The following is a 57,671-nucleotide window of genomic DNA, read 5'->3' as shown; positions in this document are numbered from 1 at the left end:
TTTCCGACGTCCCTCGCATGCCGCGGCCGCACCGAATGCGCGCGCACCATCAATCGGACGTGGAGCCCCCTTTCATAGACTTGGTTCCAGCGCACCTTCGCAAATCCGCCCCTCGGACGAACGCAAAGGAAATATTGAGGCATGACGCAGATATCTCGAATTGGCGAAACCGATACGCCATTGCAGCCGCGGCGACGTTCCAAACACTGGCCTGTAACAGCTGAACGTTCCGGCTCGCATGGCATATGGCCTCCCGCGTTAACCGCGACGCATTGACTGCAAATCGAGGTCTAGGGTTGCGCATTTTTTTATGAGGATTAGCTTTCGAGAAGCTGACTAAGCAAGTAGGCCTGAAGGTACGTTGGGCAGGCGGACTGCTCCGCCTTCACGTATATGTCGCGATCTGGAGCGCGGCACAGGACCGTCAGGATGCCCCGCCCTACGGTGCCCCCCCACGCCCCTTCCAGGCACTGACTTGCTTGCTGAGCGACATTTGCGTGGCCATTGGGTCCGGAGCGATCAACAGGCTGGCGCCATTTGATGATCTGCAGCGTCGCTTTACAGCTCTTCCTCATGCCACGTATCGTCCTCGTCTTTGTGCATCTGCCACACGTGGGCGCGCCGAGCCAGCTTGTCGTATTCCACAGCAATTTTCAGCAGCCTGTCTTTGGCTTTTCCGTCAGCGAGCGCCTCCGCTTTCTTTCGCGTTGCTTCCGCACGGCCTCGCCAGTGCTCGGGTTGGTGGAGTTTACTTTTCGGATTCATGCCGAGAGCATGCAATTCGCAGATCAAAGAAATGCGACACCGTCCCTCCGTATAATCACGTAACCGCGGCGCTCGGGGTCTCGGGTGCCGAAGCGGGCAGTCGCCATGCACAGCCGCTATTCTGGAACACCACAGTGCGCGTTGGAGCCGAGGCTCGTACGAAGAATGCACAGCCCGACATCCTCAGTCGATCGGACGCACGAAGGGGCTTGAATCGCACGTAGCGTTAGATTGTACGATCCTCGACAAGCGGGAACCATGTCCGACAATTTAGACCGTTCCGGACACGTCATGAGAATTGCGAATGTTTCAAACATCTAAACTCACCTTTTGCGACTCGATCAGGACGATGAGATCCTCCAGGTGCATCCTTGTCCGCGCTTCGTCGGAGCTGTTCCTGTCGCGGCTGGACGAAATCGCGCGTTTCGAGCTCTGCACGGCAGGCGCTCCCATCACAGCAGCCTCACCGGAACGGACACAAGAGGCTCCGCCCACCCAACGTCTTCCATAACGCGGAACACAGGCGTTATTACAGCAAACATAGTCTCGACGCGCGCCATCATGGTTCGCTCTGAACGATCGAATGCATCATCAACAGTGGCTTGAGCGCACCTGCGCTTTTGCCTGCTCTCTCTGCCTCGCGATAGCTGGCCCGGGCCCTTCAACCCGGCGTCGCGCCGGCTACGGCGTCATTAGTCGGTTGGCGGTAGGCTGGGCCAGAGTACCTAAGCACATGTCAGGTCGAAGCAATGCCTCGCGACATCCAGGCATGCACCGAATCACTGGAAACTCCATAATGACCACTTGCTGGGCCAGCTCAGCCGCCAGTGCTTCCACTCTTCGTGGTGCTCCGCCACTACGGCAGGTGTCGTTTCTGTCGTGCCGGACAGATGACCAGGACCGTACGCACCGCAAAAGCGGAAGAACGAGTATGCCGGCACCGTACTTAAGCAGTTCGGGCCTGAACGCATCCACACGGACTTGAAGGGATATCATGACTCAAAATCAACGAACTCAGTTGACTTCGCGCCTCAAAATCTACCGCTGCGCCAGCGCTCTTGTCGTCGCAATGACAGCTGTAATCCCCGGGCTGGTCAACGCGCGCGATCAAGCGCCGACCGCAGAAGAGAAAGAGGCTTGCATGGAGGACGTATTCCGCCTTTGTAGCAGCCACATACCAGATCGGGCCGCTATCACTGCCTGCCTCAGATCCAAGCAAGCGAGCCTCAGTCAGCAATGTCGCTACGTGATCTCCGTGCGAGACACTGGCAGGAAAAGCAGCGACTCGAAGTGACGATGTGGCGACCTGTTCGTTTGCCGTACCCGCAGAGTGGTCCCAGCGTGAGCTGCAGGACGGTCACCCGAGGTTAGGTGACGAGCATGGTCGCCTACAATTGACCAACACTCTGATTCAGTCGCGCTTGTCCAGATAGGCGAATGCATAAATTACCCTTCTGGCGGCCATTCGAGGGTCAGTTCTTGAAGAATATCGCGAGAGGTCAAGTTTCTATTATGCGGCCTTGGAAATTTGGGACGACTGCATTCTTGATCCGATACTAGAACTGCCCTCGCAATCGCATTGAACGCTTCGCTCGACGCGCCTCAGTACGGCGTACTCTGCTGTAAGGCAGGACCGAACATGACCGGCTCACCGCCTCAGGCGGCCGGATCGACGGGACGCGTCCATCGCGTCATGAAGGCCGACCTTCATTTACGCGACGGGACGCGTCCATCGCGTCATGAAGGCCGACCTTCATTTACTATCAGGTGGGATTATTTTGTAGAGCCAGCTGAGACCGGGCTTGATCTACCTAGCGCCGATGGCCTCGAAGCCGGTAGAGGAAGCCGCTTTAACGCTTCACCACGGCGGCGGCGAAAGGCTAAAAGGCCTTGAAGGATGCGGTGATCCGGCCGGAACAGCGCGGTAAAGAGGCCGCTGCGTACGCGGCAAGCGGGTGCGAGACAGTGTCATCGGTCCTGCGACAAGCAACTGCAGTGTTCTAACTGGCCGACGATCTCCTCTCGACGGCACCACCGAAATGGAGAGCTTGACCCTCACGTAGCGTCAGGTTGTAGCCTCGCCAAGTGTGCCCACAAACGGACTGCCGCCTCAAGCGTCAATGAGGCCATGCCGCGTGGGGCGGGCCGCTGCATCAAGGCAATCGGTGCCGGGTCTCTTCAAGGATGTCTCGCTGAACGGAAGAGCTCGAGGTTTGGACAGGGAACGTGTAAAGTTCGATGGAAGTGCTTAGATCGATCATCGGCAAAGTTGCCACGGGCGCCACTCTGACGCGTGAGGAAACTGCGTCAGCCTTCGACAGCATGATGTCGGGCTACGCAACTCCCTCGCAGATCGGTGCGTTGCTAATGGGGATGCGGGTCCGGGGCGAGACGGTCGAAGAAGTCACAGGCGCCGCCTCGGCGATGCGGAATAGAATGCGGCGGGTCGAGGCGACATGCGACCCCGTCGGTCTCGCTGGCACGAGCGAGACCCTTAAGTATTCGGTCAACGTGTCGACGTGTGCTTCCTTCATCGTCGCCGGGGCCGGCATCCCTGTGGCCAAGCATGCCAACCGCGCTGCGTCTTCGGGTTCAAGCGCCGCAGACGTGTTGGCGCGCCTCGGTGTAAAGGTCGCTCTCAAGCCTGAGGCCATCGCACGTTGCGTGCAGGAAGCCGACATCGGCTTCATGTTTGCGTCAGCCCATTATCCGGCGATGCAGCGCATCGGGCAGATCCGGACCGCAGTTGGAACCCATACGATTTTTAATCTGATCGAGGCTCTGTGCAACCCGGCCGGGGTCAAGCGGCAGATCGTTGGGGTATTGTCTCCCGAATGGGTGCAGCCTCTAGCGTACGTCTTGAAGAACCTGGGTGCCGAGACGGTATGGGTTGTTCATGGCTCGGACGGGCTCGACGAAATAACCCTCACAGGCCCAACGTTTGTTGCTGCGCTTGAGGCGGGTATAGTCCGCACCTTCGAAGTGACGCCGGAACAAGCCGGGCTCCCCCGCTGCCGCAACGACGCGCTGGAGAGCAGCGATGCGGAGACTAATGCCGTTGCGCTGCAAAATGTGCTTGACGGCGTACCAGGTCCATTTCGCGACGCCGCGCTTTTGAACGCGGCGGCGGCGTTGGTCGTGGCCGGGCGGGCCTCGACACTGCAGGAAGGCGTAGCACTTGGACAAGAATCACTTGATCGCGGCGCCGCAGCCGCTCGACTGAAGCGCCTGATCGCGGTTTCGAACGCCTGACAGCCGAGTTGGCCGATGTTCCAGTATTGCGACCAAGTCTACTGCTCACGAGCGCGAAAATATTGCAGCCACGAATGCACGTCACTTCTGCGGGATTTCAAGGAGCCTGCGCCGCCTGCGCTCGCCCTGACGAACGCAATTCGCGCTGACCGCGGGGCGCGAGAGCCAACTTTCTTATCGACGAGAGCCTGTTGCAGTGCCCGGGTTGCCGAGGTGAGGACCCGCGACGAGGCGCGCGCTGCGCGCCAGAGGAGACAATCGATGATGTCCTTTCAGAGGATTGAAACACTCGGATCTATTGCAGTGATGGAACACATCATTCGGAAGTTTCGGGAATTGATCGATACGGATAGCTCAATCCCGCCGGAGCTGAGGGGTGCGCTGCACGCGACGCTCGATGAGCATCTTCTCGATGCAAAAAAACGTATTCTACTAAAAGTACATTAAGGTGCGTCGATGCCGTCTTCATGCGGAGAAACTCTGGCAGGCGCGCGCCGGTACAGCAACCGGCATCATCTCGTCCGCACGGGACCCAGCGAGGTTCCAGCACAGCTGGTCGGATCGCGACCACCGCTCCACTTGCACTGGCGCGTCGCCGGGCTGCTCAGCGCGGTTTGCTGTTTGATGGGGGCCCTGTTGAAACAGGGGCCGCGGCAATTCTCTGTTCTGCCGCTGCGATCGCCATCCGGCGTAAGGCGCCGAGATATTGCACGTCCGTCCGGTCATGACTGTAGCAGATCCAGAGGACATCGAAGTCATACCCGGTCTCAATGTGAGCCTACTCGTCACCAATTTCGACACCGGGTACCCCATTACAGGCCCAATAGGGATCAAAGTCGTCTCTGGGTTTAAAGACACTGGAAGTGGGGTTCAACTGCAGAGGCTGATCATGAGCCACCAGTTCTCTCCTGCCATTCGGGATATGCCGTCTATCCAACCGGCAGAGTTCCGCAATGCCATGCAAAGCCTGGCGAGCGTTGTCGCCATCGTGACGACCGGGACGGCAGCCCGACGACGTGGACTGACGGTGAGTTCTCTGACGTCCATCTGCATGGAGCCGCCTTGCCTGGTCGTTGGCATCAATGCCCGCTCCGAAGCACATGATGAGATCCTTTCCAACGGCAGCTTTGGGGTCAGTGTTCTCCGCAGTGACCAGGAGGACCTTGCCCTGCGTTTTGGCGGTGGGGAGGGGGCGAAAGGCGCGCACCGCTTCGATACCGCGCCCTGGGATCAGGGCGCCCTCGATGTACCGCTATTGCCCAACGCATTTTGCGCGCTCGAATGCATCTTGTATGATCACAAGGTGCTTGGCACACACACCGCCTTTATCGGACGAATTATCGCGACCCGACAAAGAGATGGAAATCCATTGATCAACTTCCGGGGCGCGCTTCGTACCTTATTGCTTGACTGAGTGCGGTTTTTGCGCAGATCCCGTCGGGACAGCAGAACGGTCGACGGCCTCAATCCTTAGTCGCTTCCATGACAGTCATCGAACAATTTCCCGGGCTTTGACTGGTTTCCCAGATTAGAGCTCGTATTGAAAGGTCTCATCAGCCCCGGCAATTTCGGCGCTTCGCCTGTCGTGCGATGCTGGCACCGGTCTGCGACATCCCGCGTCGAGACGCGTGGCAGGTTGGGCCGACGAACAATGGCAAGACGATGATCGTCGAGAAGTTCCGGCGCAGCCATACTCCTGTCGCAGCGATCGACGCCGAAGATGAGTCGTTAGCGTACCTGTACTCAAGACGCAGATGCCGGCCAGTCCCGATGAGCGGCATTTCTTTGGTGCAATCCTCGAAGGACTCGGCATGGCGAATACACCATTGCTGCGCAGCAGAGCTTGGCGATGCGGCTGATGTGGAAGGCGGATGTGCGGATGCTTGTGATCGATGAGTTACACAACCTTCTCTCCGGATGGCGGACCCGGCAACTGCGCTTGCACAACTTACTGCGATGGCTCGGCAACGAACTGCAGTTCCGCTGGTGGGTGTTGGCACAGCCGCGGCACTGCGCGCGATTCGAGGCGATGACCACCTTGTCAATCGAGGTTCGAACCCATCGCTCTGCCGCCATGGATAGAGGACGAGGCATATCGGCGTCTTCTGGAGACGTTGTTGCCGCTGCGCAAGCTCTCCGGACTGACCGAGCCTGCTCTGGCCGGAAAGATTCTTGCGTTGTCAGAAGGCGTGCTGGGCGAGATCGTCGCAGTCGTGACGTGTGCCGCCGCGACCACGGTGTTGTCCGGCACGGAGGCAATCTCTCCGCGCGTGATCGAGATATCCGGATTTATGCCACCCTCCGGTCGACGACCTGTGGCGATCTAAACTCTATCGTACAGAGGTCTACCGGCGCCCCTCGACAATGGCGGGATCGCTGCCAGTTACGTCGACCTGCAACAGACGAGACACTGGTGGTCGTGGTTTTGTCGACTTGCCGCGATGCTCGACATGCCGCCTCTGATCTTCATAACAAGCTTCGGGATCGATGGCCGCCGCCACACGGAGTGGTGGCGCCGTCCACACGAAGATCAGCTCACCATGATTGGTAAGAAGACAGGGTTTGGTCCTAGGCGGCTTCCAGGTATGACTATGGCCGCCTGGTTCTCGGCGCACGACGATGAACACCAAGGCCGGTTCAGCGCTCCGTGTCCGTCGTCGACCTGCGCGACCAACAGTCGGCCGTTCTGTAGCGGTCTACCCTTCCCGTCTGGCCGAGGACGACATACCGTACATCCGGCGGGAGTGGACGATCGGCTGGCTGGCGGTCTGCCCTCGACACCAATGCGTTTTGGTAAGCAATTGCCCTTCTTGCTCTCGTGATCTGTGGGCTCATTGGTTGGAGAGCCAGTAGTCGGTCATTGCGACCACTGCGACTTCAGACTGAGCAAGGCCATTGCTCGGCCAGCCCTTCGCGCCGCTGGATTGTTGAAGCTCGAACGAACGGAGGCCGGGGAAATGCCGCCGATCGGTTGGATCGAATTCACCACGATCGCCGATCTTGTCATGTGCACCATATGGGTGGACACCGCCGATCATGCGCGCGAGACCGCGTGCAGTCGCATCGTTCGCGACCTTGGAATGAGGGCCGATCAACACTTGTTCATTGAATGGCCGGCGAACTAGGGATCGTTGGTGATGTTGACGTGGAGTGCCGCAAACTGGCCGAACCGGCTTCAGCAAACGTTGCATGACCTCCGGTTCCTCAACATCGATGGTGTCCTACAGGCTTCCTTCGCGCCAAAGAGCGCACCGCAAGGTGCATCTTGCCATCGTGCGGCCGCCGCACGAAGATTGATGACTGTGCTGTAGTTCAGTCCTTGGCCCCATATCGGCGCCAATCGTCCGCATTTTGACCCATTTGCGCCAGGCTTCACGCAGAAGCATATCTCGTGTCGATAGGGCAACAGGCGCACGGCGCGAGCCTAAGTGAGCTTTGAGCAGCAGCTGGACCAGTCGCAACCCACGTTGCCTGAGGAGCGTGGTGGAGGATCGGAGCGCGGGCCTGCGGCAAAACCGTCAGTCACTCGGGGGCGGCGCACGGACCAGAACCGGGACCGAATAGCGGGAGCCACAGCCGGCCTTTACAGTGTACCAAGTGTGCAGGTGGGCGCAAAGCGCGTTGCTCCGAACCGTTTGCCCAGGACAAGGAGCTCGTTACAACCTCCCAAAAGAGGCCACCGCATTCGGCCAAAGCCTAACTCTCGACCGCCGCTGCCTGAGAAACTGCCAACATTGCAGCGCTGAAGATCTCTGCAGCCGCCTGGCGCGACGCAGCTCTCCTGGTGCGACTACAGACGAGTGGTCTGCGAGCCCTGAAGCGCTGACAATGTGTGGAAAGATCGTGGTGATTTGAGCATTGTCGGCATAGATGTTGGTTTCCCAGCCATGGATCCGCGCGCTTCGTATTCTGTATGTGTATGTCCGATGGCCGCCTCAATGTCGAAAATCCGACAAGAGCTGCCGCAGCAACTCCGCACGAAACGCTGTACGTGGCCATGTTCTTCTCGTCCAACAAGGCGCAGTCGAGATTTTGTGGGTGGCACGGCGGTTGCTAATGAGCAGAGAGAACACCGGATGGGGTGGGTGAAGATTTCGCAGGCGGACATTAGTGGTCACACGGATGAGACTGTTGCCGGTTTCAACAGACGGCTTGCAAAACGCGGCTCTTGCAGATGCAGGATTCACCACGCCTCCCGCGGCTACAGGCCAAGCCGCTGCCGCATCCCAAGTCACACAAACGTGCTTTAGTAGTGAAGCGAAGCACCCGGACCCGGACAGAATCTACACAAGCGCCAAGGACAAGAACTTACACGAGCTCAAAGAGACTTCTGTGGAAATGCTGGATGTCATTGGAATTGGAATCGGCCCATTTAACCTCAGTCTTGCAGCGCTTATTGACCCTACTCCGCTCCGCGCACTTTTCCTGGAGAAGCGCGACGCACTTTTCTGGCATCCAGGCCTTGCGCTGCCGAACAGTCGGCTGCAGGTGTCGCCGCTCAAGGATTGCGTGACCCTGGTCGATCCTACTAGCCCATACTCATTCCTCAACTATTTGGCACTGCATGGTCGGCTCTACAGCTTTGTCAACAAGCGCAATGCATCAACGTCCCGGCAGGAGTTCACTGAGTATTACCGGTGGGTCGCAGGGCGACTCAATACGCTCCGCTTCTCCGAGGACGTCACGGATGTTATTCCGTTTAGGGACGGCTACCGCATCAGCACGAATACAACCACATACTTGGCGCGCGCTGTTGTTGTGGCCGTTGGCGTAGAGCCCAAGATCCCCGCCTTTGCCAGATCTTTGCTATGTGACACTGTCTACCATGCAGCCGACTATCTCGAGCGGCAGCTACCGCATGCAGCCGAGCATGTGCTTGTTGTGGGAGGTGGCCAGAGCGGGGCTGAGATTATCGAGGACATTCTTACTCGTTCTGTATCCACCCAGATCACGTGGGCGACGTCGCGTTCGAACTTGTTTTCCATCGACGACAACAGCTTTGTGAATGAGGCTTACACACCCGCCTACAGCCGTCGCTTTCACGCTCTACCGCTTCAGCAACGCCGGGACATAGTTGAGGGCGAGATGCTTACGAGCGATGGAATTTCTGTCGATTTGTGCAACCGCCTGTATGAAATGCTGTACGAACGCAACGTGGATGGCACGCAGGCCGACCGTTTTCGTGTGTTGTCCAGCGTAGTCGTGAAAGACATCACGTCCCACATAAAGCGGTGGCGAGTAGATCTAGATGAGATCGCAACGCAGCGAAATAGCCGCATCCTCGTCGATCGTGTAGTGCTTGCTACAGGTTTCCAGCCACGTACGCCGCCCTTCTTGGAGGCCCTCCTCGAGGGTGCGTGTATGGAAGATGGCCTACCCGTACTCGGCCCGGACTACGCAGTCCGCTTCAGTCGGCACATGCCCGGGCCAATATATCTACAAAACCAAAGTCGCGTGCAGCACGGATTGCAGAGCGCCAATCTATCTTTGGTCGCGTACCGCAACAGCCAAATTATTAATAGCCTCCTCGGCCGACCGTTCTATTTGAATACATCCGACAGGCAGATGATTCAGGTTTACGCACCTTCGGACACGTCTGAAGGAGACGCCGGGTTGGTTGCGATGCGATCAACCCGACAGGTATTGGGTTGCACATGAACGGCGGCTCGACCTCACCGCTGCGGGGCCGGATTGCGGATGGACCGGCCAACGCCGCCGACCAGCTTTCAGGCACGCTCGAGTACCTCGCCTTTGTACCACTTTTGATTGCCTCCATTGTCATTGCAGCAGCTTACGGCACTAGCTTTCTGTTGCCGGACTACATGCATGCGCTCGGAATGGATAGTCGAACCGCGGATCTTATTATATCAAGCGGCATGGCTGCCACTCTCGTTTCCTGTTGCTTAGCAGGGCGGCTGGCAAAGCGGATAGGCCTATTACCCACGTTGACCGTCGCATCGCTGTTTATGGCGTTAGCAATGCTGGCCTTTGCCGGCGCTGCCCTCGATACGCGAGCGGCGTACGGTGGAGGACTACTGGTGGGCGCTGCTTGGTCAGTGTTCTTCATTTTGGCACCGCTGCAGATCATCGGCCATCTACAGCCCTCAGCACGTATTCAGTATTTGACGGTCTTATCCGGATCACAAATGGCTGGGCTCGGCCTAGCGGCTCCACTTGGTCACTTGCTCGCAAAGTACACTGGTTCGCTGGCGACGATTTATGCCGTGCTTGCGATTGCGTGCGTGATCGCCGCGGCCTGCGTAGACCTTGCAAGACGCGCGATGTCGAGGCTATCGGCACTGGCTATGCCGGATATCGCAATTACACTGGCCGCGACCACGACACTGCTTCAGAAGTGCACAGCACGCCCCATCGCCATGATTGCGATTTCAGCCTGCATATTCGCGGGGCTGTCTACATATCAGAGCGCGTATGCCGCATCACGTCACTTGAATTCCGATCTGTTCTTTCTCGTTTTTACTGCTACGAGCGTGGTACTACGCTTCTCAGTCGCTGACCTCATGGGCAGCCTGCCCTTACGCCGACTGGCGCTCACGCTCATGCTACTGACCGCTGCGTCTCTGGTGCTGTTCCTTCTCAACGGTGGCAGCGCCTCACTCTATATTGCGGCCACTGTCCTCTTTGCCGCCGGCTATGGATTAAGTTATTCAACCTTGAACACGATAGCCGTCAATCTCGCCGGCGAGCACGGCGTCTCCGTGCCCACCACCTCGCAGATCTTTACCCTCGCATACTTCCTCGGGCTCTTCGGCTTTCCCATGGTCGGAGGGCAGTTGGTCCGTGGATTCGGCCCTGACGTGATGTTGCTGAGCCTATTGAGCGCGACCGCTCTTAATGCGGTGCTAGCAGGCCGCCTCGGGCAAAGCACAACTGATCCGTCTCATCTTAGGAAGGACCTCACACATGCTGACTGAGGCACAACAATCGAAATGGCGTAAGAATGGATACCTTCGGTTGGAACAGTTCTTCGATCCAGCCACGCGCGAGAAGATTTCTCGTTACGTCGAGGAAGTTGCACGTTGGGATGTAAGCTCCGACAAGTGGATGTTGTGGTTCGAGAAGACGAGTGACAGCCGGAAGATTATCTCCAAGGCAGAGAACTTCTTAGACTACCATGCCCCTCTTCGGGAGGCGCTCCTGGCCGATGGCCGCATTCGTATAGCGGTCGAGACGCTCTTGAACGAGAAGACACGGATGTTGAAGGAACTTCTGATCTTCAAGTATCCGGACAGCGGCGGATACCGCCCTCATCAGGACATCTATCATGTCCCCCACAAGATACCCGAACGAATGGTGCACGCAATTGCATCCATCGCCGTGGACGACTCCGACCCGGGTAACGGTGGGCTCTTCTTCACGCCAGCTCGCCATAAGGAAGGAATGTTTCCGATGGATGCCGGCGGCGTGATTCACCCGGAGATCGCCGAGACCTTCACATGGGAGCCGGTGCAATTGACAGCTGGCGATGTTTTCATTTTCGACGATTACGCGCCCCATTACTCCCTGCCAAACAAGAGCGATCGGTCGCGTCGTGCAATTCACTTGGTATTCCAGCGCGCATCCACTGGGGGTCCGACACGCACCGAATACAACCGCATGAAGCGCGCCTACAACCCACCGGAGGAAGCGGTGGCGAATCTTGAAGACCTAAAGCTTCCCAATGGCATATTCTATCGCGACTGACAGCCACGTCTGAGGAAGAGCAACGTGTACACGACGCAGCCCGATCCTTCTTTAATGCGAACCGAATACGGCGTTCTGGTCTGGCGCCTTTTGGAGCATCTCCCGGAGGGTCTCAGCCCAGCATTTGGCGCTTCAGTCGTGGAACTCGCTCCTGGCGATGCGGTCGACCCGCACGATCATCAGGAGCACGAACTGTGGCTGCTGATCTCTGGTCGTGGAGAATTCGAAGTCGACGGTCAGGTCCGTGATGTTAGCGAAACGACCTTGTGTTACATGTCGCCACATCAGACGCACACTATCCGCAATAACAGCCAAGACAGCGCTCTCAAGTTTATCTCGATCTGGTGGGATTAACGTGCGCACTTATTTTGTCTGTCCCGCGCCGCCTTGCCCTAACGGCAAACTACATCTGGGCCACATCGGCGGAGTGTATTTACTCGCTGATATCTTCGTCCGCTTTCAACGCATGACCGGCCATCGGGCCTACTACATCACTGGTTCAGACGAGCACGGCACACATACGCTTGAAACGGCACGAAAGCTCGGCCGATCCTTTAGCGAGGTCGCAGAACAATACGTTCACCAGATCTTAGAGTGTTTGCGTGCCGTGCAAATTACGCCTGATGTGTTCGTGCGCACATCTAGCGCGGCTCACAAGGAAAATGCGTTAGCGATATTCCGCGAACTGCAAGTGGCCGGCTACGTCGACGTACGGCAGGGCGTCCAACTATATTGCGAACATTGTGATGAGTTCGTTACGGACTCGCTCGCAACTGGACGTTGCCCGGCTTGCTCATCGCCTTGCGACAGCAACCTGTGTGAGAACTGCGGGCTGGCTGTCCAGAACGACACAATCCGTGACGCACGGCACGTCACCTGCGGCCGCAATCTTGCGCTAAGACCCATCAGGCAGGCCGTGTTCGACATGCCAGGCCTCGCTCGCCAACTGCATGAAGCCATTGGAGAAAGCGCATGGCCCGAGCCGATACGCGCCAAGGCGCGCGCTTGGCTGCACCGGGAGGTGCGCGGTTTGCCGATGACCCGCCATTTCAGGCACGGAGTGGAGGTAGAACAGCCTGACTCTCTGATCGGCCAAACGCTGCTTACATGGTTTGAGGGCCTCTGGTGCTTCGACACCGGAATTCGGGAGCAATGCGCCCGCTCAGGTCTGGACGCAAACGCGACGTTGCACGACCAGAACAGCGAGCTTCTCTTCTTCATGGGGCAGGATAATCGCTTCTACTACACGCTAGGTGTGGCCGGCGCTCTGCTCGCGCGCGGCTACCCAATTCCAACAAATCACTCCGTCCAGGATTTCTACAAGCTGGAAGGCGAGAAGTTTTCCACCAGTCGTGATCATGCTCTTTGGGCCGATGAAGTGGCGCGCGAAGTGGGGCCAAACGTACTCCGTTATGCACTGGCGCGAGTGGCCAAGCCGTTTGGAACCGACGCAAACCATTTTGATCTCGACGGGCTCATCTCGGCAGCCTCACGCATTCGGGTCTGGGAAGATGCGTTACGGCGCCTTGCAGAAAGCGAGCGTAGGGTAGAGAGCACCGAACTCTCCCCGAATTTCCGCCGCTTCGCTGAAGATTACGCCGAAGCGGTCACCGCACTGCGTTTCTGGGATGCGCTTGATATCATCGACAGGTACTTCGAGCTAGCTGGCATCGCACATGCAAAGGGTCGGACATGGAATGCTGCGCAGATCTCGCTGTTCCTGAGCCTACTCTATCCCGTAATACCTGAGCTAGCGATGGGCTACGGCCAGCACTACTTTGGCGGTTCCTGGCGGCCGTCCCTCGAGACATCAGCCGTAGCAGCCCAGCCAAAGGCGTCGGTGAACTTTCCCCGTTTCAGCACGCCAATACCTGCAAGCTTTGCCTCGGAGTACAACAAGCGCTTTCGCAAAGAACAGATTTGGCAATCATGAAGATCCGAATGACGAAGCCATGAATATGCGCATCTCAAAACGCAGCGCTGTTGCTCAGGGTTTTGCGCCGTTCAACTCCTCAAGTGCGATGCATGGTATCAATTTCGGCTACGCGCTGCCTGACCCGGTGATGTTTGCAGAACTGCCGTGGCCAGACGCGTTTGACGGACGTACAGGTGTGGCTCCCGACGATCTGCTGCAGTATACAGATGCGGCGGGTTTGCCCGAACTTCGTACAAAGCTCGCACTGAGGTACGGTGTGCGGCATGACCAAGTTATGCTTACGGGTGGAGCTTCACAAGCCTTACAATTACTTGCCGATGGATGGATTGACCCCGGTGACGTGGTCCTGACGGAGGACCCCTCCTACTTGGGTGCACTGCGTACGTTTTCGATCGCGGGTGCAACCGTGGTCCAGCTAGGTCTGGCCGCAGAGGGAGTGGATCTGAACGAAGTGGAGGCAATGCTGCAGACCAGTGCCCGGGTGAAGCTTTTCTACACGATGCCAGCATTTCATAATCCAATCGGGCACCAGATGTCGTGCGACTATGTAGCCAAATTGGCGGCACTGCTAGCCCGCAGTGGCGCTCTCTTGGTGCAGGATCTTGTCTATGCTGAGTTGCCCTATAACGGTCCAGTGCATTGGTTGGCGCCGGGCGACAACGTGATCAATGTCCATAGCATCTCAAAAGTTGCCGGACCGGGACTACGGGTAGGCTGGGTGCTTGCGGAGCCGGACATTATCAACAGGCTTGCGCACCTCAAACGCGACGGCGGCGTAAGTCCGGTTCTAAGTAATGTCGTTTTGGGATTGTTGCAATCGAGCGCTCTTGACTCGCACATAACACGCCTGCGCGAGCACTACCGAGCGAAGCGAGATGGCGTACATAGGTTATTGCAGCGCAGCCGGATTCTCGAGCCGGAATATAGTGTGCCAAGCGGGGGCTTCTCGTTCTGGGTACGGCTTACCGCGGGTACCGATCCGGTGAGGTTTATTGAAGCTGCAAGCCGGGAGCACGACGTACACCTTATAAATGGTCGGAACTATGGCCCACGAAGTGGCCGTCACGTGCGCCTGTGTTTCAGCTATCTTCCAATATCTCTCATTGAGCAGGGGCTGGAGCGCTTAGGTAATCTGCATGCTAACCTTTAGACGCGCGTGGAATGTTTCAGCAGAGTTTTCCCATCATCTGAGAAGGGGTCGCAGGTCCAGCTCCCAGCGCCGACACTTCTGAAGAGAGCGAGCTTACGCGGTCACGCGAAGTGGCTGTCCTGCTTTGTTGCGGGCCGGCAAGGTCGCCTTGGTGCGCCCTAACCGACCCGCTCGTCACTCGCCCGAAGCTTCGAAGAAATGTTCGAGCTGCATAAGGGGTGCTTCTTTGCCACGCACTGAAGGCAGAGTATACGGCCCCGATTTGCCGCATCTTTGCAAGCTGCTTGCTGTTCATCGCGGCGAACCGAGAGCTGGGCTGCAAGCTCGTGAGCAGCCGGGTTCGCCGGCCGCGCAGTCCGCTCGGCAGTCCGGCTCGGCGCGGGAGCTTCGCCCGACGCCTGGCCACCCCGAACGCGGGAGCTTGGGCTCGTTGGCCAGCAGATGCAAAAACCAGCATCACTATCAACTGTCGGGAACGACGTTTCGGGGTCGAGATCACCGCTTCCGTTACATACCGACTGCTGCGCAACGTCCGCCATATAAGAAGACCCGTGCCGGTGCCGCACCTTACGCACACGCCAAAAAGCTCGCCACCGAGCTTGGCTTCGAGCTCGGTTCAATTCGCCTGATACATTCACGCTGACGCCCTCGGTGCGCGAGCTGATGCCGAGAATCTGCGGCACCAGCTCGTCGGCATGGGCCATGGTCGGGACGCGCATGTCGACTTGCGCATAGGCCAGTTCCGCGACCACGTTGGGCCTGGTGCCGCCGCGGACGACGCCGACATTGACGGTGATACCGCGCGTGAGATCGTTCATCGCCTCCAGCGTCTGGATCACATGGCCGAGTTCCCGGATCGCGCTGCGGCCGTCCTCGGGGCGCGTACCTGCATGCGCGGGAGCGCGCTTGATGAATACGTCAAAGCACGCCACGCCCTTGCGCCAGTATGTATTTCGCTTGCGGCCCTCGGCCTCGATCAGCCCGCGAGAGGTTGGGCTGCCGATCTCTTCGTCCGAGACATAGAGGTGCGTGATGCCGAGTGTTCGACGCGTTCAGCGGCGGCGGCTCCGATAGCAATTTCACCGCGCCGCATACCGCGACACTTGACGGTCTTGGTGTCGATGGCAAGGGCGCGCATACGCGTTATGAGCAACTCTACATCTCGTCGATTGAATCGCGCGCGGCTGCTCTACCGCCTCTGTCAGACGCTGCGGTAATCTCGACGCCGGGCGAAGTCAGTGATCGCGACGCGCGTTTGATGACGGCCGGGGGCACGTTCGCAGGATCGTTCCTCGCCGCCCCTAAGGGCTGCAGGCTGCGCCCCCTTAGGCCGACCTCATCGAAAAGTATCGGTCGGATGCCGGATTTGGCATTGCAAGGTCAGCGTAGGATAGAAGTGACCGAGCTATCCAATCACGGCAGCGGAGGTCAGGCGGGTAACCCGCTGCAAAGGTAGCGAGCACTTGGTCGCAATAGGGCGAAATGTTTCCGACCATGGGCTTATCGGCAGCGACCCTGATCTCAAAGGAGACGAACTTTCTTGACGCAAATCGCAGCGCTGAATGCGCGCGACACCAGACCGGCCGGCGGCCCGATTCGAGAGCTTGGCCACGTTCACACGCCTGCCAAAAAGGGCTTGAATCGGACGTAACGTTAAGTTGTACGGTCTTGAGGTAGGCCTATCTCGGTCTGCCGCCGGGATTGTGAAGGATTGCGAATGTCTGAGCTGGTCAGATCTCCGTTCCCATGGCCGGTCATCCTCAACCCCTGTGGCGGGTCGGTCGGAAGGGCGCTGCAGCGAGTCCCGATTGCGGCGCTATGGCTCGAACGTAGCTTTGAATGGCTCGCCATTCCGGAAGCAAGACTATGTGGCTGTTCTGGACCGGGGGACCAGAGAGCCGGCGAGGTCAGAATTGACCGACGTAGACGTCCATCCGAAACCCCTAAGTGTGGGACGCTGCTTCCCGAATCTGAACCAAGCCCCTCCTCTGGCGCGACACCGCGCCAAGATCAGTTCGCCGAACCGGCTTTCCGCTCTGTTCAAACTGCTTTCCCGTGAAGGCAAGGCATTTCTATCGCGGAAAGGTGCGACAGACGGCGGGCCTGCGCAGGTTCTCAAAGAGCCTGAGCTGCAATTGTCGCTCCGCGTGACCAGCGCGGCATCGGATGATATTGCTTGGCATTATGGAGCAGCAAGTTGAAAGAGCCCGACGGCCTCAAGAAGGTCCTGTTGATCGACCATATTGAAGGCCAATGCCGTTGCATCATCGGCTTCAAAGATGGAGATGCTAGGGAGGCCTATATGTGCGGCGAGCCAGTATACCAAAGACGCGGCAAGAAACTGTCTTCCTGGTGTATCTATCACTACGGACAGATGCACACGACCGCCACCCAGCAGAACAGAGTGAGTGATCAATCGCCCGAGATCCCTCAAGCAATATCGATTGTTCGCAACCCAAGAGAACCATGAGAAACCGGGTCCTTCCAATGCCGTGTGATCAGCCTGTACAAGAGCCAACCGAAACATGTGATCGGGGCCTCGCCAAGCAATTCCGGATTGCGGCGGAAGCAACTTGCGGCAAACGTACTATGCGGGCGTGAGGCGCATGAATAGCGAGTTTGAGCTCTGCAGCCTGACGAGGGAAACGCTGCCTATGCTCGCGACACAACTGCGATCCATTTCGAAGGGCAGACTCTCAGCTACGTCAGCCTCAACCGACAGACTGAGCGGATCGCTCGCCTTCAAGAGCCAGCTCGGCGTCCAGAGGGGAGACCGGATCCCGATCCTCAGCTTCAGCACGCCGAATTTTCTGGGGATGCAATGGTCGATGCGAAAGCACCGACCTATCCTCTCTCGGAGCAGGACGGCGTCAAATCGAGCCTCACTCAGTGCCTCACCGCGGCACAGCAAGTTCAGCATTGTTGCATCACGATTCCTGTCTGATCGCTTCCAAATGCCCGGAGGTCGCGGATGCCGCGGATCCTGATCATGAATGCCGGTACAGCTCAGATGTCGGGCGCCGATTTGACACCAGCTCAACTTTCGCTGGCCGCCAACTCGGCATACCGTTCAGCGTGGTTTGCTCATGAGGGTGACCTGATAGTCTCCCCAGTAGTCATCCCGGCGGATCTGCTATCCTTCATTGGCGCGACGCTCGATTTCGACGCATCGAGTCTCTGTCTGCTTGTACCTCAAGGCGGCAGCCAATCGGCGGTCCTTGATGATTGCACACTCCTTTCCAATTCTGTTGTTGAACGAATCAACAGACATATTCGTCAGACATCGACCTGGCGATTATATCCCTGCTACTCTACTGAAGGCGTCGCACGCCTGGCGGCCATGCTGGGCATACCGCAGACCGGCGACGACTTCGCTCTGCAGCGAGGGCCTGATCTGTTGAACCGCAAGAGCCACTTCCGTCAATTGGCGACAAGCGTCGCACTTCCGCTGCCCAATGGATCTGTCACGACGGACTCGAACGAACTATTCAGAGCGGTCACTTCCCTCAGAACCGAGACCGGGAGCGTCATTGTAAAGCTGGACAATGGAGCCGGTGGAGTCGGAAATGTTATCCTGACGGGCAATGAAAGCGATCCACTACCTGGGGCAAGAGATACCCGACGGATTCCATGGCCGTCGTTTGATCCTGGCGCGCTTTGGTCTGAGATGACAACGGCATCGTGTAAGACGCTGGTCGTGGAGTCGTACCACCTGGCCAAGTCTTTGTTCTATCTTGAGTATGAAATCGAGGATGATGGTTCAATTGTTTTCACGAACAGTGGAAACATACGTTTGCGCAAAAGCACGGATCGATCCGAAAGAACTCTGATCTGGACAGGACTTGAGCTTCCAAGCGACCTGGGGAACGAGCAATGGTTGACTGCCCAGGCGCATGCCTACCGATTTGTGACGCTCGCGCGAAACCTGGGATATCGCGGAATGATCAACATTGACGCCATCTTCGCTGATGACGGACGGTTGCTGTTTAATGAAGCGAACGGCCGCTGGGGTGGCGGCTCGGTGTTACACAGCATTGCCGTTCGGCTGCTCGGCTTCGACTATTCCGGTTGCAACGTTATTTTATCCGTTAGAAATGTTCGATCAGGATCCCTCCAAACAGCGCATGATCGTTTTGTCAAGGAAGGATTTCTGTTCAACCGCACACGCAAGGAAGGAGTGATCCCGCTTGCCGCCGATCAAGAGGCCGGCACGGTGGAGTGCCTTGTGATTGCGCGCAATAGGCCCGCGGCCCGCGATCTGCAGCACCAGCTACTGCGAATGGTTTGATTGAGTATCCCAGCGACCACATCTTCAACCGCTGAATTCATCTGAACTTGTCCCTGCTTTCAATCGCGCGCGGTACCTGACGAAGCGACGCGAATGTTTGCCTCGTCTAGCTCGAGCTCTGTCAGCCCCAATCCCGACCACCCTTAAGTCGCCCCTGGAGTGCTGGCGAATCGGCGATGAGGTGCCCGAGGTGCAGCGGCTCATTGTCTGGCCGCTTGCCCCGCGTCAATCGTCCAATCAGCGCTAGCGTCGCGTCTACCACGTGGAACCCGCAATCATGGCCGTTCTGCTGCCGGGCCAGCGGGCCGCTTGCAGACGGACGCCCAGACGTGCTGCGAGCTGTTCTGCAACGGTACTGTTTGAGGCATAGTGATGGGCAACCGGCGCGGTAGGCACGCGTCAACTAACAGAAGCGACCAGTGGGCGCCGCCGCCAGTAACGCCAGCATCGTTCACAGGCACGAACAGGAAATCGGCGGTGTCGTTACCATCCTGATCATGACGATCTGCTGGAAGGTTTGTACGCGGTCGCTCTGGCTCGGGATCAAGCCCAGCAACTGGGCTTGCGCAGGTTGAACGGATCGGGTCGGGGCGGCGAGATCCGGCTCGATCCGTTGCAACTCTTCTTCCACATGCACATCGCCGTGGCAGCTTTTGCGAAAGACAGTCTGAGCACAAGATGGCAAAGCTACCATCCTTTCTTAAGAGCTCACCCCGTTACCAAATTCACTGGAAAGCGATTTCAGCCACCCCACCTCATACGTCAGCGGTAGAGCTTTCAATGACCCGGCGGTTCGCGCCGCCGCGTTTTGAACAGAAGTAGACCAGCGATCGGCGCTCGCCGGACAGCACAGGCTTCACCTCGTGCCGGAGCTTACATGTGGTGACAAGCACGGCGCCAAATGGCGGTCGGAATACCTGGTGTTCGTACCGGGTTGGATATACCACGAACTCACCCCCGTCGAAGTCCCTCGCCAGCTGTACAATCACCGAGTACTCGAAATCCGGGTCGCTCGCAGCATCCAGATGAATGCCAACAAAAGAACCAGGAGGCATCCGATGCATTTGGCATCGGCGAACCACGTAATCTGACGTGGCTCCCAAAATCTTTCTTAGCGCGAAGCTTCGGTCTTTCCTTTCAAGTAGTTTCATGATCTGCCCTGGAGCTGCACCACTCGCGTCGCTAGGAGCGCGGCCGGGCGGGTCGACCCTCACGCGTTTGACGAAAACATTGTGCGAGTCGCCGGCATCTCCCTCCCTCACTTCTTCTTCAGGAATCTCAGCCTGCAGCTGTTCGATCATGGCCAAGTCATCTTGGGTGAACAATATCTCGGGGCCGATCACGACCGTCCCCTTCACCAACAGCTCAATGCGGTACTTTGTCAAAGCTTCTTCTGAAAGCAGACGGGATTTCTGATTCATTGCGCGCGCCATTCGAGTTCACTCCAGGGTTTTATCTTCAACGCAGGGCTCCAGATCCTGGTGCATCGAGCGGAATGCTTGGTCCCAATGCTCGCCATCGAACTCGCTTATTGTTATGCGTTCGATGGTCCTTTTATCCAGGCATCGAACGTTTACGCTGAATCCGGAGGGGTTCGACCGCGGCGTATAGAATGGCTTTACGCCACAAACCCGGCAAAACGTGTGCCGAGCGATGTTCTTGTTGAACTGATACGCCGTGAGGAATTCTTCGCCGCACTCAATGCCGAGCTTATCGCCAGGTACGAGCAAGTGCAGAAATCCGGACATTTGGCAGATTGAGCAATTGCATCGAACTGCAGAGAGCTCTCGCGGTGCTTTGACGTAGAACTTGACAGAACCACAATGACAACGGCCATGGTGTTCGATCTCCGAGTGATCATCTCCCTTAAGTGAGACAATTCGGAGCATATCGCGGCACCAATGTACACTGATCCGATAGGCTCGATCGAATTCACTCAAAAAGCGCTCATTGCGGTGAGCCGGGACAAGTTCGCCGATAAGCCGGCTTGTCATTTCTGCGTGATACTTCTCCGCGGGATCTTCTCCGCCGACATGGCTGCGGAAGTATTCAAGATCGTCAGGACGCACCTTGAAGGTTTTGACCAGGGTGGTCCATAGCGACTGGATCATGTCGGCAGCATGTAGCTCAAAAGCGACCATGTAGGCGCAACGCACCAAGGGATCTTTCGATGACAATCCGGCATAGAGAGAATGCAGGTACCGCTTCGTCGTGGCGCTGTAGTTGGGTCGTATTGCTCTGCCGAGTAGTTGCGACGCATCCTTTCTAAACAGATTGGAGTGGAAGTTCTCAGTTACCAGAATATCGGGTAGCGCCGCCTTGCCGCCCTGGAGAATTTGGCCATAACCGCCTGTCTCATCCCAACAGATGAAATTTCCGACCACGCTGGTCAGCTCAATGTCCCTCGCAAGATCGCGATTGTGATTCATTGCATCGAATATGAGATCCCGTTGCGACCCCGCCTGCAGGTAGGGGAAGGCCTGTGACATCGCCAGATATTCAGGGAGCAGGCTTGCGACCTGGTCCTCGGACATCTCCACAGCGAACGGGTGCGGGCCGAACAGGGCTCGCGCTTGCTCGGTCAAATACTCGCAGCATATCTGCGGAGGCTGATCGGGTGTAAATCGAGACGCTTGAGATGTCATTTGCCCCCTGGAGATGAGGAGAGAATGGTCCTTGGCGGAGCCACTTCGTATCCGGGCCAACTATTGGCTACCGCGAGTTCGTTGGTTTTCGATGGGCTTGTGATCGCGTTCACCATCCAGGCGCAATTCCTGGTGGCCACCTTTCGCGGTGGCAGACAGCGGCATGCTCAGTCCTGCTCACGCCCATCGAAGGGAACGTGTAGATCAACTGAGCGGCGGCGAGCCAGACGGATTTCGGTGCACGAAAAGTCCGACGCCGCGAATTCTCGGCAGGGCCAGCATTCGCTTGCAGATTCATGGTGAGATATTGCGCCCCGCAGGCTCTCGCGGTCGCTGCTCCTGCAAGTTGATCGAAACGCTATGAGCTTCGTACAGCATTGCAAGGATTATCCGCATCTACCTGGCTCTTACGGTCTCGGCGGCAAGCCGCGCGTAATGCCGGCTGCTGGCCGGCACGAGCTTCTCAAAGAGACCGCCGCTATGTTTCACGTTCGCGAGCGCCACCACGCTGTCTTCTTGCACGTTTACAGCAATCACCGTGCCAACTCGTGCATTCGCTCCACAGCCTGAATACATTGGCAAAACGCTCGCGACCGACTCGTCATTGCAGTGTACTAGACCTGACAGCGCTTGCATGGCCGTCGGACACCAGACGGCGATGGGCGAGCCGCCACTCACAACGGGTAAAGGGCTTTTGAAACGCGGAGATTGGTCCAAAGCTACCACATAGGTGGGCTTCGCGCCTGGACAGCGCTTTTGGCGTTCGTGCGCCAGCATGGTGATCCCGATCGCTGACGTAATCCGTCTTCGCTCGTGACAACTACGCGAGGAGCGGTCGCCTCAACGCCGTCGAACACGACCATAGATCTGGACGCATGCGCAGCCCTTTGTCGATGCGCCTGACAATCGCGGTCAACTCCGGGGATCGATCGAGGCCATAACGTGGTCTACGGAACATGCGGTCCCAGGTGATCGCGAGCAATCGAAAAACGCCATGGACAGAATGCGAAGGTCGCCGGCTGAGATTCCTACCTACATCATCGCGCTCACTGGACGCGGGTGCCTCATGGTGTTGAGACATCCTCGGACCGTTACGATGAGGTCTCTCCAGATCAAACGTCGCGGACAAGTGCCGCAAGATCGGCTTCGAGCTTCGGTTGGTGCTTGAAAATTGCGTCTATCAACGCCGGCGCCGGTTGTTCGGCTGCCTCGACCAGCTCCGCCTTCTCAGCCCGCGCAGAGGGAGCGAACACTCGCTTGACGACGGTCGGCGATCCCTTGAGGCCGCATTTGGAGACGTCTTCGATACCGGCATCGTTTGCGCTCCATTTCACGATTTTGGCACGCGCGGCACGCAAGGCATCCTCCATCGCGCCGCGCCGAATCTGATTCGTTGCCTCCAGCATGGTGATGAGACAGGGTAGCCTCGTGTGCAGCACCTGGACACCGCCTTCGGAGCGTCGTTCCGCTTCAATTGTATGGGCGGCGAGATCTAAGGATCTGACTTTCGCAACGTAGGTCAGTTGCAATACGCCCAGCCGCTTTGCGATGCCGGGCCCAACCTGCGCCGTATCGCCGTCGATGGTCTGCTTTCCCGTGAAGATGAGGTTTGTCTGGCCATATTCCTTACCAATTTTTCGAATGGCTGTTGCAAGTGCATACGTTGTGGCCAGGGTGTCGGAGCCCGCAAAGCAGCGATCGGTGAGTAGGACGCCGCGATCGGCGCCATAAGTCAGCGCCTTTCGCAAAGAATCTTCCGCCGATGGCGGCCCCATTGTAAGCACGGTAATTTCGCCGCCAAACCGATCGCGCAGCTCCAGCGCGGCCTCGAGCGCGAAGAGGTCATACGGGTTGATGATGGTCGGCACTCCCTGACGCATGATTGTATTGGTGACGGGGTGCACGCGGATCTGCGCTGAGTCCGGAACCTGTTTGATGCAGACGACATTGTGCACGGTGTTGCTCCAAAAGCTGCGACAGCTGCGGAGAGCACAGCAAGTGTTGTACCATCGCGCGCCCTTTTGGAATTGGCTTGCCATCACAGAGGCTTAGACCGGGTGATGCGCCCCCTCTAGCCCGCTTGCCGACGAAGGAATGCTAACATAGTCAGGACTGCGACAGCGCTGTTCCGCAGGGCACGCCAGCTGAGTCGGGCCAGGACAGCTTGCGACAGATTACCGCCGCCAATCACCAGCGGGTGGCCGACCGGTTGACGTTCAGCATTGCCGCTCACTGTCCGATCTTGATCGACGGATAGGCATGACGCTTTAGATGTTCAGCAGCTGTGCGCGATTGCATGGCCCGCAGGTGACGCTCAGTATGTCATCGCGCGCAAGTCGTCTCTCATCGAACCAGGCAAGCCCGCCTTTCGACAGCAGTCCCGCAATCGGGCGCGGTGCCTTCGCTCGGGGTCAAGTCGCCCCCCGAGGGCGGACCCATTTCCTTCAGATTGCGATCAGATTGCCCATCGGAGATCGTCCTCATAAAGCTATTTGGCGGTATCAGTTCCGACCGATGTCATCGTTCAGAAACGCTTTATCTCGATTCCATATTTCCTCAGCGCGTAGCCAATCTGGCGCGGCGTTAGTCCGAGCAGGCGCGCTGCTTTTGCCTGCACCCAGCCAGACTTTTCCATGGCCGCAATCACCCGTTCGCGATCGGCCATCTTCGCGCCACTAACGAGAACAGTGCCAGGAGGCCCCAGTGAGGCCAGCTCGCCGCTGACAGACTGGACCGGCTGGGTCGCTTGAGCTAGCGGAATGGTGGACTTTGCGGGCACCGATGCCAGGGGTGCGGGCTGGTCTGGTCTCTCATCTGACGTGCCTTTCCACAGCATCGCAGAAAGACACTGGCCGTGGCAGCATGCAAAGTCACTTCTCACGATCGATGATCCGGCGCACAGCGTCGCTGTCCGCTCGATGCAGTTCTCGAGTTCGCGGACATTCCCCGGAAATCCGCAGTTCATCAGTACATCGATCGCACTCGCCTCCAACGTCAGAGTACGGCCGTTCTCGTTATTGAATTTTCTGAGGAACTCCCTGGCAAGCAGCGGAATATCACTGCGTCTTTCGCGCAGCGGCGGCAACAGTAAGGGAACTACGCTGATGCGATAGTAAAGGTCCGCGCGGAACTCGCTCCTTGTGACAGCCTCTTCAAGGTTCTTGTTGGTCGCAGCTATCACTCGAACATCGACCTTAAGAGTCTGGTTGCTGCCGACGCGCTCGAACTCCTGCTCTTGCAGAACGCGCAGCAACTTCGCCTGGAACGGAGCTGAGATCTCGCCGATCTCGTCAAGAAACAGCGTTCCTTTGTCAGCAAGTTCGAAGCGCCCCTTGCGCGCGCTGAACGCACCGGTAAAGGCGCCTTTCTCATGTCCGAATAATTCGGATTCCAGGACGGTCTCAGGAAGCGCCGCGCAATTCAGCTTAACGAACGGGCGCCTGGCGCGGGACGAAGATTCGTGAATGGCCTTGGCGACGAGTTCCTTTCCGGTACCGGATTCACCGCGCAGCAGAACCGTGCTGTTAGATCTGGCTACAACCGCAATCTTCTCGAGCAGCCCGCGCAACGCCGGACTGTCGCCAATGATCCCATGGGCGTGTAGCTTCTTGCGCTCCCGAGCGGGTGGCCTAAATTCTAGTACTTGCTTTTGTAGCCGGTCTTTCTCCGCCATCAGTCGTTCGCGATCGCAGGCGAACAAGCGATGTAACTTCACTGTTTGTCCCACCAGGTTGGCGATCATGGCGAGCAGCTGCGCATCGTACTCGAGCCCGAGACTCGACGTATCGTCCCGGATACGGTCGACCGTCAGCGTACCCACGACCTTCGGATCAATACGAATCGGAACCCCGATGAACGACACTGGCATATCATCAGAGGCGCCGAGCACTTCCCGGTCGGTAGCGCTGAATACTGGCTCGGCGGCCACGTTTTCGACGACAAGAGGCCTGTCCGTCGCGATGATCTGGTCGATTGCCTTCCGCGGCAGTCGCATTCGGTAACGTTCGTCGCTGCCTTCGCTCCAGCCGGCGCCCACTGTAATGTCCGGCATGCCGTCGTCGTCGAACAGTGAGACGATGCCGTGTCGCATCTGCACAAACGATTGCAGAAGACCAACAACGTTGGCCAACGTGACTTCGAGCCGACAAGGAGCGGTGAGTATTTTCGATATTTCGAAGATGCCGGTCAGCGCGCTCTCACGCAACGGCTCCCCCGAGAGCTTACCCTCCGGCTCAGATTGCGAGGTAGGTCTTTCACGTGAGGAAGGTATATCCAGCATGAGGCGGCCTCCGTTCTCTTGATCATCCTCCCTGGTACCTTGTCCTGGTTGGCGAGCTTCGTTTTGCATGTCACTCTCGATCTAACGCCGGTGTTGACGAGATGACATAGAACCGTGACATCTTTTCATGGCACGACAGTAAACTTACAGTGTGCCTTCATTGCATTTTTACGGATTGCGTGCGCGTCGTCAGCGAAGAACGCATGTACCGCTGTTGCAGCTCACGTCAGCTGTGTCGCCAAGGCCGGCCGATTCACAGATGTTGCCCACCATTGATTGGCACCTCGGCCCCTGTGACATAGCTCGCCGCATCCGAGCACAGGAAAAAGATGACCTTGGCCACTTCATCCGGGGTTCCCACTCTGCGCAGCGGGATATTTGGCACGAGACGCGCTTCTGTGTCGGGCGATAACATGTCCGTCCTGATTTCGCCGGGCGCGATCGCATTCACGCGAATGCCATGCGGCGCATAATCGTGGGCCATTTCGCGTGTGAGGCTCGCGAGCGCAGCTTTCGACGTGGCATAGGCGCTGCCCGCAAACGGGTGCACCCGCGAGCCCGCGATCGAAGTCACATTCACGATCGACCCTGACGCGGCTCTTAGCTCGTCAAACAAACCCTGCGCCAGCAGGATCGGGGCCACCAGATTGAGATGGAACACACTCATCCAAGTCTCGATTGACGTCGTCAACGACGTCATCCGATCGCCAGCGGGCGTTTTCGGCGAGACACCGGCATTGTTCACGAGCGCGTGCAAAGGTGCACCGGCCAATCGTTTCTTGACCTCAGTGATCGCGCGCGGCAGCATTCGATGATTGCTGAGGTCGATCTGGACATGATCCTCGTTCCCTGCCTGCCAGGGGCATCGCTCGCCGTCGAACGGCTGACGCGCGCAAGAAATGATGCGCCAGCCCGCCTCCGAGAACAGCTTGGCAGTGGCATGACCAATTCCGCGCGATGCTCCGGTGAGCAACATCGCCTTCTGTTCTCCGCCATGAACACGGGCTTTGTCGGCCTGAAAGGGGCAAGCTAAATGTGTTTCGGGCAGCGGGCCTCTGATTAGATCGTCATTTGGCAGATCCAGACCCACGCCCGCCTCCTCTCCTGATGCGCGCAGCACGCGTAGCAGGATTTGGGCCACTGCGATGCATGTAAATCCGCTTTCGTTTTGCGTCCTAGTGTCGCGCACGCGGAATGTTTGGCGGGCTCAAGACACGGCGCGTGTGCTTTGTGACAGCGATGGTGCATCAGCTACGTAATGTCGCGAGCACACTCGCCTGCGTCAAGACAAAGCTACGAGCCGCGCTCTCTTTCCTGATCGCACAACCGGAAGAGCCAAAAACATGGCCATCGCCTCTCGTCGAGGCAACGATCGATCAGGATAGCGGCCGCCGCCAGTAGCCGCTTCAACTCGAAAGCTGACGTTACCAGCTTCGTACGTTAGATTCGCCGGCAGCTGACGCCGACTTCATCGCGCCCCGCTCTGCTGTGTCCGGCACTGGCACATCGCCGGGCGGATTGATTCCCGGACCACGACCTGGCGTACTGAATGTTTCTTCAAAATAGTGGATCTCGAGAGCGCCCGTTGGCACCAGCGAGTACAGACCGCCAAGACGGAACTCGCCGGCTGAACGGAGACCCCTTTCGGTATGTTCATCCGCGATCGACCACCGATTAGCTTCGACTTTGGACCCCCGAGGCGATGACGAAGACGTGTTACACCTGTTTACCGCGGCGGCCGCACGTAAGCTCATTGTTGTCGACGTCGAGCTTCACCGGAAGACATTCGTACCCCGCGTCGCTCTGTTCTCCGGTGGAAGTTCGGGACAGAGCATCACCTTGAACAGGCAATTGCCGGCCCGAAAAGATCTGCCAATACTGCTGGATGCAAAAAGCGGCAATCAGATCGATCAGGCGAGCTACGAATTTCATAAAGCCACGAGCTCTTGTGGGGATTCTTCAATCAGGATCAATCGGCTCGGATCGCTCAAATCGAATTCGATCACGCGTGGGGCAAAGAGACGCGCATAGCGCGTGAAGGCGCTCGTCGGGGGAAAACGGATCACGGTGTCGCAGCGCGCAAGGAGATACATATCGATGAGGGCGGAAAAGCCGCCCTCGGCTCCGAGCGCGGCGTTGTGCAATGGGCCGGCCTGAGGTGCCTGGAACCGTTTTGGGATCGTGAAAACATCGGGAAATATAGTCGAGACCTTCTCAAGGACGAGCGCGCTGTCCGTGCACAGGAAAGCCCTTAGGGGTTTTGCGTGGGGTAACACCCTGGCCTTATCGATGGCATTACAGACCTGGCGCAAGGCGCGCTCCGGGTCAGCCCAATAGGGAGCATGCCCCATAATGTCCTCGCCGTTGCCATGCCGGACATGAATGCCGATCACGCTGTACGGCTCAAAGTGCTCCTGGTAGATAGCATCAATCCGAGCCTGAATTTCAGGTCGTGGCTTGATGCTCCGAAAGATCTCTCGTTCGGCCTCCTGATCGCAGCGCCACATCAGACACGCATCACACACAACCGTGTTAGCGTCACTATCTTTGTGACTTTGGAACAGTCGATCGAGTTCGTCGCGCTCCCTGAAAATCTGCTCGTCCGGGCGATAGACGCAATCGATGGTTGGCTTGTTCCACCATGTCGGGAAGAACGGTCCCGGAAATGAACACTGATTGATCTTGTCATCGCAAATCACCCGCACGCCAGTAATGTCTTGAACCGGTTCGAAGAAGACTGGAAAGGCGTTGGTGGATGGCTCATCGAGATAACAAGATCCCCGCCAATCGATGGCTAGCGTCCGTCCTGTCTGCTTTGCAAAACGCCAGGCTGCCGCCAGTGACCACAGGCAGTCGCCGAACCCCGTGCGTCGCCGGGAAACTACGAACCTATCATTCTTCGAACCGCTCTGCATTGCCTCTTCCCGGGCTCCTGGTTGGACAAGAGACGTCATTGCAGACATCTCACGTATCATCTTGTCCGACGTCACGGTCTGAAATTGCGGTGCCGGCGAGCTGCGTCGGTAGAACTTCATAGCAGCGCTATCCGTGATGGGCAGCGTTCTCGCAACACTTTCCGTTTTTTCTCGAGCGGTGTTGCGTCGACGTGCCCGATTTCAGTCGGATGGCCGATGCCCACCCGTGCGTCGGATGGCCTAGCCTCCTCACATGCAGGCATCGGCATGGCCATGCTCATGAGTTCCGACTATGTTCGCTTGGCACTTTATTACAGCCGCAAGCCGCGCGCGGCGGATGCAGCCGAACGCCCCGCAGCTCCCACACGAGCCGCAGTTCCTTCACGAGATCTTCACGCTTGGCCTGGTCCAGCATGGTTGCGTCGAGAAGCCCGCCGAGCGGCGCCTCGCCCTCGATCCGCATCAAGATCTCGAAAAGCTCATGTGAGATACGCGTACTATCGTTGGCGGAATGTCCCGTGCGGATCTCGCAGACCGTTTCTTGACGATCGGGCGCTGTGTGGGAACGAACACGATGAAGGGATGCATACGGCGGCAATGAAACGCCGAGTGCACTCCAATCCTGCAGTGATGCTGGTCGCTTCCTGACGAGGAACGGCCCAACAACAAGTCCGTCCAGGTCAGTCGTCAAGAACGTGGTGATCGCATCTGACACGGACTCCACGATCGGCTCGGCATTGTTGTTAAATGAGGTATTTAGAAGAACTGGGATGCCTGTTCGCCTCTTGAACGCATCAATTACATCCCAATAGGTGGGGTTTGTCTTGCGCGATACTGTCTGCAGCCGAGCGGTCCCATCAACGTGCGTGATCGCACCGAGCACGTTACGCTTGGCTTCACGCACACGAACCACGAAGTTCATGAAGGGGAGTTGCCGCGTGCCCTCCGGGAGCTCAAAGAACTCCCTTGCATCCTCCTCCAGTACAGATGGCGCAAAGGGGCGATAGCCCTCGCGCTTCTTGACCATCGCGTTGATGCGGTCCTTGTTTTCCGCAGGCCGCGGGTCCGCGAGAATGCTGCGGTTACCAAGCGCACGTGGACCGAACTCAGAGCGGCCCTGAACCCAGCCGATTACAGCGCCATTTGCCATCCAGTCTGCCGCACTGGATGCTATGTCATCACTTCGCTGAATGTCGAGGTGGCCTGACCATGCGTTGAGCTCATGCTCTACGGCTTGCTCGTTGCCGAGATCGGGCCCCCAATAAACGTCCGGCAGTCGCTCGCGCGGCGCCGGCTTGCCCAGCTCGTTTGACACCATCAACGCAGCGCCCAGTGCGCAACCGGCGTCGTGCGCCGCGGGTTGAACAAAGATGTCGTCAAATAGCCCGGAATAAAGCAGCTTACCGTTCAGCGTGCAATTATGGGCTACTCCCCCAGCCAAGCACAAGCGTGTCATGCCCGTCGCTTCACGATGGTGCCGCAGGATGTGAAACACGATCCGCTCCAGCGCCTCCTGCAGCGAAGCGCTGACATCTCGATGCTGTTGGGTGAACGGCATTCCTTTTCGCCGAACCTCGAGCTTGCGGACCAGGGCCGGACCGATCCGATCCAGGTGAACGCGATAGCCACCGTTTTCCAGCAACTCGTAGAACTGCGTGAAGAGCTCGCGATAGGGAGCGGGATCACCATACGGGGCAAGCCCCATCACTTTGTACTCGTCGAACAACCCGTAGCCGAGATATCGGATCGTCTCGAGATAGAACAACCCCAGGGAGTTATGTTCCGGGAAGGTTGCTAGTTGTGCAATTTCGCTGCCAGACCCCACTGCCAATAAGCCGGAGAGAAAATCGCCACCGCCGTCGATCGCAAAAACGAGACTTTGCTCGAAGCCGGACATGGCAAACGCGCTCACGGCATGCGCTTCGTGGTGATTCACGAAGGAAAGCCGCGACGGATCGATCTCAGCGCCGAACTCCCGTGCCAGCAGCTGGCGCAGCAACAGTTTGGCGTCCAACGGAACGGGCTGAGAAGCAGAAAGACGCTCGAGCATGGTATTGCAGTAGGCTTCAGTCGCGTAGAACGCGATACGGTCGATCTCACCGAGCTCAACCCCTGCGGTAGAGAGGCAGTACCGGATCGAATTGCTCGGGAACTTGTTGGAGTGCTTGACGCGGTTGAGGCGCTCCTCTTCGACAGCAGCAATCACGCGGCCATCCTGCACAAGAACCGCAGCGCCATCGTGCAGAAATGTATTCGGCAGCTCCGGCGAGCTTTCATAGATTCTGTCAAGTCCGCCACTCACTCCCAGGCACAACATCCAGTTCTCCATATGATCATGCCGAGAACGCCAACTGCGTCCCACCTATCTAATCTTTACTGTCACGCTCCGTCGGTTGCGCGGGTCAGACAGCACAACACAACTTTGCAAAGTCCATCTCGGCGCCTAGCGACTGGCGCTCAGAAAGTCCGGTGCTGGCGTCCGCACCGATCGACCGAACAGGCGGCCGTAGACCTCGCTCGATCTGGGCCTCTTAAGGCCATTGCAGCAGTTGCTGTGAGACCAGGTCATCCCGAGCTACCGCAGAACGCATCGTGACATTGCATCGATGTGACTTTCTCCATTTTCGCTGAACTCACGTCAACGCATCAGCCGGCGACGAAATAGTGCTGTCGACGCGAAGAAGGGCAAGACCGCGTAAACGCAGAGCGCACCTACGTGCAGGGCAGCGCTGTCAGCGCCACGCTCAAGCATCGCTGGGCGAATAAGGTCGACCGAATGTGCGAGAGGCAACAAGCTGGCGAAATGCTGAAATGAGCCGGGCAGTTGGCTCGTCGGAAAGATGGCGCCACACAAAAACACCATAGGAGTGAGGACAAGTGTCTGGTAAAACACGAAGTAATCGTAACTTGGCGCAAGAGATATGACGACCATCGCCATGCTGGCGAAGACAAGGCCAGTAAGGGCGATTGCTGGCATCGCATACAGAATGGATGGCCATGACGCATAACCCAGCGTGGCAGCGACGATCCAGATCGCTGTTCCGGCCAGAACGGACTTACTGGCCGCCCACACCAGTTCACCCAGAACGATGTCGCCAAGCGTGAGCTGAGTGGAGAGGATTGCTTCCCAGGTGCGCTTGGCGTCCATGCGTGCAAAGGCTGCATACATGGTTTCAAAGGTCGCGGACGTCATGGCGCTGGTCGCGACCATGCCTGCCGCCAGGAACGCGATGTACGACGTCCCCTCAACGCGCCCCACGATCAGTCCAAGGCCAAAGCCGAGGCCAAACAGATTGGTTATAGGATCTGCGAGGTTGCCGAGAATCGATGCAAGTGCGACTTTCTTCCATGCTAGGAAGTTTCGACGCCATACCGCAACCCAATTGTACGCGTTAGCTGGCATCACCGCCGCATAACTTTCACCCATCGCTCACTTCTCCATCTCGCGCCCGGTCAACCGCAAAAACACGTCTTCGAGATTCGGGGGGCGCTGCAGAATACGAAGGCCCGCTCGCCCGCGCAGTTTCACGCGTACCTGCTCCGGATATGGCGCATAACAAAAGAGCGTCTCACCACTCACTTCGATGTGCCGTGCATGCGGCCTGATCAACTCGCAGAGCTGATGTGGATCACCGCCATAGATTTCGACCACGTTACAGCCAATATGCTCATCGATCAGGCCGTCCGGCTTGCCTTCGGCGATCTTGCGTCCACCCTCGAGGACACACAGCCGATCGCACAGACGTTCGGCCTCTTCCATGAAGTGAGTGGTCAGGAGAATCGTCTTGCCCCGCCCGAGCAGAACTCGCAGACGTTCCCAAATCAGGTGGCGGGCGTGCGGATCCAAACCAGTCGTCGGCTCGTCCATCACGAGCAGATGCGGGTCATTGATTAGCGCACGCGCCAGCGTCAGTCGCCGTTTCATACCACCGGACAGCTCGGCGACGCGCGTGTCCGCCTTGCTTTCGAGGCGTGCAAACTCAAGCAGCGAGGGGGCGACCGCCTCGATCTTGCGAGCGCTCATGCCGAAGTAGCGGCCAAACACCAGCAGATTCTCTCGTACGGTGAACTCCAGTTCAAGGTTATCGAACTGCGGCACCACGCCGATGCGCACACGCGCCACACGAGCGCGGGAAGGGACAGGCTCATTGAGCACCGTAATCTTGCCTGCGTCCGGCGAAATCATACCGAGGAGCATACGGGCAATCGTACTCTTGCCAGCTCCATTCGGCCCGAGAAGGCCAAAGCATTCTCCGCGCACGACAGAGAACGACAGCTCATTGACGATGATCTTATCGCCAAATGATTTTCTCACGCCGGCAAGGTCGATCGCTACCGTGGACATGTTCATCTTAGGCTGAAAGAAGTCGTTCAGCAGACGATGGCTTCTTAACGACCGTTTTGGTCCAGAGCTGGCCGTCGCACCACACATGCTCAACACGCCCCCATTGGCAAGCCGCGGCAGCATCCGGGAAGAATCCCCGTCCGTGGAGGTTCGCGCTCGTGTTGCAGAGCAGCGGAATCCCCGTGAGTTGCTCAAATTCGACGAGAAGCGCGGCGACCTTCTGCGGAGAGTTGCGGGAGATTGTCTGCAGCCGCGCCGAGCCGTCAAGATGGACCACAGCAGGGATCTTGTCGCGCCATTCCGCCCGGGTCTGGTGATCGAAAAGCATGTAAGGATCTGGCGTACCTGGGCTGAAAATTTCTGGCGCCCGATCCTCCAGACAGATCGGCGCCACCGGCCGGAAGTGCTCGCGACGCTTGATGTCGTTGAGATGATCCTTCATTGCCGGGGAGGTCGGCGCTGCAAGAATGCTTCTGCCGCCCAACGCCCGCGGCCCCAGCTCGGCGCGCCCGGAAAGGAAGATGACCGGCTTGTTGTCGGCGAGAATCGCCGCAAGTTCACGCAGACTGCATGGCGCCGCCTCCCAATCCGGCGGAAGCTCGCTGTCCTGCAGGTCCGGACCACTGTAAACTGACCATTCCAATGGCCCGAAGCCATTTTGCGCCGCCATCGCGCCGCAAGCAGCGCCGATTGCCGAGCCGCTGTCATTCGGAAACGGCGGCACCCAAACGTCATCGAACAATCCCTCCGCACGAAGCGCGCTGTTCCACTTGATATTGAGACCGCAACCTCCGGCGATACATAGATTTCGCGCTCCCGGAAGCGACGAGTGTCGCAACAGAACCAACGCCATTTCCTTGACAAGAAGACGCTCCACGAACACATGAAACGACGCAAGGACGTCCTCCGCTCGCTTGGCCGTCAGGCGCAATGCGCTTGCCTCGAAGAAGTCGTGCATAGCTGCGAGCGACAATTCCGCATTGTTGATGTCGGCGCGGTAGCGACGAGCCTGCTCCGTGTCATCGGCGAAGCGCTTTTCATAGAGCTCCTGAAACACCGTCACGATGCTTTCGTCGACAGAGCCAAGCGCGATGTAAGCCATCAGCTTGCCGGCGATGCCCAAATCCCAATTGGAGCGGTTCGGCTGCCTATAAGGGCCGAAGTGAAGGCCCGCGGCAGCATAGGCGTGGCCGATCATCGGAAATAGGGATGCAATGAGCCGTGCCCCCCGAGGCTCGACATAGTAAAGACGTGGAAAGATGCAGCCGTCCCATACCAGACAGAACGCGGGTTTTCCCGCGCTGGCAAAGGGACTGGTGCTATATGCTGACGCGACATGGCCCGTGACGTGCGGGTAGCTCTTATATGTAAAGGCCTTGCCTCCGAGGATCAGGCCAAAGCCGTCGACGGAATCAAGAACGCCCTCAGCATGGCGCTCGACATATGGCGCCCCTTTCAGCGCGATCGGCACAGCGCCACTTAGGACCTGGAACTGCGACTCAATCTCTCCATCCCAGCCGTCGATCACGAACTGATCGATATCCCGCGGATCCAGGCCATGCTCCGCCAAGGCGAGCACGACTGCATCGAGATTCTCGATGGATTGATATCGTGGACTGTTGCCGCGCTTCTCTTGCTCGGTGCAAAAGACAAGCTGCCCGTCCTCGACGACAGCAATTGCCCCGTCATGTGTTAACTTGATGCCGCAGATGCGCATACGATCCCCTGGTCTAGTGACCGACGTTTGATTGTTCTGACGAATGACCCGGCTTCCGGAACCGGACGATCAAGCAGTCTTCGTTGACCGATTCGGTGTGGCAATGCAGGCGCTCGACCTCCGACAGGCTCTCGTTGAAGAGAGCGATCACCGTTTCGGCACCAGCAGCATGACCCCATCGTTGACATGTGGCATCACGTGCGGACCCGAAAATCAGAGCTCCATTTGGCGCAAGCATACTCACCAGGTTGCGGATGGCCGCATGCATCTCGACAATGTCCTTGAGGTAGTAGAGAACCTCGGCCACTACAATCAAATCGAACTGCTCAGTGGTCGAGAACCGTTGAATGTCGCAGGTCACCCACGTGATATGTGACCACTTCCTGGTCCGTCGTCGCGCTCGATCGATCGCCTGCGGCATGACATCGACCACCGTGAGTCGCTCGCAAAGCGGCGCCAGCATCTCCGTGAATGCACCGGCTGCACATCCTACTTCGAGGGCATACGCAACATCTCCATCGCGATGCGACATCCGGAGCATTTGCGCGTATCGCTCCTGCTCAAACGAACTACTGTCGAGGCGCCATGGATCGTCGAAAGCCAACTCTCGCTCTAGCAGCTGATGATTTGTGTCCAGGGTCATGAGCCAATCACCTATTTGAAGGCAGTCGAACGGTCGCGACCGCAAACACTCTTCTTCGCCGCCAGGCTCGATGGACGTTGCGAAACCCCCGTCTTACGAATTGTGCTACACACTCCCCCCATACTTGCAGGACTTCGTCCAGCGCTCGGCTGCAGGATGACCGGCTCCTTTTCCCCTTCCGACACGTTGGCGACCTTGCGCGATAGCCAATCACTGTTGCTCAAGGTACAAAGCGCATAGGCTTTTAGAGGAAGTAAGAGAAAGATATTGATCGGTGTGTGGAGCGAGAAGCCCAGAAACCGCACTTCGCGAGCACGAAGGGATGCCACACTGCACCGGACCATCGTCATTGCTGCAATCGTCAATCCCGTCCACCAGGGTACCGAACCGCCGATTACGAGCTGCGCGAGCGCAGCCAGTGATGAAAGGGCGAGAAGCAACGGGCCGAGATTTTGCCCGATAACATCTAACGTCAGATAGCCATCGAGCTCTGGCAGCAGACGCAACGCAAGAAACGTGTCCCGAAAGGTACTGCGCGCCCAGCGGAGTTGCTGACGCAGATATGGCCCAAGGCTGTCAGGGACGACTGTTGCTGCGATGGCGTCCGGGACATATTCGGTGCGGAACCCCGCCTTGAGCATGAGGATGGTTAGATGGCGATCCTCACCGAAATCGCTCGGCTTCCCGCGAAAGAATTGCGCTTCGTATTGATCAAGTAGCAAAGCGAGCGCGGAACGACGATACATAGCACATGGGCCGCAGCAGCACATGACCGCACCGAAACGAGCTTGCGCCGCACGCTCTTCGTTGCACGCCAACCAGTATTCCATATCGATCAGCCTGGTCAACCAGGTTTCGCTGCGATTGCTCGCTATCAACTGACCCATGGCCGCACCGACTTGCGGGTCATGCATCTTCAATACAAGCTTCGCGACAACGTCAGCGGCAAGTATCGTATCCGAGTCGACGTTGAGAACCAGGTCACCGGATGAGCTGCGTATTGCGGCGATCTGCGCTTTGCGCTTTCCAACGTTGTTTGCCAGCAAGATGATGCTGAACCTCGGATCGTTGGCATAGATTTTGTGTACAGGCGCGACAAGGTCGCGATTTGCAGATCCGTCGTCGACCACATAAACCTGCATCTTTCCGGTGTAGTCTTGGCTCGCAAGCGACTCCAGACATTCGGCGAGCGTGATTGGATCCTCGTTGAAGCACGGCACGATGACGTCTACACTGGGAAGGGGCGCCTCCGATCGCCCCAGATTGTCCTGCTGCGATGAGTTCATCGCCGGTCTGGCATAAAGCGCTTGCGCGCTCTTGTAGATAGTCGAGAGCAATGCATAAGACGAAACGGCGACAGCACTGGTGGTAGCGAGAATGTCCATAGGGTGCCAGTTTTTGTTCAGTGAAGTTGAGGGAGCGGACGGATTACAAACCCGCGCCGTTGTAATGCGGGAATCAGATATGACAGCGCCATCGTGGTCTGATCACGCAGCGTGGCATCAGTGCACAGCCTCTCCTCTTCAGGAGGATATCCGTCGTGCAGGAGAACAATTGCCCCCGGGCGAATGCTCGCCAGCACTGAACTCACAATTCTATCAACTCCGGGGCGAGACCAATCTCTCGGATCGACAGACCAGTGCACAGCTGTGAGACCAGCGCTCGCTGAGATAGCAAGCACATCTTGTGTCCATATGCCGTAAGGTGCTCGCATGTACCTGGGCGAGGCCTGCGGGCAAGCCAAACGGATTGCCTCGCTCGCCGTCAACAGTTCGTCGCGAACCTCCGCAGGTACGCATCTGGATAGATCCGGATGCGTCATCGTGTGGTTCGCAACCTTATGCCCTTCCGCAATCATTCGTCGAATGAGTTCAGGTTGGTCGGCCGCGTACATGCCGATCACGAAGAACGTCGCCGTAACCCGATGTTGCGCCAGCACATCGAGCACTTCTGGCGTACAAGATGGATTTGGCCCATCATCAAAGGTCAAATAGACAGGGCGACTTCCGCTCACGTCAGCGTAGTCGCAACGGACAGCCGATGGGGGCATAAGCCCGTTCACAGCTCAGGCCCGTTCCGATCGATGATCGTCCCGGCCGGCCACTCGCTCATCGAGCGTCCAACCGGGAAAACCACTACGATCACGTCTTCGATCCGGATCGGCGGCAAATTGGGATAGACATCCGGATGCGTGGAGCGGACGCGAATGCCAGACATGAGTGTTGCGAGCCCCTGCCTTTCGACCAGTCGGGTCATATGTTTCTCAAGCGCAGGCCTAACCGTGCCAAAGCCGAATGGAATCCCAAGCTCCTGCAGCATGGGATACATCACGCGCATTGCATGGCTGACTCCCAGGCCTTCAAGATCCGGACGCACCGCGTATAACCCCAGTTCGCCCACGAGAAGATCGACCCCACCAACATTGATGAAGCGGCGTAGTAGCCCGAGGTGAGCAGCTATCCCGCGCGCGTCGTAACCGATTACGCGGACCTCAGGTCTTGCACCGGCCCAACTTCGGTTGCCCTCAAATGGCTGCGCATTGAACGCACCGGTCGGCCCGTAACTCTTGCGGAAGAACTCGGCGAGTTCGGCATGATCGGCGAGTTGCAATTCGCTTTCCCAGCGACGACTCCACTGCACTTGAGCGCGTGCAGAAGGAGTTTCCGCAGTCGGGGATACGGCAATGTTCATGGCGAGCTTCCTTGCGCCGATGGAGTTATGAGCGGAGATGGTCACGTGAACTCGCTAGTCGCTGAACCGCTGATCAATACTGAACTGAGCTGCCATGACCCGTCTGAACGCGGCACTCCTCGCGCACCGCCCCGTGCGCTTTCGCTCGCGACGAAGCGATCTCATGGTTCGCACTCGTCATCCGGCCAATGCCCTGCGCGAGATATCCCGGGAGATGCCGACGAGGCGATTGGACTAGCCCGAATCTGTCTGCACCACGGAGCTTCTCCGCCTCGTCTAGCATCGCTGTCGACGTTTTGACGTCTGCGGGCAGGCCTTCGATGCAGGGGGCCTCATCGACGCCGCATCCTAGTGGCATCAGATCAAATTGCCTCATATGCATCTTCGACACGCCCTGAATGCTGTGGACAGGCGAGCCATTTGAAGAGTCGCCTGAATTACTTGGCATCCGCAATCTGCGCCTGCCGCTATTTCGCGACACTAGAATGCGGCTGAACGCGCTCTCAAGTGTACGCGGGTAAACCTCCAATATGGAAACGGATGAAACACGCATACCAAGGTTTATGGAGATCCGCCTGGCGGCTCGATCGAGCGAGCTTTGCACCGAGAAGAAGCGACGCGGCTGGTACGGCGCGTCCATAGCTGCCCTCGAAGCGGATGCGCCGGCTGCTCGCACGTCCAGGAGTTTTTCTCTGAGCCAGCGTGAACGAGCAGCAGCCATCATGGTATGCCTGATTTCTTTTGCAAACTGATGTTTGCTATCTAACATCCCGCAATTTGGTAAAATCGATTGTTTCGATGGAATACATCCACACGATGGATAGACTCACAACATGCGGTTCAAGGGACTTGATCTAAACCTTCTCGTCGCGCTCGATGCTCTGATGGCGGAGCGCAACCTCACAGCGGCGGCGCGCAAAATTCACCTGAGCCAGCCGGCTATGAGCGCGGCGATCGCGCGGCTGCGCACCTATTTCCGCGATGAGCTATTTACCATGAGAGGTCGCGAGCTTGTCCCGACACCTGGCGCGGAGGCGCTTGCAGGTCCGGTTCGCGAGGCCCTGCTGCACATCCAACTCTCGATCATATCGCGAGACGCGTTTGACCCTGCTCAGTCGAGCCGACGCTTCAGGTTCATTCTCTCCGATTTCATGACGATCGTCTTTCTTCGCCAAATTGTGGACCGTATCGCACAGGAAGCTCCGGCGGTGCGCTTCGAATTGCTGCCATTTTCCGATGAACCCGATGAGCTGCTCCGCCGGGGCGAGGTGGATTTTCTCATTCTGCCGGAACTGTTCATGTCGAGCGCGCATCCTAAGGCGACGCTGTTCGAGGAGACCCTCGTATGCGTGGGATGCCGCGAGAACAAGCAGCTCTCGCGGCAGCTTACGTTCGAGAAATACATCTCGATGGGGCACGTTACGGCGAAGTTCGGACGGGCGCTCAGGCCAAACCTCGAAGAATGGTTTTTGCTTGAGCACGGCGTCAAGAGACGCATTGAGATCGTTGTGCAGGGCTTTAGCCTGATTCCGCCCATATTGTTGGACACAGGCCGTATCGGCACGATGCCCTTACGGCTCGCCAAACACTTCGAAAAGCGGATGCCACTGCGGATCGTCGAGCCACCGCTCCCCCTGCCCACATTCACCGAGGCTGTGCAGTGGCCTGCGTTCCACAATACCGACCCGGCGAGCATTTGGATGCGGCGGATATTGCTGGAGGAAGCATCTAACATGGCATCTGGGAATCAGGAGCCTCCAACTCGCAGGCGCTGCTAGGCTCACCATAAGCCGCTCCCAGCACGTTCCAAATACGCTAACAATCCTTCGACCTGCTCGGCCGCTTTCGCCACTTCAACGTGACTGGGGCCAAGCTGCCAGAGACGGCGATCGGTTGCGAAGACTTGCCGAGTGGTGCGCGAGGTGACCTCGCAGGTGATGTTTGATGCGCTTGCACTGCAAACAGGTGTAAGCGCGAAGCCGATACCCTGGCCTCAGAGTTAGAATGAATGTGCGAAGAAGCCTCCGGCTTGGAACGGGGGTTTGGATGGGATTGGGCAGCAAAAGGGACGCCCATTTGGACGGCTCGTCGGTAAGGCCCGTCAAACAGGCGACGCCCGGCACTATCGCGGCAGAACACACCTCCTCCAGCACAATAATGTTTGACTTGCCCGATAAAATCGCTTGAACCGCACACTGCGTCAGGTTGTAGATTGGCCGCCGTGACTAACGCTGCACTACGCGGCCGTCGACTGGGCGCTTTGGCGAACTCACGGCGCTGGCCGGACACTGTGTTCATCTGCCATTAACCAACTGACCGGGTCCTGTTGCGTGGCTCGCCGGAAGCGGCGAGACCGATCAACTTTGGGATTCCTGACGGTTTCCGGCCGCGGCTGGTCGCCCTACCGCCTTGCTCTCCGTTGTTGCGGTCTTTCACGAGCGTCTTTTCGCCCGCAGGACGGAACGATGTCCATTCGGGCAAGCCAATAGGACCTCTCGAGACGCAGCGGTCACCGCTCGTTTTATGCGCCGCAACCCCGCTCATGCCGGATAAGTAGACATGCGTTTCAAAGGTCTGGATCTAAATCTTCTCGTCGCGCTGGATGCTCTAATGACTGAGCGCAACCTCAGCGCAGCGGCACGCAAGATTAATCTTAGTCAGCCTGCCATGAGCGCGGCCGTTGCCCGGCTGCGTTCCTACTTCCGTGATGAGCTGTTTGGGATGAGGGGGCGGGAACTTGTCCCGACCTCACGCGCGGAAGGACTCGCGGGTCCTGTGCGCGAGGCTCTAACGCACATTGAGCTCTCAATCATCGCGCGACACGTGTTCGATCCAGCTCGATCGAGCCGGCGATTCAGGATCGGCCTTTCTGATTTCATAACAGTCGTATTCTTTCGAAATGTCGTGGAGCGCGTCGCGCGAGAAGCACCCGCCGTCAGCTTCGAACTGGTCGCGCTCACCGATGAGCAGGATGAGCTTCTCCGCCGCGGCGAAGTCGATTTTGTTATCTTGCCCGAATTATTCATGTCCAGCGCGCACCCCAGGGCGGCCCTATTCGAGGAGAGACTCGTCTGCGTAGGTTGCCGCACGAACAGCCAACTACTGCGGCGTCTTACATTTGATCGGTACATGTCGATGGGCCACGTGGCGGTTAAGCTCGGAGGTGCGCGCAAGACGCCGATCGAGGAATCCTTTTTACTCGATCTCGGTCTGAACCGGCGTATCGACATTCTCGTGCAGAGCTTCAGCATGATCCCGCCCCTGCTGGTAGGCACGGACCGCATAGGGACGATGCCATTGGGGCTCGTAAAGCATTTCCAAAGAACGATGCCCCTTCGCATTGCGGAGCTCCCGCAGCCATTCCCCGCCTTCACTGAGGCGGTCCAATGGCCCGTGCTTGACAATAGCGACCCGGAAAGCCTGTGGATGCGAGAGATATTGTTGCAGGAGGCTAGCCGCATGGTGACGGGAGAAGAGCCCTCAATCATCTGCGCTTCGGAACGAGCGGATACTGCCGGAGATTTCGCATGATCTGTCTCGCCTTTTCGTAAGGACGCACGCAAGATCCGCGAACCTCAGCGCAGACAATTCAGGATCGCCTCGCTCGAATTCATGATCGCTCTATAAAGATATTCGCAGCGGACGGCTATCATGACGACGTTGTGTAGGTCTTTCGCACGTTGGCAATAGGCTCGACGTGCGAGCGGCGGCTCAGAATGTTGGCCTGGTTTTAGAGACAGGGCGTTACGTTGCACCCGGCCGCAGGGCGCACCTGCCGCGATACAGCAGAATCGCCGCTGGGCTGCCCTCGTCAACTCTCCGAATCAGTAGTGGCTCCCGATGAGCGGAAACGCTTCGGCTTCTTCGGAGTCGTACCATCACGCACCGTGGGCGTTGTGGTCATCGATCATGCACATGACCGCGATCTCTTGCGCTGTGGAAGCAAGCATCGCGCACCCGTGTTGCCCTGTCGCATCACCTGGGAGTACATCGCATCTTCGTCGCTCCGCGCCGCGGGTCTGACTTGTTTTGGCCCTATCGCAGCCAAACGTCTTGACGACGTGCGCTGCCATGACGCAATGACAAACAAGGAGCTGAACGTTGGAGCAGTGCATCGGCGTATTCGATCCGGAAGAGCTTTCCGTCCTAGGGCGCCTTTATGATAGTGCGGTCACCGCGCTACCCCCATCGATGCGAAGTCCGGAAAATCGCACAGCAATCGCCAAACTAATCCTGGAGCGTACAGCGGCTGGCGAGGCTCGACTGGCATGCCTGACGAACTTATTGATCACCATTTCCCCTCAGGGTTGATCCCCCGCCATTCTGAGGATAGTCACCTCCCACGCGCTGGAATGGAAGACGATCCAGCTAGAGCTTTGAAATAGCTTGAATCACACGTGACGTCAGGTTGTAGGCTTTGAAATTGAACAACATGAGCAAAGCTACACCACGAAGGCGTCGATGGCGCATTGGCGAACTTGCAGAGGCGACCGGAGTAACGGTACGCACGCTGCATCATTATGAACACACCGGGCTACTAGCGGCTTCAGAGCGTACTGACGGCGGCCACCGGATGTACGACCGCGAAAGCGTGCAACGGGTTCACCAGATCCGTGCGCTACGTGAGCTTGGCTTCTCCCTTGTCGAGATCCGTAAAGCTATGGAGGGCACGACCTCACTTATCGATCTTCTACGCAAGCATTTAGAGCGGATAGAACTTCAAGTCGCTCGAGCAACTCTGCTGCGAGATCGCTTGCGCAACATGACCATCGACAGTGATATCCAGGTAAGTGTGGATGAGCTGCCTGCCACCCTCAACGCCATGTCGCGGGTCGAGACGCATAATCAGACGTCCCGATGTACCTGCAAGTTAGCTGCAGATCGCGAGGAGCGGTGGCGGCGGATCCGCAACGACCTGCGTGATTGCATGGATCGGGGCGAGCATCCTTGCGGCGAGCGGGCAAAAGCTGTCGCAGTTGCGGCACGCTTGCTGATCAGCGAAATCGCCGGCGCCGATTCACGCGTTTCGATGATCCTGAAGGTACTTGCACGATTAAGCGCCCCCCGTAGTCTGGCTGGTTGGGACCCCTGCCTCATGCAATATCTCGATCTCGCCCTTGGCGGGTTGGAAGATCAGCCGTACTGACGTCCTCACGGCCGGCTCCGCACGGCATTGCAGATCGGCCCTGGCAATGTGAAAACGCGATGACGCTTGGTTGATCGGCGGCTCCGATACGGGCCGACAGTTTTATTGACTCAACCGGACAGTCGTCACGACCTCGCCGATCGGCGCTCCCTGACACACTGATCGAGGCTCCTTCAAAGGGACTTGAACCGCACGTAACGTCAAATTGTAGGCTCTAGCATGGTCGCAATCTGGCCGACCTCACGCAAGCTTCGCTTGTCAGACACCCTCAACGTGCAGGCACGTCTGATCACAGCTGCTGGCGGTTCACTTCAGGTGAGCATTGGGAGCTCTACAATGTTAAGTGGGCGTTACGCTTCTGCTGCGAGTGCAGCGCTTCTCTTCTGCGCCCTCGCCTCGATTGCGCGCGGCTCCGAGGTCAATATTGCCGTAGTTGGGCCAATGAGCGGAAGCAGCGCTGCCTTCGGCGCGCAAATGCGCGATGGTGCGGCTGTGGCGGTCGAGGCGTTGAACGCTTCTGGCCTACTTCTCGATACCAAGGTGATATTGAGTGTCGCCGACGACGCATGCGACCCGAAGCAGGCTGTCGCAGTCGCGAATAAGCTCACAACGGAGCGGGTCCGGTTGGTCGTTGGCCATTTTTGTTCTTCCTCGTCGATCCCGGCCTCCGGGATTTACGCAGAAGCAGGCATCATTCAGATGTCGCCAGGCTCGTCAAATCCTCAGCTAACAGAACGCGGCCTTGAGAGTGTCTTTCGGATCTGCGGCCGCGACGACCAACAGGGCATCGTTGCCGCAGAGTACATTCACCGGAACTTCCCTAACGACAAGATCGCAGTGCTCGACGACAAGAGCACCGCCGGCAAGGGTATCGCCGACGTCGTTGAAGTACAGCTTCGGAGATTCGGTGAACAAGTCATTCGCCAAAGCTATGTAGCCGGTGAAAAGGATTACAGGGCGCTGGTCTCAAGAATGAAGAAGGATCGGGTGCGCGTCGCCTATATCGGCGGCTATCACACCGAAATCGGATTGTTTGTACGCCAGGCGTCAGAAGCAAGAGCGGGACTCATCGTCATGGCAAGCGATCCGTTGATGACCTCTGAATTCTGGGCCATTACAGGCAGCGCTGGAAATGGCACGTTGTTTACCTTCATGCCGGACCCCGCCAGGAATGCCAATGCGGCCGGCGTGGTGGCCAAACTCAAAGCTTCCAACCTGTCCGCTGAAGGCTACACGCTTTACGCCTATGCAGCCGTGCAAGCATGGGCAGAGGCGGTGATCCGGACCGGCTCTTTCAATGCTGTGCGCGTCGCCAGCGCACTTCGTTCACGGCCGACTGATACCGTGATTGGCCCAGTCCGGTTCGATACAAAGGGAGACAATGCGGCTCCTGGCTTTCTGGTTTACCGCTGGCGAGACGGCCGTGTTGAAACTGTCGAGCAGAACTGATTGGCATCAACGCCGTCTCCCCCAACCCAAAGTGACACCGATGATGAGGCGCACTCAGGTCGTTGGAGCGGCGATACTCGCAAGCTCTCTTATACTTGCAGCTTTCGGAGCGTTTTTTGCTTTCGTTGCAGCGCTCGCAGAGCTACCCGATGTCGAGCTGAAGGAGACGCTACATCCGATGATAGACAAATAGTAGCCGTGCCCGAGCTGATCTGGCTCGCAGGCACAGAACCTCTGAAGCGGTTAACGATGCTTCTGGTCGAGCACATGCTCGCTGTGGAGGCGCTTCGGGAACGTCTAGCAAGGGTGCGGCCGGACTGCCATCTGCGCATTCTCGTGACCACTCACATTGTGCAAGCTCAGATCCGCGCCCCCAAAGAGAAGCGGCCTAAGCGGTCGAATGACGAACGAGACCTCTTTGAGCGCGACGGCATGAAGCAACAGCCATCTGACCCATAACCGGAGATTGATCGAGTGAAGAGTGGCCTTCCTTCAAGACTAAGGTGCGGCATTTTCGACCATTTGGATGACGACGGCCGAGATGCCGCACGACAATATGAAGATCGTCTCAAGCTGATCGAGGTCTGCGACTCGCTCGGCTTCTACGCTTATCACCTGGCCGAACACCACTGCACACCTCATGGCAGGGGGCCCTCGCCGAACCTGTTTCTATCGAGCGTCGCGCAGCGCACCCGGCGATTACGCTTCGGTCCGCTCGTCCTGTTGCTCAACCTTTATCATCCATTGCGCGCGTTCGAGGAGATCTGCATGCTTGACCAATTGAGCGGCGGCAGGCTCGAGGTCGGGATAGGCCGCGGCTCACAGCCGATTGAATGGGGCTTCTTCGGCATCAGTGCAGACGCCGCACCAAGCCGTTATACGGAAGCCAGTGAGATCCTGAATATTGCGCTGAAGGGACATACGTTATCTTATCAGGGACGCCACTTCGAGTTGAGCGAGATACCCTTAACGTTGAGGCCTCATCAACGTCCATATCCGCCTACCTGGATCGCGAGCAATCGGGCTGAGTCGGCGCAGTGGGCCGCTGCAAATGGCGCCAATCTGGCGTGCATAGGCCCCGCCCGTGTTGTCCGGAACGTTACGGACGCCTACCGCTCCCATCGAGCCCACAATACAGCGGCATACGGCCGCGACCCATTTCTCGGGCTGGCCCGCATGGTCGTGATTGCGAAGTCTGATCGGGACGCTCATGCGGCGGCCGAAGCTGCGTATCGGCGATGGCTGGAAAGCTTTAAGTTCCTCTACGAGCTGAAAGACATTCCGACACCGCCCGCCCTTCCGCTGACCTTCGATGCAGCACTTGAAAGCGAATTGTGCGTCGTTGGAACGCCAACTTCGGTCCGACAGCTCCTTCTTCAGCAGATGGAAGTGGCAGGTGCCAACTACTTGCTTTGCCAGGTTGCATTCGGAAACCTTCCGCTGGAGATTTCCCTGTATACCGCAACCGCAATCAAAGCTGAAATTCTCGATAGCTTTGGCGGATAATGTCCATTGGGCGATGGTATGCTTGGCAAGTAGACCGACGCGCTGTGGTTATCCGAAGTTGGTTGCGATTTTGGTTGTTGTTTTCGCTGGGCACAAAGGCGATCGTCAGCCTCAATGGCAGCGATCGAGCCGTTGAGCTGCGCTTGAAGGGAAGTCTTCGCCGGCATGGGCGGAGCTGGCGGCGGTACCGTCTACGTCGGCAACGGCAAGATTGTCGGTGTCGGCGCTGAAAACCTTCGCTGTAGCGGCACCTACATCGAGCAAGGCGGCCGCATAAAGGGGACTGTCAACCTATATGCGCCAACCGGCGGAACGCTGGTAACGGGCGCTCAAGTACCGGCAGACTTCAGATGGAGCCTGACGCTCGATCGACCTGCTAACTTCTCAGATGGGAAGCCACAGGCGCTCATGGTTGAGGGTCGTCCGATACACATTGTTAGGGAGAAAATCGGCGATATCTGACCGCCTGGCGCTCGTATTTGGGGTCGAGCTTTGGCCTAGGGACTGTTTGCGAACCGCTTTCTCAACTCATCCGCGGCCGAACGCTCTTCGTCTGCTTCGATCTCGCGGGCCTCTTCAATGAAGGCCCCCGATTGCTCAGGCTCATCCTGCATCTGCGGGAGGCCGGACCTGGTCGGATAGTCGCCGACGAGACTCCATGACCTCCTCTTCGGCTAATGGGGATCGAGGAGTTTTTTTTGCACCTTCGTGACAACTGGAGTCCGATTTAGAGGCTCGCCAGCGATCACTGCTGCGACCTCTCTCTTCTCAATCATGGCCGCCGGTCATCAACGAATCAGCAGGCGCCCTAAAAGGCGCATAAGACGACAGAAAAAACTAACTGCCCCGCTTTCGATGTAAGAGATGAGATTACGCGCGTGCGCGATCCACGAACTGGATGCATCCCATCAACACTTTCGATTTTACCAATTTCAGCCAAATACCCCATAAGTCGATAGCCGATTTCCGGTAAGCACATTTCACGAATGTCGTGTGAGCAATGGACCCTTTTTGCTTGGAGCACAGTCGCAGGCCGATTCAAGGTTGTTGTGGCTGCATCGCCAACGACACCCATAAATCCTTGGAATCGACGCAGGTGCGGCGCAAATGCGGTCGGATGGCTAATCGCAACGTCTGGCGCGTAATCTATCGCGCTGGCGCCTCCCCCTTTGCAATCATACTAAGCCCCTCCAAGAAGATCGACTCTCACGCACACCGCTTGGCCAAGGTAAATGCGTGCGCTGTATAGAATTGGGGCGGGCGAACTGCCCTCTACATCGGTGCGGGCTGGACTTTTTGCCCTGACCAGGCGGGCGCCGCCTACAATCCGACGCTCTCGTGGCGTTGAAACAAAGCAGTGCGGTCAGCTATCTGACCACGCTAAGTGCAAGCCCCATATCCGCCGGCCACGACGAGGCACTGACGTCGATCGGTGTGATGAGACCAGCCTCGCGATCTTACTGCCCACCCCAGTACGTCTTGTGATCGTGGATTCTCACTCTGCTCGCGTCCTCAGTCTTCGTCGGCGGGCGGCTTCCACACCCATTTCCTACAGATTGAGGCCACTCTATCTCATTCTATGCGCCGGCGCTCTTCGGCCATATCCCGGCGCCGTTATCCCTTCTCAGCAATCCTTACATCACTATCGCAACGAGGGGTGGAGTTGCGCGATCTGCCGGTCTTGTCTCCTAGCGCGCCCACCTTCAAGGAGCCCATCCGCACCCTCACCGGGCCAGGTATCGCCTGTCAACGAATGCAGAGAGAAACCGCAGACGCATGTTATTTCTGGGTTGCCTCGCATGGGCTGGGAATTAATCTTCTGGCATGATGAGGAGACCGGTCTGGACCAGTTGACGGCGCGCCTTCAGCAACAGCTTCGTCCAGCGCCAAGCGCTCTTTACTGCATTCTGCCTGGCGAGGCCTCCGGTTGCGTCCGGATCGCTATGTCCGGCGGCAAGCAATCCGGCAGCAGTTCGGGCCGCACTTCTCGACCTGCCGTCATCAGCAGTGTCCCCGCTGGCTGGAGCCACAGCCACGGTTCGACGCGCTGGACCGGCTCGACGGTCGAATCAAACGACGGGCCATCTACAACGCAGTTAGCAGCGTTCTATAGTCGATTCCGGCTTTGCGGTCCTTCCGCGGCACATGCCTGCCACCCTCTTCCTGCGGCGAACGTGCATGCGCGCCTTGCCTTGTGCAGCAGCCATTCGTTCTATCGCCGCGTCTGCCGTCTCGCGAACGGAAAAGCACGACACAACCGCTACTCAGCCTGCTGCCTGCATTCAATTACTTTGGAGCAACACCGTGGAACTTGACCCTTCCAATTCACGCTCAGAGAACCTCGAGGATCGCATCGACTTGCAACTCGACATCGTGGCCGCCCTCATATGCGAAGAAGGCAACGAGCTCGAAGCGGTCCGACTGCTAAACGCCCTGACAAACCAAATGATTGTGGCGGAACTGGAGCTCGGCCAGCTCGGCGATACGAGAACCTGGGGCCGCGCCGGCGACCGGCAAACGACGCGACTGTCGCGAGACCGTGGCGTTTACTACCCAGAAGACCTTCAGGTTCTGGGACGCCTTCTCGATCAGGCCGTGGCCGCATTACCGGCAGAGCTTCGAACACCCGCCAACCAAATGAAGATCGCGAAACTAATTCTGTCACGTGCAGCAGCGGACTGAGATTTCATTTTTGGCTTTTTCTGCGGCTATTGGTGCGCTTATCGAACTTTATCGCTGGGCTGAGTGCTATGGCCGTACGCACCAGAGATCGACGACTTGGCGTTTATGGGCTCACCGTCCCGTAAGCGCGCCGGTTCCGCTGGCTTTTCCCTATCACAACTGTTCGCCACCATGCTCGAACGCTGGACGCCGCGCAGGGTCGAGCAAAGGACAAGTGCCGGCGGACACATGGCAGAAAGCAAACAAGCAGTGGCTGGAAAACGCCACAGGCTTCCAGAAACGCTTCTTAGCTTGAGACTGCGAAAGGAGCCGAACGATCCATTTTTTATCGATGTTCGGCTTTAGTCGTGATTGGCATGGGCCGATCTTCCGATTGCAGGAAGAAGAGCCCCAATTATCGACGGATACCGAGCAACAAGAGCACTTCGGCAACGAGCCGCGCGAACAATGCGAGCTGGTTTCAACCGCCTCAGAATTATTCGAATTGCGCCTGGCAATACGACATTTGCGGTCATCGTAACTTCAACAAACATCTATAAATTCATTGAAGCATCGAGAGCAGCTCGATGTCTGAGCGTACTGCGGCTCTGATGTCTTACTTGCTGGGACAAGCCGCAGACTCTCGGTTTGCTTTTGCGAAGGTACTTCCTTGTATCAGGACGCCGTGGAGTGTTGAGATGGATCAGTTGTTATCCGACCAAGTGGAGATGCAAGATGCTATCGTGAGCGTCGCATTTGACAAAGCCTGGCGCTTTGTTGAGAAGGATCCGTTGCTGGCGCATAATCGCAAGACGGTCCTCCATAGCCGGTTGTGCACTTTCCTTGAGTCTTCGATAAGGAAGGGTGAACGGAATACTTTGAATCTGGCTAACGAGGCGATACGCAGCTTGCGGGCTGAACTGGCGCCGTCGACCGAGCAATAAGGCGCTTGAAGCTCTACTGCCACATGAGTTGGCTTGTTAAGGCTCTTGGGGGCCTATGCCGCGGGAAAACAAGGGGGCAGAGCATGGTGGAGCTGACCTTAATCCACTCATATTCAGCCCCGCCGAAGACGAGCACGTTCGCGACGACTGACGCCTATGCAGCTCTTCCGGTGACCCAGACCAGTCAACTGGAACCTGGAGTCGGCGACGAGACGGGGCAGTCGCAGTAATATTCGCTGGCGCCAGCGAGCCATACCGTTTCCTCTCTTGACCTTTGGCTCGGCACGAGCTTGCGCAAAGTTCAAGCAAGAGCCTCGTCAAGCACAGCCGCATCGGCTCTTGATCATTCGTCGATCGACGTCGAGGTTGAGGAACATCGTGCTACACTTGCGATAGGTCCTGAGCGAAGCGATCCAGGCCTGTGATCGATCATCGCCGCATCGCTACGATTGCAAGCGGCAGCACGACCGTCCTGCCGGAAGAATGAGCTTGAGCGCAGGAGACGCGTCCTCGATCAGCGGCCTTGCGTGCATGCACGGGACGTGTTGGCGCGGCCTTGTCGCTAGTCAGCGACAGAGGGAGCCAAACAGCTCGCAGCATTGCCTCCCGTCACTGGTCATCACGAACGTATCGTATTCAAAGGAGCATCTGCGCGAAGGACCAGTGTCGGGCCCCAGCATTGCGGTCGAGGCAGTGCATGGCAAGTTGTGCGCTCCACAATCTGACGCAGCGTGCGATTGGACCCATTTCTTTCGAAGACATGTTGTGCGGCAGTTACAGCAATTCGCGTTCATATTGTTAAACGCACGGCGCCGGGGGGCACCGAAAGGAAACGACACTCGAATGAAAAAGATTCTGATTCTGACCGCAAGCATCGGCGCACTCGGTGCCGCCGCTCCCTCATTCGGCGCGGACTTGGCTGAGCAACCTGTCAAGGTCAAGGCGGGAGCGCTGCCGGTCGCAGCCCCGATCATCGATTGGTCCGGCTACTATATCGGCGTCAATGGTGGCTGGGGAACGAGCCACAATTGCTGGGATTTCAATGGCGTCACTCCCGAGGGCTGCCATAATTCGACTGGCGGGACCATTGGCGGCCAGATTGGCTATCGTTGGCACATCTTCAACATGGTCTACGGCATCGAAGGTCAGGGCAATTGGGCCGACTTCAGCGGCTCCAATGTCAGCACCGCCTTTCCGGCAAACACCGTTGGCACCACGACAGATGCATTCGGTCTACTCACGGGGCATATCGGCTACGCGTTCAATGCCGTCCTACTTTACGGAAAGGGTGGTGCTGCGGTGACCAGCAACACCTATCACCTCAACTCGGTAGCTCCAGGCACCGAGCTTGCCAACAGCAATGATGTGCGTTGGGGTGGCGTGCTGGGGGCCGGTGCCGAATTCAGCCTCACGCCGAACTGGTCAGCTGGCGTCGAGTATAACCATTTGTTCATGCAGCGGAGCAACATAAACTTCCCAACCGCGCTTGGCGCGGATCGCGTCCACCAGGACGTCGATCTCATTACGGCACGGCTCAATTACAAGTTTGGCTCGCCCTTTGCCAAATAGAGACCTCCACGCGGTTGCGTGAATCGGAACCCCGACCCCCGGTCGGGGTTCTTTCCTCAGCTGCTCCTCTCCCCTGCCGGCCACCAATCCAGTTCCGAAGCACCAGGTGCGAGCTCGTCTGGGCAATGGATCCACAGGCTGGGTGGTGGTGTGGCCGAGATGCTTACCACACTGGGGGAACAGGTCAGTCGGTTCGACAATTCATCGATCTTAAGAAGTCCCACAACCTCACGCAGCGTGAGATAGCGGACTTGCTCCAAGGAGCGTCGTATCTGCGAGCTCGCCGAAGGCGCCAAGCTCAACATGCCAGAAGCTGGAAGCCGACGATTTGGCTGTTAGCGCCCCGTTCTCAAAATTCAAAGAACATGGAGGCGAATAGCGATAGCGACTGCTTGAATTCGGCTGGTCGCACCCAACTTGCGCGTCGCATTCTTGACATGAAAGTTGACTGTATTGTCGCTGATTCCCAGTATCTTCCCAATTTCCCATGACGACTTCCCCTCTGCCACCCATCGCATGCAACTGATCTCTCGCTTCGATAATGCCACTTTTCTTTCGCAACCATTATCGCAGGGGCGAGCGATGTCGCCATAGGCGGTGTGAAACTGCCAGGCCAGCGCGTTGAGATGACCGATTCGATTCTGAGGATCAGCATCGTCGAACGCAGATGCAAACGACACCACAGATATCCGACCCAACGGGCCAAACAACGGCACGCTCATGCCATGCTTCAGCCCCGCCTCTCTCGCCTCGTCCAGTACGCGTCGTTCGTCCGGTTGAAGCTGATAGTGGTCGGCGAGCTGATCCCACAAAAACGGCCGCGAAAGCATCGGCGTCCGCCGGACCACCGGATCGATAGTATGGTACTGGCGCTTGAAGTATCGGTCGCACCAGTCTGGCGGCCACTTCACAGCCACAGTCGGGGGTGGATACTCCGCCAGCCGAAGTGGCTCAACGAAGTTGAGAGCGCCGTATGCGACTTCGCTGAAGCCTTCCTTGGTAGCACAGCCTACAAGAAGCTCGAATAGCGCTCTGAGTGAATGAGTCTGTTTCGCGCATTCGGTGAAGCTAAAGAGGTCCATGATGGGCGCTTCAGTACGGCGATCGAGCTCGCCGTAATCGTGTTCGATTGCGCTTGTTTCAGGCGGAGCCAAATTCCAGTCCATGAGCTGAACTCGAGTTTTAGTTATTCGTGCAGTCTGAGCGCTCGCGCTGCGCCGGGCGCCATTCGCCGTATTCGTTGCCCTGCCGCCGAATGCGCGGGCATGATCGCATCAAACACCGGAGATAGCGCCATCATCCCTGCCTCCGAGGCTGAGCGGAAGTGATCGGTCCAGTTCGCCGATAGCGCACTCGCCAAATCGGAGATCATCGCCCATCATCCGTGTTGAAGGATTGTGCCACCGATACGAACCCAATGGTGTGCCGTTTGATGATGCCGGCACCGATAGAAGGTCCGCTGTCCTGGACTAAGCTTCCAAACAGCTCTAGCGCTAGAGGCTTGGCTTTGTTGAGCTTGCATGGCGAGAAAACGAAACGACGCTTTGGTTTGTCTCGAGGCCGAGCACGACAAGATCCAGGGCTCTGATCTGCGCGATACAGCTAAGCTCGAGCGGTTGGCGGCGCGGGGGTTCGGCGAGCGTCCTGTCAGCAACCATTCTCTGCTTAGAGACGAAGACAACAGGAGAGTCATGTCTTTTCCCAATCTCTCGAATTGCCATCGCTAACCGTTCGCCGATTCTCCGCTGTGCGACGGCGCCGGGGACGCGATCGATGAGCAACACGGAACAGTCGAGGCAGAAGCCGTACTCCTCGCATCATTGTGCGGCGTCTCATCGAATCCGTCCGGTAGGCTTGGCGCAAACGTGCCGAACGTGCAGAAAGGGGCCACCTTAAAGGCCTAACGAGAGATACTCGTAACCGCGAGATCTGCTTGATGCGGAGGACACTTTGCATGCGCTTCTCCAGCAGGGAGAGGACCCGCCGCCAGACTAGCAAGTGTCATACCATCTGTTGATTTCACCAAAATCAAACGTCGCAGAACGGGTTTCGAACGCCCACGGTTGGTCGCGACGTAGGAGCGTCGAAGCATTTATGACATCCGGAGGAAAGGCGACAGCACCATTGCTGGGCGCGGCAAGCGGTGAGCTACAGCAAGAAATGCAGCTCACCTCGGCGGCCCCCTCGAGGGCCGCACCCCTTACGGCCCAAACGCAGCCCTATTGCAGCCCAGTCAAGTACCAAGTTCGGCAATTGATGGGACGGTCCAAACACAGCACTCGTTAAGGAACTTAAACTGACTGCACCTCCGGCCAGCGCTTCCGGCGAAGCTCCTAGATCGTCCCAAGCAGAAACACAGTTAGATCGCACCTGATGCACGAAATCATGATGGGCTCGGTGGAAGACGGCGAAGATCGTCGCCAAGGTAGTGAAGCATAGCTACTCTGCTCTTCGCGATCATCTCACTGCTCTATGCGAGCGTTGGCCAGGCAGGTGGCACTGCATTCGTCTCGCTAATGGCATTTTTGGGTATGTCATCGACGGAGATGCGCCCGACGGCGCTTGGTCTCAACATTGTCGTCGCGACTTATTCTACGTGGCTCTTCAACCGCAACAAGGTCGTTGACTGGGCAATCCTGCGCCCGCTTCTCTTTTCGTCGGTGCCAGCGTCGCTTGCCGGTGGCTGAATTGTGCTCGAAGACCACATGTACAAGACGCTGACCGGGCTTGTTCTTCTTCTGGCGAGCGCAATGATGATCATGCAGCGGAGACGAGCTGCCGATCGTCTTTGCGAAACTCCGCTCACGGCAAGCGTGAGCATTGGCGCGGCCCTCGGCCTGATTTCCGGCCTGACCGGCGTGGGCGGCGGAGTGTTCCTCGCGCCGACGCTCATCACACTGAATTGGGCATCACCGAAGCAGACCGTCGCGTTATCACCACCTTTTATTCTGGCCAACTCCACCGTCGGCTTCGTCGGAGCTCGTTTCAGCGGCCAATTTCCCTCTCCGGATTTGGCTCTTTACGCTATCTCCGCGCTGGCGGGTGCAGTCGCTGGAACGGTAGTCAGCCTGAACTACCTGAACCCGGCAGGCATCAAATTTATCCTCGTGGCGGTTATGCTCGTTGCCGGCATCCAGTTGGTTCTTGCTTGAAAGTCTCAACTCCCATTTTCGTGGGATCGGCAGGAGATCCAGCACGGTCAGATCGGGGTGCAACATGACGGAGGCCGCAGCTTAAGTCTGGTCGGCGCCTTGCCTAACTCTGAAAGCCGACAACGCGACCACGAAAAGCTGTCGAGTCGAGCGACGATGGGGCGGATCACCTCGTGCATCCCAGCTGATCGCCATGAGCCGAGCGGTCCGTACCTAGTCACATCCCGTTCGCGCTTCCAATTTGGCGGGAGGGTCAATGTTTGCTGGCGCACGAGCGGGATAAGGCGCTCCTCCATCTCGTCTGTGGCCTGCGCGGCCCTCTAGGGCCACGAAGCCGTCAAAATGTCCGCGTGCTGCCTTTGAAATCAGCCGCGCATCCTTTTACCGGCCCCCGATGAGTTCGATGCCTTCGGCGTTGTACAACAGAAGCTGGGTGGAGTGCCCACTTTCGACCGATCCAGCTGTTTGGCGGCAATCTCCTTGAGGCCTGGCTAGGCTCAGCTCTCATTCGTGCGAGACGAGCCCCAGGTTCGATTGGCCTACCGAACCACAAACTTCCTCGATCCATTGTGAATGGACTGAAATGCCAGGATGCGAAGGTTAATTTCATGCAATGAACAGGCGCAAGATCTCCGAGCCGGCTCCTGCATGGACGGCTCCAGCTCGCAGCCGAGAACATAGTGACGGGATGGTCGACGCCTGACCAGGCGGTCTATGTGAAACTGAGAGCTGCGATCGCATCGCTGCGACGCCAATGAAGGCTATGGAATAGATATGCGGGATCTGGCAGGGATCGATAGCTCCAAAACCGATGTAAAATGAAAATAACCCAGTTGATGAACAAGAGTAGAAACTATTGCAGATAGTGTCTCGTCCGATGCATCCGGCCGGAGTTCGCTTTGCCATCAGCAAGACGTCCTAAGCCGTTGTGAGTTGGTGAGCTGCATTAGACAGCGACGAGACGCCGCCGAACCAAGGCGCCCCGACGCACTTCGCCGGGGGGCTGAAAGTGCGCTGGGGTCGCCCCAACATCATCAGTACATCCGTGATGATGCTTGTGGCAATGAGACAACCAGCGTGGCGGAATTGAGGCTTATGCGTTCGATACTAGGGATTAGGAATTGTTATCGTCTGCTGCGCTAAAACGATATGAATCGCACGTCGCGTCACGTTGTGCTCTTGCGCTCCTCGCGCTCCCATCTGGCAAGCAACTTATCTTCCGTGTCACGCCGGCCCGACGGAGGCATCCTTCGAACTCTGTGAGCAACCAATCGGCTTTGCTTGAAAAAACCGGTTTGAAGATCCAGAAGCTCAGCTGCTCATGGTGAGACCTACAAGTCTCTGTTTTCGTCGCAAAACTAACTGGCCACCAGCGAATGCGAACCGACGTGCCCTCGGATGAGCGATTGATCGTTCGCGCCGGCTCGTCGTGCCGTCTAGCCGCTTCAACCGTGCTCGCACGAGAAAATTCATACCTTAACGTCCAGATAATCGCCAACGAGCGGCTCTCACTCCCTGCTCTGCCCCTAAGCCGCGTTGGCAGTAACATCGAAAACGGGACCAGATCTCAGAAACCACTAGCCGGGTTTGACATAACGCAAAGACACAAGAGAGGCCATCGGTCAGCTTCATGCTGTTTTAGCATGGGAAAGTTAAGCCTTGCAGACCTCCCTTCTAAACAAGTATTGCGATGCTCGCCTGCCTTGGTACACCATCTATCCAACCGTACCGGATTTCTCCGCGATGGTCGGTGCCAAGACTTGTGAGACATGGCTGAGGCGGCTGCCGCCCGACGAGCCCGTATCGCTCTACATCCACGTTCCGTTCTGTCGCTCTATATGTTGGTATTGCGGCTTCCCTACAAGCCTCACTGGCGGCGAGCGACCGGTCCGCAATTATTTGGCGGCAGTGCGGGACGAGATAGGCTTGGTCGCAGAGCAAGTGCCGCGCGCTCTGCCGGTGCGCGACGTGCATTTCGGCGGCGGGACGCCGACCACCATTGCACCGAGCGATTTTCTCGCCTTGATGGAACTCCTGCGCCACTGCTTTGCATTCAGCAAATCAGCTAGCATCGCCATAGAAATCGATCCACGTGGAGTCACGGCCGAGATGGTCGAAACGTTACAAGCGGCCGGGATCAACCGCGCGAGCATCGGCGTGCAAAGCTTCGATCCGGTGGTTCAAAGGTCGGTCAACCGCGTGCAGAGCGAGGAGCTCACAGCTTCGGTCGTCGAAAGTCTACGCCAGCATGGCATAAGCCGCATCAATTTCGACCTTCTCTTCGGACTGCCGCATCAGACGGTGCGGTCCTGCGTGGACTCCGCGCGGGCGGCTCTGGCCATGCGGCCAGACCGGCTTGCGGTTTTCGGCTATGCTCACGTCCCCTCCTATATGAAACGTCAGCGCCAGATCGATGAGACGGCGCTGCCGGATAATGTCGCCCGCGCTGAGCAGGCCGCGGCTATTGCAGATACGCTGGTCTCGGCCGGCTACCGCCAGATCGGGCTCGACCATTTCGCCCTGCCCAATGACGAGCTCGCGCTGGCCCAGAAAGCTGGTCGGCTGCGCCGCAGCTCCCTGGGTTATTCGGCTGATACCTGCAAAGCCGTGATCGGCTTAGGTCCGTCAGCCATCGGCCGTCTGCGTGACGGTTACGTCCAGAACGAGATCGCAACCGCTTCCTATCACCAACACATTCAGGCTGGCCGTCTGGCAACCTCAAAAGGCTACTGTCTCACCGCCGAAGATCGCGTCCGCGCCGCAATCATCGAGCGTTTGATGTGCGATTTGCAGGCCGACGTACCAGCGATCTGTTCTGCTCACGGATTTGATCCGATTCCTCTTCTCGATTCGGCCGAGCGCCTGGGAATGCTTGCCAAGGACGGGATAGTGGAGATTGAAGAGGGATTCATTC

At 57.8% G+C, this 57,671-nt stretch carries 44 protein-coding genes and 3 pseudogenes (1 of these 47 only partly in view); 27 read left to right on the top strand and 20 right to left on the bottom strand.

What is annotated here, in order from left to right; translation table 11 throughout:
* Window positions 1-558: 558 nt before the first annotated feature.
* Complete coding sequence (locus GGD62_RS27870) at window positions 559-765, bottom strand: hypothetical protein (protein WP_183257674.1); 207 nt, start codon at window positions 763-765, stop codon at window positions 559-561.
* A gap of 2,238 nt (window positions 766-3,003) precedes the next feature.
* On the opposite strand from GGD62_RS27870, the gene trpD reads away from it, so the two are divergent.
* The 6 genes from trpD to GGD62_RS41910 all read left to right on the top strand — a co-directional run bounded on the left by trpD (window position 3,004) and on the right by GGD62_RS41910 (window position 6,870).
* Entirely contained in the window at window positions 3,004-4,017 is a 1,014-nt protein-coding gene (trpD, locus tag GGD62_RS27865) for an anthranilate phosphoribosyltransferase (protein WP_183711307.1), read from the top strand.
* A gap of 261 nt (window positions 4,018-4,278) precedes the next feature.
* Window positions 4,279-4,464 carry a hypothetical protein gene (locus GGD62_RS27860; RefSeq protein ID WP_183257677.1) on the top strand — a complete coding sequence of 62 codons (186 nt, stop codon included), beginning with the start codon at window positions 4,279-4,281 and terminating at the stop codon, window positions 4,462-4,464.
* Between the two features lie 442 nt (window positions 4,465-4,906).
* Entirely contained in the window at window positions 4,907-5,431 is a 525-nt protein-coding gene (locus GGD62_RS27855) for a flavin reductase family protein (protein WP_245453900.1), read from the top strand.
* 176 nt (window positions 5,432-5,607) lie between these two features.
* Window positions 5,608-5,913 (top strand): TniB family NTP-binding protein, encoded by a 306-nt coding sequence (locus GGD62_RS41565; protein ID WP_312014301.1) that lies wholly within the window; start codon window positions 5,608-5,610, stop codon window positions 5,911-5,913.
* Between the two features lie 221 nt (window positions 5,914-6,134).
* Window positions 6,135-6,344, top strand: coding sequence for a hypothetical protein (locus tag GGD62_RS41005; RefSeq protein WP_246800322.1), 210 nt, complete (start codon window positions 6,135-6,137; stop codon window positions 6,342-6,344).
* Window positions 6,345-6,636: 292 nt separating this feature from the next.
* Window positions 6,637-6,870, top strand: coding sequence for a TniQ family protein (locus tag GGD62_RS41910; protein WP_183257679.1), 234 nt, complete (start codon window positions 6,637-6,639; stop codon window positions 6,868-6,870).
* Here the strand turns inward: GGD62_RS41910 and GGD62_RS27840 are convergent.
* Complete coding sequence (locus tag GGD62_RS27840) at window positions 6,849-7,208, bottom strand: hypothetical protein (RefSeq protein WP_183257681.1); 360 nt, start codon at window positions 7,206-7,208, stop codon at window positions 6,849-6,851. The two genes, GGD62_RS41910 and GGD62_RS27840, sit on opposite strands and share 22 nt — an antisense overlap.
* A gap of 940 nt (window positions 7,209-8,148) precedes the next feature.
* Here GGD62_RS27840 and GGD62_RS27835 point away from each other — a divergent pair.
* From GGD62_RS27835 to GGD62_RS27810, 6 genes are read left to right on the top strand one after another with little or no spacing between them, the layout of a single operon-like run.
* Window positions 8,149-9,675, top strand: coding sequence for a lysine N(6)-hydroxylase/L-ornithine N(5)-oxygenase family protein (locus GGD62_RS27835; protein WP_246800321.1), 1,527 nt, complete (start codon window positions 8,149-8,151; stop codon window positions 9,673-9,675).
* A complete protein-coding gene (locus GGD62_RS27830) occupies window positions 9,672-10,952 on the top strand; it encodes an MFS transporter (protein WP_183711377.1) in 1,281 nt (426 codons plus the stop codon). Before GGD62_RS27835 ends, GGD62_RS27830 begins: the two co-directional genes overlap by 4 nt.
* Window positions 10,942-11,721, top strand: coding sequence for a phytanoyl-CoA dioxygenase family protein (locus GGD62_RS27825; RefSeq protein ID WP_183711305.1), 780 nt, complete (start codon window positions 10,942-10,944; stop codon window positions 11,719-11,721). Before GGD62_RS27830 ends, GGD62_RS27825 begins: the two co-directional genes overlap by 11 nt.
* Before the next feature lie 24 nt (window positions 11,722-11,745).
* Window positions 11,746-12,075: a cupin domain-containing protein gene (locus GGD62_RS27820; protein WP_104465072.1), complete on the top strand. Its 330-nt coding sequence runs from the start codon at window positions 11,746-11,748 to the stop codon at window positions 12,073-12,075.
* A 1-nt stretch (window position 12,076) separates the two neighbouring features.
* Entirely contained in the window at window positions 12,077-13,654 is a 1,578-nt protein-coding gene (locus GGD62_RS27815; RefSeq protein ID WP_183711303.1) for a class I tRNA ligase family protein, read from the top strand.
* Between the two features lie 19 nt (window positions 13,655-13,673).
* Window positions 13,674-14,807: a PLP-dependent aminotransferase family protein gene (locus tag GGD62_RS27810; protein WP_183257687.1), complete on the top strand. Its 1,134-nt coding sequence runs from the start codon at window positions 13,674-13,676 to the stop codon at window positions 14,805-14,807.
* A 611-nt stretch (window positions 14,808-15,418) separates the two neighbouring features.
* On the opposite strand, the pseudogene GGD62_RS27805 reads toward GGD62_RS27810, so the two are convergent.
* Window positions 15,419-15,856, bottom strand: a pseudogene (locus tag GGD62_RS27805) (peptidase dimerization domain-containing protein); the annotation flags it as partial.
* Between GGD62_RS27805 and GGD62_RS27800 the strand changes: the two are divergent.
* The 4 genes and pseudogenes from GGD62_RS27800 to GGD62_RS27785 form a co-directional block, all read left to right on the top strand.
* Window positions 15,853-16,024 (top strand): annotated as a pseudogene (locus GGD62_RS27800) (M20 family peptidase); the annotation flags it as partial. The pseudogenes GGD62_RS27805 and GGD62_RS27800 overlap by 4 nt on opposite strands.
* A gap of 696 nt (window positions 16,025-16,720) precedes the next feature.
* Window positions 16,721-17,008, top strand: a complete 288-nt coding sequence (locus tag GGD62_RS27795) for a hypothetical protein (protein ID WP_183711301.1) — start codon at window positions 16,721-16,723, stop codon at window positions 17,006-17,008.
* Window positions 17,005-17,277 carry a hypothetical protein gene (locus GGD62_RS27790; protein WP_183257688.1) on the top strand — a complete coding sequence of 91 codons (273 nt, stop codon included), beginning with the start codon at window positions 17,005-17,007 and terminating at the stop codon, window positions 17,275-17,277. Before GGD62_RS27795 ends, GGD62_RS27790 begins: the two co-directional genes overlap by 4 nt.
* A gap of 501 nt (window positions 17,278-17,778) precedes the next feature.
* The gene (locus GGD62_RS27785) at window positions 17,779-19,095 is read left to right on the top strand and encodes a peptide ligase PGM1-related protein (RefSeq protein ID WP_183711299.1); all 1,317 of its coding nucleotides are present in this window, start codon (window positions 17,779-17,781) and stop codon (window positions 19,093-19,095) included.
* 451 nt (window positions 19,096-19,546) lie between these two features.
* Here the strand turns inward: GGD62_RS27785 and GGD62_RS27780 are convergent, their stop codons facing one another.
* The 16 genes from GGD62_RS27780 to GGD62_RS27705 all read right to left on the bottom strand — a co-directional run bounded on the left by GGD62_RS27780 (window position 19,547) and on the right by GGD62_RS27705 (window position 38,330).
* Window positions 19,547-19,726, bottom strand: a complete 180-nt coding sequence (locus GGD62_RS27780) for a hypothetical protein (protein ID WP_183711297.1) — start codon at window positions 19,724-19,726, stop codon at window positions 19,547-19,549.
* Window positions 19,727-19,850: 124 nt separating this feature from the next.
* On the bottom strand, window positions 19,851-20,516 hold the full coding sequence (locus tag GGD62_RS27775; protein ID WP_246800320.1) for a 2OG-Fe(II) oxygenase: 666 nt from the start codon (window positions 20,514-20,516) through the stop codon (window positions 19,851-19,853).
* Between the two features lie 18 nt (window positions 20,517-20,534).
* Complete coding sequence (locus GGD62_RS27770) at window positions 20,535-21,680, bottom strand: GFA family protein (RefSeq protein ID WP_246800319.1); 1,146 nt, start codon at window positions 21,678-21,680, stop codon at window positions 20,535-20,537.
* A 1,172-nt stretch (window positions 21,681-22,852) separates the two neighbouring features.
* Entirely contained in the window at window positions 22,853-23,695 is an 843-nt protein-coding gene (locus GGD62_RS27765) for an electron transfer flavoprotein subunit beta/FixA family protein (RefSeq protein ID WP_183257696.1), read from the bottom strand.
* A 569-nt stretch (window positions 23,696-24,264) separates the two neighbouring features.
* Window positions 24,265-26,088, bottom strand: a complete 1,824-nt coding sequence (gene nifA, locus GGD62_RS27760; RefSeq protein WP_183711291.1) for a nif-specific transcriptional activator NifA — start codon at window positions 26,086-26,088, stop codon at window positions 24,265-24,267.
* A gap of 184 nt (window positions 26,089-26,272) precedes the next feature.
* On the bottom strand, window positions 26,273-27,109 hold the full coding sequence (locus tag GGD62_RS27755) for an SDR family NAD(P)-dependent oxidoreductase (RefSeq protein ID WP_183711289.1): 837 nt from the start codon (window positions 27,107-27,109) through the stop codon (window positions 26,273-26,275).
* Window positions 27,110-27,735: 626 nt separating this feature from the next.
* Window positions 27,736-27,951 carry a hypothetical protein gene (locus GGD62_RS27750; RefSeq protein WP_183711287.1) on the bottom strand — a complete coding sequence of 72 codons (216 nt, stop codon included), beginning with the start codon at window positions 27,949-27,951 and terminating at the stop codon, window positions 27,736-27,738.
* Window positions 27,948-29,054 carry a nodulation protein NodZ gene (locus GGD62_RS27745; protein WP_283813334.1) on the bottom strand — a complete coding sequence of 369 codons (1,107 nt, stop codon included), beginning with the start codon at window positions 29,052-29,054 and terminating at the stop codon, window positions 27,948-27,950. Before GGD62_RS27745 ends, GGD62_RS27750 begins: the two co-directional genes overlap by 4 nt.
* A gap of 157 nt (window positions 29,055-29,211) precedes the next feature.
* Window positions 29,212-31,251: a carbamoyltransferase gene (locus tag GGD62_RS27740; protein WP_183711375.1), complete on the bottom strand. Its 2,040-nt coding sequence runs from the start codon at window positions 31,249-31,251 to the stop codon at window positions 29,212-29,214.
* Window positions 31,252-31,572: 321 nt separating this feature from the next.
* The gene (locus tag GGD62_RS27735) at window positions 31,573-32,361 is read right to left on the bottom strand and encodes an ABC transporter permease (protein ID WP_183711285.1); all 789 of its coding nucleotides are present in this window, start codon (window positions 32,359-32,361) and stop codon (window positions 31,573-31,575) included.
* A 3-nt stretch (window positions 32,362-32,364) separates the two neighbouring features.
* The gene (gene nodI, locus GGD62_RS27730) at window positions 32,365-33,285 is read right to left on the bottom strand and encodes a nodulation factor ABC transporter ATP-binding protein NodI (RefSeq protein WP_183711283.1); all 921 of its coding nucleotides are present in this window, start codon (window positions 33,283-33,285) and stop codon (window positions 32,365-32,367) included.
* Window position 33,286: 1 nt separating this feature from the next.
* Window positions 33,287-34,996, bottom strand: coding sequence for a nodulation protein NodU (nodU, locus tag GGD62_RS27725; protein ID WP_183711281.1), 1,710 nt, complete (start codon window positions 34,994-34,996; stop codon window positions 33,287-33,289).
* Window positions 34,997-35,009: 13 nt separating this feature from the next.
* The gene (gene nodS / locus GGD62_RS27720) at window positions 35,010-35,639 is read right to left on the bottom strand and encodes a nodulation methyltransferase NodS (RefSeq protein WP_183711279.1); all 630 of its coding nucleotides are present in this window, start codon (window positions 35,637-35,639) and stop codon (window positions 35,010-35,012) included.
* A gap of 11 nt (window positions 35,640-35,650) precedes the next feature.
* Complete coding sequence (nodC, locus tag GGD62_RS27715; RefSeq protein WP_183711277.1) at window positions 35,651-37,024, bottom strand: chitooligosaccharide synthase NodC; 1,374 nt, start codon at window positions 37,022-37,024, stop codon at window positions 35,651-35,653.
* A gap of 17 nt (window positions 37,025-37,041) precedes the next feature.
* On the bottom strand, window positions 37,042-37,701 hold the full coding sequence (gene nodB / locus GGD62_RS27710) for a chitooligosaccharide deacetylase NodB (RefSeq protein ID WP_183711275.1): 660 nt from the start codon (window positions 37,699-37,701) through the stop codon (window positions 37,042-37,044).
* Window positions 37,698-38,330 carry a NodA family N-acyltransferase gene (locus GGD62_RS27705; RefSeq protein ID WP_183711273.1) on the bottom strand — a complete coding sequence of 211 codons (633 nt, stop codon included), beginning with the start codon at window positions 38,328-38,330 and terminating at the stop codon, window positions 37,698-37,700. The genes nodB and GGD62_RS27705 overlap by 4 nt, the downstream gene beginning before the upstream one ends.
* An 833-nt stretch (window positions 38,331-39,163) precedes the next feature.
* Here GGD62_RS27705 and nodD1 point away from each other — a divergent pair.
* The 9 genes from nodD1 to GGD62_RS27660 all read left to right on the top strand — a co-directional run bounded on the left by nodD1 (window position 39,164) and on the right by GGD62_RS27660 (window position 51,605).
* Window positions 39,164-40,108 carry a transcriptional regulator NodD1 gene (nodD1, locus tag GGD62_RS27700; RefSeq protein ID WP_104462415.1) on the top strand — a complete coding sequence of 315 codons (945 nt, stop codon included), beginning with the start codon at window positions 39,164-39,166 and terminating at the stop codon, window positions 40,106-40,108.
* Between the two features lie 781 nt (window positions 40,109-40,889).
* Window positions 40,890-41,861 (top strand): transcriptional regulator NodD2, encoded by a 972-nt coding sequence (nodD2, locus tag GGD62_RS27695; RefSeq protein ID WP_183711271.1) that lies wholly within the window; start codon window positions 40,890-40,892, stop codon window positions 41,859-41,861.
* A 901-nt stretch (window positions 41,862-42,762) separates the two neighbouring features.
* Window positions 42,763-43,476, top strand: coding sequence for a MerR family transcriptional regulator (locus GGD62_RS27690; RefSeq protein WP_183258041.1), 714 nt, complete (start codon window positions 42,763-42,765; stop codon window positions 43,474-43,476).
* Window positions 43,477-43,695: 219 nt separating this feature from the next.
* Window positions 43,696-44,925 carry a branched-chain amino acid ABC transporter substrate-binding protein gene (locus GGD62_RS27685; RefSeq protein ID WP_246800318.1) on the top strand — a complete coding sequence of 410 codons (1,230 nt, stop codon included), beginning with the start codon at window positions 43,696-43,698 and terminating at the stop codon, window positions 44,923-44,925.
* Between the two features lie 474 nt (window positions 44,926-45,399).
* Window positions 45,400-46,431, top strand: a complete 1,032-nt coding sequence (locus tag GGD62_RS27680) for an LLM class flavin-dependent oxidoreductase (protein WP_183711269.1) — start codon at window positions 45,400-45,402, stop codon at window positions 46,429-46,431.
* 165 nt (window positions 46,432-46,596) lie between these two features.
* Window positions 46,597-46,893: a hypothetical protein gene (locus GGD62_RS27675; RefSeq protein WP_183711267.1), complete on the top strand. Its 297-nt coding sequence runs from the start codon at window positions 46,597-46,599 to the stop codon at window positions 46,891-46,893.
* Window positions 46,894-48,609: 1,716 nt separating this feature from the next.
* Window positions 48,610-49,113, top strand: a complete 504-nt coding sequence (locus tag GGD62_RS41000) for a NolY (RefSeq protein ID WP_246800317.1) — start codon at window positions 48,610-48,612, stop codon at window positions 49,111-49,113.
* 566 nt (window positions 49,114-49,679) lie between these two features.
* Window positions 49,680-50,036, top strand: coding sequence for a hypothetical protein (locus GGD62_RS27665; RefSeq protein WP_246800316.1), 357 nt, complete (start codon window positions 49,680-49,682; stop codon window positions 50,034-50,036).
* Between the two features lie 843 nt (window positions 50,037-50,879).
* Entirely contained in the window at window positions 50,880-51,605 is a 726-nt protein-coding gene (locus tag GGD62_RS27660) for an outer membrane protein (RefSeq protein WP_183711265.1), read from the top strand.
* 356 nt (window positions 51,606-51,961) lie between these two features.
* On the opposite strand, the gene GGD62_RS27655 is transcribed toward GGD62_RS27660, so the two are convergent.
* Window positions 51,962-52,687, bottom strand: coding sequence for a LuxR family transcriptional regulator (locus GGD62_RS27655; RefSeq protein ID WP_183711367.1), 726 nt, complete (start codon window positions 52,685-52,687; stop codon window positions 51,962-51,964).
* Window positions 52,688-54,040: 1,353 nt separating this feature from the next.
* Here GGD62_RS27655 and GGD62_RS41905 point away from each other — a divergent pair.
* Window positions 54,041-54,757, top strand: a pseudogene (locus tag GGD62_RS41905) (sulfite exporter TauE/SafE family protein).
* Between the two features lie 1,659 nt (window positions 54,758-56,416).
* Window positions 56,417-57,671 carry the 5' portion of an oxygen-independent coproporphyrinogen III oxidase gene (gene hemN, locus GGD62_RS27645; RefSeq protein ID WP_183711263.1) on the top strand. Its footprint extends 83 nt past the window's final position, so the window shows 1,255 of its 1,338 coding nt (coding positions 1-1,255); the start codon lies at window positions 56,417-56,419; its stop codon lies beyond the right edge, outside the window.

Source organism: Bradyrhizobium sp. ERR14 (assembly GCF_014198235.1).
Lineage (GTDB): Bacteria > Pseudomonadota > Alphaproteobacteria > Rhizobiales > Xanthobacteraceae > Bradyrhizobium.
Note: the sequence above shows the minus strand (reverse complement) of the source record. Positions and strands in the feature narration are given on the sequence as shown.

Bases quoted from the DNA above. Each gene is read 5' to 3' on its own strand.
- GGD62_RS27870 (WP_183257674.1), bottom strand. From the start codon at position 765: ATGAATCCGAAAAGTAAACTCCACCAACCCGAGCACTGGCGAGGCCGT.
- trpD (WP_183711307.1), top strand. From the start codon at position 3,004: ATGGAAGTGCTTAGATCGATCATCGGCAAAGTTGCCACGGGCGCCACT.
- GGD62_RS27860 (WP_183257677.1), top strand. From the start codon at position 4,279: ATGATGTCCTTTCAGAGGATTGAAACACTCGGATCTATTGCAGTGATG.
- GGD62_RS27855 (WP_245453900.1), top strand. From the start codon at position 4,907: ATGAGCCACCAGTTCTCTCCTGCCATTCGGGATATGCCGTCTATCCAA.
- GGD62_RS41565 (WP_312014301.1), top strand. From the start codon at position 5,608: ATGCTGGCACCGGTCTGCGACATCCCGCGTCGAGACGCGTGGCAGGTT.
- GGD62_RS41910 (WP_183257679.1), top strand. From the start codon at position 6,637: ATGAACACCAAGGCCGGTTCAGCGCTCCGTGTCCGTCGTCGACCTGCG.
- GGD62_RS27840 (WP_183257681.1), bottom strand. From the start codon at position 7,208: ATGCAACGTTTGCTGAAGCCGGTTCGGCCAGTTTGCGGCACTCCACGT.
- GGD62_RS27830 (WP_183711377.1), top strand. From the start codon at position 9,672: ATGAACGGCGGCTCGACCTCACCGCTGCGGGGCCGGATTGCGGATGGA.
- GGD62_RS27825 (WP_183711305.1), top strand. From the start codon at position 10,942: ATGCTGACTGAGGCACAACAATCGAAATGGCGTAAGAATGGATACCTT.
- GGD62_RS27810 (WP_183257687.1), top strand. From the start codon at position 13,674: ATGAATATGCGCATCTCAAAACGCAGCGCTGTTGCTCAGGGTTTTGCG.
- GGD62_RS27785 (WP_183711299.1), top strand. From the start codon at position 17,779: ATGCCGCGGATCCTGATCATGAATGCCGGTACAGCTCAGATGTCGGGC.
- GGD62_RS27775 (WP_246800320.1), bottom strand. From the start codon at position 20,516: ATGAATCAGAAATCCCGTCTGCTTTCAGAAGAAGCTTTGACAAAGTAC.
- nifA (WP_183711291.1), bottom strand. From the start codon at position 26,088: ATGCAAAACGAAGCTCGCCAACCAGGACAAGGTACCAGGGAGGATGAT.
- GGD62_RS27750 (WP_183711287.1), bottom strand. From the start codon at position 27,951: ATGAAATTCGTAGCTCGCCTGATCGATCTGATTGCCGCTTTTTGCATC.
- GGD62_RS27745 (WP_283813334.1), bottom strand. From the start codon at position 29,054: ATGAAGTTCTACCGACGCAGCTCGCCGGCACCGCAATTTCAGACCGTG.
- GGD62_RS27740 (WP_183711375.1), bottom strand. From the start codon at position 31,251: ATGTTGTGCCTGGGAGTGAGTGGCGGACTTGACAGAATCTATGAAAGC.
- GGD62_RS27735 (WP_183711285.1), bottom strand. From the start codon at position 32,361: ATGGGTGAAAGTTATGCGGCGGTGATGCCAGCTAACGCGTACAATTGG.
- nodI (WP_183711283.1), bottom strand. From the start codon at position 33,285: ATGAACATGTCCACGGTAGCGATCGACCTTGCCGGCGTGAGAAAATCA.
- nodU (WP_183711281.1), bottom strand. From the start codon at position 34,996: ATGCGCATCTGCGGCATCAAGTTAACACATGACGGGGCAATTGCTGTC.
- nodS (WP_183711279.1), bottom strand. From the start codon at position 35,639: ATGACCCTGGACACAAATCATCAGCTGCTAGAGCGAGAGTTGGCTTTC.
- nodC (WP_183711277.1), bottom strand. From the start codon at position 37,024: ATGGACATTCTCGCTACCACCAGTGCTGTCGCCGTTTCGTCTTATGCA.
- GGD62_RS27705 (WP_183711273.1), bottom strand. From the start codon at position 38,330: ATGAACATTGCCGTATCCCCGACTGCGGAAACTCCTTCTGCACGCGCT.
- nodD1 (WP_104462415.1), top strand. From the start codon at position 39,164: ATGCGGTTCAAGGGACTTGATCTAAACCTTCTCGTCGCGCTCGATGCT.
- nodD2 (WP_183711271.1), top strand. From the start codon at position 40,890: ATGCGTTTCAAAGGTCTGGATCTAAATCTTCTCGTCGCGCTGGATGCT.
- GGD62_RS27690 (WP_183258041.1), top strand. From the start codon at position 42,763: ATGAGCAAAGCTACACCACGAAGGCGTCGATGGCGCATTGGCGAACTT.
- GGD62_RS27685 (WP_246800318.1), top strand. From the start codon at position 43,696: ATGGTCGCAATCTGGCCGACCTCACGCAAGCTTCGCTTGTCAGACACC.
- GGD62_RS27675 (WP_183711267.1), top strand. From the start codon at position 46,597: ATGGGCGGAGCTGGCGGCGGTACCGTCTACGTCGGCAACGGCAAGATT.
- GGD62_RS41000 (WP_246800317.1), top strand. From the start codon at position 48,610: ATGCGCGCCTTGCCTTGTGCAGCAGCCATTCGTTCTATCGCCGCGTCT.
- GGD62_RS27665 (WP_246800316.1), top strand. From the start codon at position 49,680: ATGTCTGAGCGTACTGCGGCTCTGATGTCTTACTTGCTGGGACAAGCC.
- GGD62_RS27660 (WP_183711265.1), top strand. From the start codon at position 50,880: ATGAAAAAGATTCTGATTCTGACCGCAAGCATCGGCGCACTCGGTGCC.
- GGD62_RS27655 (WP_183711367.1), bottom strand. From the start codon at position 52,687: ATGGACCTCTTTAGCTTCACCGAATGCGCGAAACAGACTCATTCACTC.